Source organism: Bradyrhizobium cytisi (genome assembly GCF_008123515.1).
GTDB classification, from domain to species: domain Bacteria; phylum Pseudomonadota; class Alphaproteobacteria; order Rhizobiales; family Xanthobacteraceae; genus Bradyrhizobium; species Bradyrhizobium cytisi.
Genome location: NZ_VSSR01000042.1, coordinates 1 through 54,058, shown reverse-complemented (window position 1 = coordinate 54,058; position 54,058 = coordinate 1). Strand labels below are relative to the sequence as shown.

Sequence of the window (54,058 nt, the reverse complement as noted above, 5' to 3'; positions counted from 1 at the left end):
TTGTCGAGGCCCTTGGCGCGCACGTCCCAAACCTGCTGCTTACGGACCTTCGCTGACTTACCGCCCTTCTTCTGCTCGACGAGGTGCTCGCTCGTGATCTGCTTGAAGTAGGCCTCGTCCTGAAACTGGCCGAAATGGCAATAGCCGACCGGATAGACGATCGCCGAGCCGTCGGCTTTCGCCACCAGGCTCACATAGGCGTAGAACGTGCTCTTTAGCGGCCACGTGCCGACGAAGCGCACGGTGGCGCCGCCCTTGATGGTCTTTCCGCGGTAGTCGATATCCTGCGGCGTTGCCGCTGACAGCGGCGGCCGGCCCCAACCATCGCGGCCGATCACCGCTTGCGTGCCCGGATGCATCCGCGTCCAGGTCTTGACCGCGCCGGTGTTGTAGTTGGCGTCGACCACGAAGGTGTCGGGCCGCCGCTTGCTGTCATAGGCGTCCGGCCAGGACCGGTGGTAAAGTTCGGTCAGCGCGAGGAACGCACCATCGTCGTGATCAGTCGTCGTGCCCGGCAGGAAGTCCGCATCGATGACCCAGCTCTCGCGGTTTGGCGCGACAGCGAGGACCTCGTAGTAGATCCCGGTCTTCTGCACGTCGGCCGCGATCGCGAGCAGCAGCGCAGGCGGCGGCACGTGGCCGCGGCGATAATCCTCGCGACGCTCGAACAGCCGCATGTGATCCGGCGCGTCGCCGCGAAAGCGATAGGCCCGCCCCATCTTTAGGGTCGAGAAATCCTTTTTCGCGGTCTCGCTCTTGCGCGAGCCGAGATAATCCTCCGCGATCGCCTCATAGCTCATCATCAGTGAGATGAAGGCGTCGATGTGGAAGCTCGGCTGCCGCTCGAACTCGTCGTCACGGCTCTCGGGCACCCAGAGGCCGGCGCGCACCGCGTCGACACGCTCGCTCTCGCTGACGCTGTGGCCGCAATCGCACAGATAGACCGAGCGATGCGGCCGCTTCTCGTCGATCTGAAACCGCTCGAACCGGTGCACGAAGAATTTGCGGCACTCCGGACAGAGGCAATTCCAATAGCGCTGATCGCCGCGCTCGAATTTCAGCGTGATGCGACAATGGCCTTCGGTATCGCCGCTGGCGTCGCCAGTGTCGACCTCGGGAGTCGAGATGTTCAGAATCTTGAAGTTCTTGCGCCGGCGAAACGCGGTGAAGCGTCCCTTGAACAGCGTATCCGGATCGCCGAAGCCCGGAATATTCTGCCACTTCGAGAACTCGTCCCGCACGCCCTTCTTCGCGGTCTTGCCGCTCATGTCCATGACGGAATGCGCGTTGGCGAGCCACAGCCGGCCGCCGGCAAAAACCTTCTCGAACGTGGTCGAGCCCGCAACCGTGCGCGCCAGCGGATAGATCACCGGCGGCCTGTTGTTGCCGATGCCGTCGCGCCTGGTGTGCTTCTGCCAGGCCTCGATCATCGGCTGCAGTTTTGCGTTGTTCAGGTCACGCAAGAACTCGATGCCGGGTGTCGCATAGAGCGTGTTGGCCGGCTCGCAGTCGGCGATGTAGAGGCACCAGGCGAGACCAAGGATCGAAGCGCCCGACTGCTCCGACTTGCGGATGCTCACCTCGGTGCAGGGGTGATCATCGGAGAGGCAGCGGGCGATCTCGACCAGGTACGGCGCGCCGTCGGCATTCCAGAGCTCGCCGGCGTTCGGCCCGTCGACCAGCTTGACGTTCTTCGGCAGCCAGTCGGCGAAAGAGATCTCCTCGCGGGGCGACAGTGCCCCGTCAAACACCGTCGCAAGCCGATCATACGCCGTCTGCAGGAACTGGATCGTCATCGGCGAGTGGCATCTCGGCCTGGATCGGGACGGCGCCGGCGGCGGCCTGCGCGCGAGCCCGGGCGGTCATCGCCATGTCCTTCATCGCGCGCACGATCGCCTCACGTTGGGCACGGGTGATGCGCTTGAGCGCGGCGCGCATGCCGTTCTCGCCCTCCTTCACCGCGATCGCGATCAATTCCGAGTCCCGCGCCATCAGCCCGTCGCAGATGTCGGCGATGCGGCTTGCCGCGTCTTCCGCCACCGCGTCGAACTCGGCGACCGGCAGCAGGTTGCCGCGGGCGCGTTCGAGCTCGATGAACTTCAGATCGGCCGAATAGGCCTTGTCGCGAGCCTGTTCGTCCCGATATCGACCATTGTCGGCCTGCGACACGGTCGTTGCGGCCGGAGAGCGACCCACGTTGGCGGCTTTGGTCGCGGCCCCAAGCTCCCGGGCGCCGTCCCCCACCTCCCCGACCGCAAGATCGTATTGCGCGAGGTTGATCAGCTTGATCTTGCCCTTGCCGGCCTTCGCTGTCAGTCGGCCGGCCGCGATCAGGCGCGCAACCTTCTCCGAAATCGATTGCTTCTTGACGCCTTTGAGCGCCGCGAGCTCCGAAATGCTGACCCACAGGCCTTCATCCGGGACGTCAGGGGCCGTGTCAGGTGTCATGTGTCAGGCGCGTCAGGGGTGTCAGGTCAGTTTCAAACCCCGTCCAACTGGCGAACCCCCGGGCCCATTTCGGGCCGCGGTGGATGGGGGCTCGGGAAGGACCCGCTCAGCCGAGGACGCGATAGAGCTCATGGGCAATACGTCCCGGCAGGTCGCGGTCGATGACGGCGAAGAAGGCGGCTTCCGACTGCCCCTTCACCATCTCCTCCGGGATGAACAGGCCGGAGCGGATGGTCTCGAGCGGATGGCGGCTCTTGCCGACGCGCTTGAGCACGGCGCCGCCGAGATTGAGAGCGACACGATTGGGGAAGCGGCCGCCCTTCATGAACGACCCGGTATAAATACGCCGGCTGTTCCACGGGGCAGCGGACACACCCTTGCGGGTCTCACGCGCAGCGAAGAACTTGAGACGGACATTGCCGCCCTTGCTGCGGATCACATAGGCGCCGGCGCCGAAGGCCTTGGTTCCCTTCACAGCCCGCACCAACGTGCGGCGCTTCAGGCCGGTCTGGCCGACGAGTACGTTGCGCATCTGCGTCAACGCCTTGTCGCCGGTGTGGTTGATGGCCCGGTTGAGCACCAGCGGCATCTGCTCGCCGGCAGCATGCAGCGCGTTGCTGATGTGCTTCAGGTTCGACAGATCGTACTTGATCGAGAGCATCAGCGCCGCGCCAGTTTCGATGCCGCAGCCGCGATCTTGGATCGAAACACCTTCGAGGCATCCTCGACCGTCGACGTCACGACGAGGCGGTCATACCTGCCCTCTGGTGAGAGCTTCTTCAGCAGCCTGTCCTGAGCGTCGTGCTGGCCGACCATCGGCAACGCGTGCACGACTTCCGTCTCGATCCGGCCCTGCCGCCACAGATCTCGCACATGCGGCGACAGGCTGCCGCCGAGCGCCAGGGCTTGGAGCACCTCGCGGGTGGTCATGCCATACTGCTTGGCAATCTCCTCTTCGGTCTTGCCGTGCTCGGTCTTGAGCCTGGCATAGGCCTCGAATTCGTCGACGGGGTGGAATTTCTTGGCGGTGACCGAGACCGCCAGCGAATCCTCGAACGCCCGCTCGGCCGTTGTCAACTTGCAGTCGACAGGCTCCGACGATTCCTCGCCATAGATCATTCGCAGCGCGGCCAGCGAACGGTTGCCATTGGCGACAAAATAGGTGTGCGGCACGCCGTCGTCATAGACGAGCAAGTCATCGATCTTGCCGCGGGCGTGGATATGCGCAGCAAGCTCGGCAATGCCGTCCTCGCGGCCGGTGACGCGGGCGTTGCCGGGATGGTTCGGCGCCTCGTGACCTGGACGAAGGTTCTTCAGCGGCACCTGCAAATGCGTCGACTGCATCAGTGGTCTCCAGCATGCGCGTCAGGAACGCTTCGGCCTTCTCGTCGAACGGCGGATTGGTGATGAAGAGATCGGCGGTCTGGCTGGTGTGCTCGTTGAGGAAGTCGCCAACCTCGCCATAGCCGTAGTCGAAGATGTCGCCGGCAAAGACCTCGGCGCAGTACTCTTCGAGCACCTCGGCGATGTGGCCCTCGCCGCAGGCGGGCTCGCGCGCGCTATAGCGCTGCGCGTCGATCTTAAGGTGGTCGAACACGTGCTCGAACAGCGCGCGCGTCGCCCAGGGCGGCGTCGGGAAATAATCCAAACTGTCGTCGGGCTCGACCCGGCCGGACATGATCGAGCGCGCGCCGTGGATCACGCCCCTGTCGTCGATCGGATCTCCGCCCCCGTGATCGGCGCCCGCTTGGCCTTGACCAGGCATTGCAAAACCTTGCGCGCGAGCACCACGCCGCGACGCTTGACCAGGCCCCTGACCAGGCCGAGCGCGGCCGTATCGCCTTCAGCGATCGCTGACGACGGCGAGATATCGCGGATGCGGACGCCGGCGCGCTTACAGACGTTGTCGACGTCAACGGCGTCGGGATCGCCGGAGGCCAGCAGCGCGCGATAGATGTCAAACGGCGTCACCTTGATGCGGTCGGAGTTGTGACCGACAAAAGCCCGCGCTCGCTCATCGACGGTGTCGGCGCCGACGACCACGATCAGGATCTCAGGGATTTTCAGCGTTGCAGCGATGATGGCGGTGTGCTGGCCGTCGATCACGTGCAACGTGGCCGGCCCCATCTGCACCGCGATCGGCGGCTTGTAGCGATTCCAGCGGAAGGTTTCGATGGTGCGCCGGATCAATCGGATCGACCGCTCGGAAAGATCGCGCTGATAGGTGCCGTCGACCATAAGGCTGGTGGGTGTCACCCAAATGGCCCGCGGCTTCGGCCCGAACTCGGTCGCGGGCTTCAAATCCGGGGCTGTCATCGGCTTGATGGGGCGCAATTGGCTCATCGCCGATACCCCTCCCCGGCCGCTTCCTTCTCATTCCGCAGCGCCTGCCAGGCCTCGCCGCGCAGCAGTGGCAGCAGGCCGCCGATCGCGGCCAGCCAGCGCGACGTCGGGTCCATCTCGCCGGCGAAATAGGCCTCGGGGCACGCGACGATCGCGATGCCGCTGGACGTCGCCCGGATGCCTTCCGACGGCCGTTTGTCGGCATCGCGGATCTCCTGGGCGAGCAAGGGAAATCGCGTTTCGGCCGCCAAGCCATGGTGCCGCGCGGGCTTGGTCAGCATCTCTTCGGTGAAGCCGATCAGCTCCGTGAGCGTTTGAGACAGCGGCCTCATGCGGCGGCTCCATGCTCTCGCGCGAACCGGGCGCGCTCGTGCTGGACGAGTTCGGCCAACGAGCCGATGACATGCATCCAGCGATCAAGCCGCGCGGCAGTTTCGATCTCACCAGCCGCCACCTCTGCGGTGAGACGCGCCGTCGACAATATGGCCAGATTGAGCAGCCGCACCGGATTGAGCAGGCCATTGGCCAGCGGATCGCTCATCAGCAGGTCGAGCTGCAGCTGTTCGGCGTGCATGCCGAGCAGAGTCAGCCCGAACTTCCCCCCAAGAAACTCGGAGGCATGCTTGACGGCGCGCACCGCCAGCATGTTCGCCACCTGGCGCGAGGAGAACGGCAGCTGGTCAGCCATCGCGCCCTCCCCTGATCACGGAGAAACTGCGGACGGCGGATAGCCCCGGCTGCACCAGGCCCCCGCCGTCCGCCTCGCCGGCGGAGGGCGACCGCGCGGAGCTGAATGAAAGAGGCCGCCGAAGATCCATCGGATCTGCAGCGGCCCGGACGTGCGCACGCGAGGTCAGCGCAACGAGCTGTTCGCGCGTGTATCCGAAGGAGGGCTTGGCCGACGGGTGTCGCTGCCGCCGGCCAAGCGTCATCGCGCATGCAAGACTGAGCGCGATGAAAACCAATGCGATCGAGATCAGGATCTTCGCGGCAATCATGAAGACATGTCTCCTCGTTCGCAGGACCATGTCCTGCGGCGGTTGGGCTCGAAACGCTTGTGGGTTACTGGGTCGTGCGAGGGGCTAGATGATCGGCCCTTCGCGGATGTCGGTTGTGCGCGCCATCAGCCTGAGATCTCCGCTTGCAGGGCCTTCGCATAGAGCTGGCTGGCTTCGTCGAGGTTGCGCTTCATCGCCTTGAGCGACGCGCGGCGGCGAACCTCTTCGATGTAATCGACGTTCCGGCCCTCACCGAGGGTGAGCAGCACCTGGCGGCCAATGTCGTGCTCTTTCAGGCAGAGCAGCTTGGCCAGGATCTCGGCATTCTCGGCCCGCGCGCCACAGAGCAGCTTTTCGCAGGCGTTGACCTGCTCATCGAGCAAAAACGCCAGCGTTTTCGCGGCGGTACCGGCCGGCAGCAAGCTCTTCACTTTTTGCATGACTGGGGAAATCTGATTCCCGGCGCGGAAGCTCTCCTTCCGGATCTGGAAGGCGGCCAATTTGGCGTTTTTCGCCCCTTTGCGCATGCTGCGGCTCATCGGGCTTCTCCAGCCAGCTGTGAGGTTTTAGCGTGCATCAGCGTGAGACATTCGTAGGTCAGCCACTCGACATTAAGGACCGCACCCTCGGCCACGATCGCCGGCCACAGGCCGACCGAGATGCTCTCGCGCCGCTTCATCTCCGAAGCCGTCGACGGATTCTTCAGGCCGAAGGTGCGCGCGAAGGCGGCCGGACCGCCGAACACGGCGAACACGTCGGAGACCGTCTTGTCTGACGGGGCATTTCCCGAACCTGTGCTGCGCGAATCAGCGTGTGCCATGACGCCGAATTACATGATTCATGTTGATGAGGTCAACATGACTTGTGTCAACACGATTTGTGATTATGGCCCCATGGAGACCATGGGTGAGCGCCTGCGCGCGGCGCGGAAAAAGGCCGGATATGGCTCGGCAATGGCGGCTGCGAAGAAATTTCGCTGGCCGACGTCGACCTATGCCGCGCACGAAAACGGGCAGAATGAATTTTCTGTGGATGTCGCCGAGAGGTACGCCAGGGCATTCAAGGTCACGGCCAGCTGGCTGCTGACCGAGGAGGGATCGCAGGCGCGCCGCAACGTCGTGATCGTCGAGGGCCTGGTCGGCGCCGGCGGCGTGGTCGACACCAGCGCCGAAAACACCGGGCCCGATGGGATCGAGGAGATCGAGGTGCCCTACCAGCTGCCGGACAACGCCGCAGCCTATCGGGTGGCGGGCGATTCCATGTTCCCGCGCTACGACGACGGCGATATCATCATCGTGGTCAAGCGCGAGCAGCCGCCGTTCGAGCTGCTCAACTTCGAGACGCTGGTGACGACGTCGGACGGCAGCCGCTATCTGAAGCGGATCGTGGCCGGCGCCCGCAAAGGCCAGTTCGACCTCGAGAGCTTCAACGCCCCGCCGATGCGCAATGTGAAGATCCAGAGCGCCACCGAAGTGCATTCGGTCGTGCGCCGCGGCAAGTGGAGGAGCCTTGATGCTGCCGGCAAGCGACGGCTGATGCAGCGCGCGCTGAAGGAGAAGGCCTGATGCTTGCGGTGATCCTAGTGATCGCGATCGGCGGCGGGATCGTCTTTGCGGCGGCCCGGATCGTGCTGGGCTGGGTCTTGCCCGTGCCCGCCATGCAGGCGATCGACCGGACGACAAGCCGCGCCTTCACGCTGTTTTTCAAGCTGGTCGTAGTCGGCCTCGGCGCCGGCATCCTCTATCTGGTTTGGATGGTCAGCCACACTCAAACATAATTCGTGTTGACATCTTTCGTGTAGATATCGATATTCCCTCCCGCTTCGCAACGGGAGACGGACATGCCGCGACAGCCTGCCCAAGACATTTCCAAAGCCGACATTTCAGAGAGCGATTTCAAGTACCAGCTGAAGCTGCACAGCCTCGCTTACCTGCCGAACATCCGTCGATTCCTCGATCTGATGCATCCCAAGGCTGGGCGGCACATCCTGCCCGTGATGGACGCGACCGGCCGGCGCATGATGCGCAACGCCTCGATCCACTCCTGCCTCGCCGCGCGCAGCGCCTACGAAGCCGAGCTCGCGCTCAAGGCCCGTGCCGAGCAGAACAAGGCCGACCTCGCCGAGCGACTGGCGCCGGCCGCCATCGCGCCCTGCCGCGCCGATCTCGACGGTCCCGCGGCCGTCAACCAGCTCGCCGACGACTTCGTCCTGCAGACCACGCGCTCCGATGGCGTCGTCTATGTTGACCTCATTCGCATGGGTTGGACCGGAGCGCAGCTGAAGCAGCACACCGACGCCGCGCGCATCGTCGCGCAGCGGCGGCAGGAGAAGCAGATGGCTGAGGTGGTGGCATGACCTTGCTTCGCCCCGCGAGCTTCGCTAGCCGCGGCCCTGCCAATGGCAGGGATATCGTTGTCGCCATGGCTGCACATCTGCGCAAGGTCGGCATTCCCGAGACCGAGCGCGAGGCGATTCGCCTGCTCGCCGCCGGCGGCTTCCGCTACGGCGACGTGGCCGTGCTCGCCGAGGACGCGCTGCTGGAAGCGCGGCAGAGCGCTGTCTCCGACGCCATGACCGGAACTCCGCCGCTCCTGCTTCCGGCCAAGGCCTCGCAAGCCCCTCCGTCGGAAACAGTCCTGGCCGCCCCGGGATCTGCAGGGAGCAGCGGCCTTTTATCCATGCTTGCGCTCGAGGCGCCGCTCAGCTGGCGCGCCCCGGACACCGGCGCATGACCGAGAAGCGCTGCCTGACCAAGGATGAGGCTGCAGCCTATTGCGGCTGTAACACGCTGGCAGCGTTCGACAGTTGGCTCCAAAAGGGAATCGTCCCCAAGGCCATCCCGGGCACCAACCGATGGGACCGGAAAGCCCTCGACGCGGCTCTGGACCGCGCCTCCGGCCTTGTGACAGACTACGCCGCCGAGCTGACCCCCTACCAGCGCTGGAAGGCCGAGAATGCGCGGAAGACCCAAGCCGCCTGACAAGCCGCTGAAGCTGAAGGGCATCCATCGCGTCAAGAAGCGGCAGAAGGATGGATCGATCAAGGTCCACCTCTATCATCGCGCGACAGGCCTGCCGCTCGATGAAGCGAGGCTCGCGGAGAGCTACGCTGATGCCGAGAAGAAGATGCGCACCAGGGGCGAAGACACCATGGTGCAGCTCATCCGGCACTTCGACCAGTCCGCTTATTTCGACGGCCTCAGCGAAGAGCACCGGAAGCAGTATGTCTGGAAGCTGAAGCGGATCGAAGCGCGTTGGGGCAGCTGCCCCGCCGCCACGTTCAACGACGCCGATGATGCGCTGGAGTTTCGCAAGGACGCCCTCGCCTGGCACAACGAGCTCGGCAAGGGCTCGCCGCGATCAGCCGACAATCTGGTGGCGGCGCTGGCGCGCGTGCTGTCCTACGCGAAGGAAAAGGCCGTCATCAAGTTCAATCCGCTCGACACCTTCGCGCGGCTCTACAAGAGCAACCGGTCGGAGCTCACCTGGCCGGAGGAGCTGCAGCAGCAGTTCATCCGCACGGCGCGGCCCGCCATGGCGACGGCGATGATCATGGTCCGCAACACCGCGATGCGCGCCAGCGACGTGCGCAAGTTTCCCTGGACACGCTATGACGGGCAGCGCGTGCAGATCCGCTCGACCAAGACCGGCAAGCTGCTCTGGATCCCGGCGACGCGCGAGCTGAAGGCGCATCTCGACGCGCTCAAGGAAACGAAGGCCGGCGCGCTGGTGATGCTGACGCCGACGGGCAAGGCCTACACCAAGCGGTATTTCAACGAGCACTGGCGCGAGGACTGCGACAAGGTCGACGACATCAACGGAAAGGCAAACGCCGCCAGCGCCGAATGCGTCAAAACCTCCGACCTCAATTTCCATGACAACCGTGGCACGGCCGCGACGCTACTGGCCGAGGCAGGCGCGACCGCGCCCGAGATAGCCGAGGCGCTATGTTGGAGCGTCGACAAGGCGCAGAAGGTGATTGACCTCTATCTTGCACGGCGCGGCGTGCTGGCGGCGAATGCGATCAAGAAGCTAGAGGACCATCGGGACAAGTCTCAAGCGAGCAGATCCACAACAAACGTGAATTATCGTACGACGAGTTAGTCATGCGCGCTCTATGCTAGAGAGCGAGCAACAACTTAAGTCATTGATTTGCTTATCGTTCGAATGGTGTCAGTCACAGTCCTTGACTGATTAGCCTACTCGCGATCCGCCCTGCGCGAAGATTTCGCAGATCCAGCAACCACTTAGCCGTATAGTGTGCGTCCGGAAATGCCATCAGCGCTCTTTCGCCATAGAGCGCGCATGCAACCGCATTTTGCTAAGTCTTTGAAAGGATACGCGTTCGCGTTTTTTTGATTTGGGGCAGTTGTGCGCGGGCCGAGCGATGCGATCAATCAACGCGACCACCTCACGGCTTCAGATTGGAAACGCAATGCGGCATCCCCAACGACTCGACATTAAATTTCTTGGTACTCAAATTCGCGCCGAAGGCATTTTAGGCATTCTTGGCACCATCGTGATTGTTGCCGTTGTTCTCTCGGCCTACCTGCGCGGTTGATAATTCTGATGCCGGATACAGTGGGCGGATTGATCGAAAGCTATCGTACTGACCCTCAGTCGTCGTTTCGAAAATTGAGTCATGGAGTGCGCGTTAAGCACGAGAGGTTACTTGCGCGGATCACAAAAGAACACGGGCATCGCTCACTCAAACAAATTCGAGCTCGTAATCTGGTCGCTTGGCACGACGGCTGGCTTGGCAAGGGGAAAATCGCCACAGCGCATTCGCTCATCAGTCGCCTGCGGGTGGTGCTGCGGTTTGGAGCCACCATTCTCGAAAACAAGGACTGCCGTCGGTTAGCCGAGCTGATGACCGAAATGCGATTCGAAAGGCCTCTGCCTCGTAGGAAAACGCTATCGTCGGAACAGGCGAGGCAAATTAGAGCAAAGGCGCGCGAGTGGTTCGGCTGGTATTCACTAGCTCTCGCCCAAGCGCTTCAATTTGAGCTCCGCCTAAATCAAAGGGCGGTCATAGGCGAGTGGGTCCCCATCAACGAAGCCGAGCACTCTAGCGTGAGACGTGAGACTGAGGGCAGAGAGGAGAAATGGGTAAAGGGTCTGCGGTGGTCCGATTTGGATGAAAGGTTCATTCTGCGGCACGTCGGCAGCAAGCGAGCGCCAGAGGTTCAATTTGACATCAAGAACGCAACGATGGTCATGGAGGAGCTAGCGATCTGTGCCCGAGTTTCTGTCGAGCAACTCACTCGAGATCATCTCCCTCATGATGGGCCGATCGTCATAAACGACGTAACTGGATTGCCCTGGTCAACGGCGGAGTTTCGCCGGAAATGGCGCCTTGTCGCCAATCAGGCGGGGATCCCAAAGCACGTCATGAACATGGATAGTGGGAAGTCCTTCTCCAAGCTCGAATGAAGGCACGGTGAGAACGTCGCCCGAACAAAACTGTAAACCAAATGTAAACGGGCGATCGGCCGTGAACCGACCGCCTTAAAACTAATTTGATTTCATTGAGAAAAATGGTCGGAGCGAGAGGATTTGAACCTCCGACCCCTAGTCTCCCAGACTAGTGCGCTAACCGGGCTGCGCCACGCTCCGAACGTCGTTCCATTAGCTAGGATCGCTGCTTTGCGCAAGGCGAGCCAAACCATTTTGGTGTCTTCGCCCAAAGCCCCCGGAACCGACCGCAAAGAGGACGGAAACCGCCTCAGCCGTCCTTCAGCGCCTGATCGAGCATCTCCCGGCAGGCAACGAGGTCGGCGAGCACCCGTCCGAGCCGCTCGCGATCCAGCGCACTGGGGCCGGCGGGCCCGGCGGGGGTGCCGCCTTTGCGGAAGGTGGTGAGGATGTCCTCGTCGTCGACCTCCGCGAAGCGGAAGTCGATGCCCTCCTCTTCGTCGCCCTGGTAGTCGTTTTCGTCGGCTTCAGTGACGCCTTTGATGGGCGCCTCGTCGTCCGGCTCCACCAGGCTTGCCCCGATGGCGTCCTCGATCGCCCCGAACGAGACCGCGGCCGAGCCGTCGGCCAGGCCCTGCACCGATTTGACGCCGTGCTCTTTCAGGATCCGCTGCACCCCGCGGATGGTGTAGCCCTCGCCGTAGAGCAGACGGCGGATGCCCTTGAGCAGATCGACGTCGTCCGGGCGGTAATAGCGGCGACCGCCGCTGCGCTTCATCGGCTTGATCTGGGAGAATCGCGTCTCCCAGAACCGCAGCACGTGCTGCGGAATGTCGAGTTCCTGCGCTACTTCGCTGATGGTTCGGAACGCATCCGGCGCCTTGTCCAAATGCCAAATCCTTCGCGCGGGGCGGCTTACGCCTCGGGTTGAGCCTTGCTGGCGTCGCCATTGGTGCGGTGCTGGGCGTTGATCCGCTGTTTCAGGATCGCCGATGGCTTGAACACCATCACCCGGCGCGGCGAGATCGGCACCTCGGTGCCGGTCTTCGGGTTGCGGCCGATGCGCTGGCCCTTCTTGCGGACCATGAAGGAGCCGAACGAGGACAATTTCACCGTCTCGCCCTTCTCAAGGCAGTCGGTGATCTCCTTCAGCACGAGTTCCACGAAGGCGGACGATTCCGTGCGCGACAGTCCCACCTTCTGGTAGACGGCCTCACAGAGATCAACACGCGTTACGGTTTTACTTGTATCGGTCATCGCCCTGCCCCACATCACGGCGAACAATTGTCGTCTGAAATTATGAGCTTACGTTACAGCGGTCAACACCGCTCATCAATGCAGACGCATCGATAATCGCGGCCAATTCCGGCAAAATTTTATCGAATGTGGCTTTACCAGCGCACCAGCGCGGAGCCCCAGGTGAAGCCGCCGCCCATCGCCTCCATGAGAATCATGTCGCCGCGCTTGATGCGGCCGTCCTTGCGCGCCACCGACAGCGCCAGCGGGATCGAGGCGGCGGAGGTGTTGCCGTGACGGTCCACCGTCAGCACCACCTTCTCCGGCGCGATATGGAGCTTGTGGGCGGAGGCGTCGATGATTCGCTTGTTGGCCTGGTGCGGCACGAACCAGTCGATGCTGTCGGCATTGAGCCCGGTCGCCTCGAAGGCATCGACGATGACGTCGGTGATCATGCCGACCGCATGCTTGAAGACCTCGCGGCCTTCCATGCGCAAATGGCCCACCGTCTGTGTCGAGGATGGCCCGCCGTCGACGAACAGCTTTGCCTTGTGGCGGCCATCGGAGCGCAGATGCGTGGTTACCACGCCGCGGTCGGTTGCAGCCTTGCCCGGCTGCTCCTGCGCCTCCAGCACGACCGCGCCGGCGCCGTCGCCGAACAGCACGCAGGTGCCGCGGTCGTTCCAGTCGAGGATGCGCGAGAAGGTCTCGGCACCGATGACCAAGGCGCGCTTGAAGGCGCCAGAGCGCAGAAAATTATCGGCAGTCGCAAGCGCGAACAGGAAGCCCGAGCACACCGCCTGGAGGTCGAAGGCCGCGCCGTGATTGATGCCGAGCGCGTGCTGCACAGCAACCGCAGTCGCAGGGAACGTGTTGTCCGGCGTCGAGGTCGCGAGCACGATCAGGTCAATCGACTGCGCGCCCAGCCCCGCATCGGCGAGCGCGGCCTGCGCCGCCTTGATCGCGAGGTGCGAGGTGAACTCGCCATCGGCGGCGATGTGGCGCTCGCGGATGCCGGTCCGCTGCACGATCCACTCGTCGGACGTGTCGATGCGCGTCGCCAATTGGGCGTTGGTCATCACCTGCTCCGGCAGATAGGAGCCGCAGCCGAGCACGACCGAACGAATCTTGGTCACGAAACATCCTCCGGCGCGGTTGGCGCGGAACCGAGCGCGCCTCCATCGCGGTTAAGCATCTGATTGATCTTGTTCAGAAGATCGAATTTGGCCATGTCATATCCAACATCGATCGCATAGGCAAAGCCTTCGGCGTTGATCCCGCCATGGCTCTTGACCACGAGCCCGTTCAACCCGAGCAGCACGCCACCGTTCGACTTGTTCGGGTCCATCTTGTCGCGCAGGGCCTGGAAGGCATTGCGGGCAAAGAGATAACCGAGCCTGGAGAGCCAGCTCCGCTGAATCTCGTTCCGAAGCAAGTCCGCCATCTGGCGCGCGGTTCCTTCGGCGGCCTTGAGCGCGATGTTGCCGCTATAGCCCTCGGTCACGATCACATCGGCCAGCCCCTTGCCGATACCGTCGCCCTCGACGAAGCCAATGTAATCGAGTTCCGGCAGGTTCATCGCGCGCAGGGTTTCACCGGCCTCACGGATCTCCTCGTGCCCCTTGATCTCCTCGGTCCCGATGTTGAGCAGGCCGACCGTCGGGCGCTTCTTGCCGAACACCACGCTCGCCATCGCCGCGCCCATCACCGCGAGCGCCACCAGATGGCGCGCATCGCCGCCGATCGTGGCGCCGAGATCGAGCACGACGGACGAGCCGCGCATGGTCGGCCACACTGCGGTGATCGCGGGGCGGTCGATGCCAGGCAGCGTGCGTAGATGGAAGCGCGCCATCGCCATCAGCGCGCCGGTATTACCGGCGGAAACGGCAACATCCGCCTCCCCCTTCTTCACCGCGTCGATGGCAAGCCACATCGAGGAGGTCTTGCGGCCGCGGCGCAGTGCCTGGCTCGGCTTGTCCTCGCCGCTGACGGCAACGTCGGTATGAATGATCCGGGAAGCGGCCTTGAGCCTGGGGTGGCGGTCGAGCTCGGGCTCGATCCTGGCGCGGTCCCCGACCAGCAGGAACTCGGTCTCGGGATGCCTGCCGAGCGAGACGGCCGCGCCTGGAATGACGACAGGGGCGCCGACGTCGCCCCCCATGGCGTCAAGCGCAATACGAACCTTGCTTGGCATCAAAATCCCGGAAACCTGGTCTGGCGCGGTCGTCCGCCGCTAGCGGGACCGCGAAATGGGTTCGCCATGGACATGGCGACCGGCCAAGCGCCACGCCGCACCCGGACCAGCCGGGACAATAGCGTTTTGTTATCCCGAAACAACCTCTTGCCCCCAGCCTTTTGGATTAAGGGCGATCCGCTAGCGGATGCTCGAATTCACAAAAACAACTTAAATATCAAATAGCTGGAGTGAGCTTTCAAACCAGCGCCGCAAGCACCTCACACCCCCGTAGCACAGCGGTGCTACGGGGAATGCCCAGCTATTTGTCTTTCTTCTTGCCCCGCTTGTTCCCCTGGAGCGCCTCCAGCGCCGCGAACGGATGGTCCTTGGGGTCGAGTGCGGTGACCTCCGCCTCGAACACGGCCCCGGGCTTGCGGGGATAGGGATCGATCGCCAGGAACAGCGCGTCGGTCGCGATACGGCCGAGATCGATGATTCCGTTGACGATGGCCTCCGCCGGATTGGCGACCTCCGTCGGCTCCTCGCCGTCCTGCCCTTCCTCGATCAGGTCTTCCAACCGTCGCGTCTTGGCCTCTGGCGCAAAGGTCAGATCGATCTCCTCGTCGATCTCGCTCTCGATCGGATCGAGCGTGACCACGCAGGTCTGGCCGACCCGGGCACGAACACGGCCGGTGACCTGGAGCCGGCCGCCACTCTTCGGCACGACATCAAAGGTGGCCTGAGCCGACAGAATGTCGTGCACGCCCGCAAGACCCGCCATCGCCTGTCGCTCCGCGGCCGAGGCCTCCAGCTCACGGTGCAAGCCGGTGTCGGGAATGTGCGCAACGGTCACAGGCGCGCGCCAGGGGTCGGGCTCAGTTGCGGCTAAAGGTCGGCTCATAACGTTCCATCCTCGCGAGGCGGTGCGGGAAATTTGAAGGATCCGAGCAGTAGCGCGGGATCGTCGATCTGACCGAGACCCGCATTCGCGGCCTGTGCGTAACCGGCAAGCCGCTGCGCCTGATCCAGCCCGACGCCGTTCAAGATATTCTTGCAGATCGCCTGCGCCAGCCCCTCGGCGCCGGCGTCGATCGCCTGGTCGTAAGCCTGGACGCGGCCGTAAAAGGCCTCGCCGAAGGCCCGCATCCGCTTCGGGACGGTCTGGTCGCCTACGCCCATTTCGCGCAGATTGTCGTCCATGTCCTCGCAGAAGCGGTCGAACAGGGCCTGCGACAGCTCCACCCCGCCCTGCGCGGTCCTTAAGCGCCGCAGCAACAGCCAGAGGTGCAGCAGCAACAGGTCGAAACGGCCATTAACCGTATCCGGCACGCCCAAGTCCCGGTAAAATATGGGTTCTCGCGCCTGCGTCACGATCATGCCATAGATGGCCTCAATGGTGCCGGCCGGGGCTAGCCGGGGTTTCCTGAAGTGATTGAACGGCCAAAGCATTGTGGTTTCCGCAAGCGGGCGCGCGCGAGTTGCATTCAGAACCTCCGCCCGGTACTTCAGCGCCTCGCGCGACGCAAGGGGACGGAATCAGTTCCGCTATGACGATAACGAACCAGACCAGCCTGCGCGCAGACAAGCGGCGCGGCCTTTATGCACGCTGGCGCGGCTTGCGCATGCTTGCGGCCGTGGCTCTGGTCGGTGGCGCCCTCGCGGGATGCACCGGCGAGCAATTCCAGAAGGGCTACATCCTGCCGCCCGGCGCACTCGAGCAGATTCCGATCGGCGCGAGCCAGGACCAGGTGCTGATCGTGATGGGCACGCCCTCCACGGTCGCGACGCTGGACGGTGAAGTGTTTTACTACATCTCGCAGCGCTCGGAGCGCATGGTCGCCTTCATGAACCAGAAGGTGGTCGACCAGCGCGTGATCGCCGTCTATTTCGATAAGAACCGGCGCGTGCGCCGCCTTGCGAATTACGGCCTCCAGGACGGCAAGATCTTCGACTCCATCAGCCGAACCACGCCGACCTCGGGTCAGGAGATGAGCTACCTCGCGCCGCTGTTCAAGCTGCTCAGTTTTAACTGAGATCGTGAGCTGACATTTCGGCCTGCGGCGTCGTGCCGCTCTCCGCCCGCCGCCCAATGCGACTTGCCGTTGCACGCCGGGTTCCATACGCTCGCTGCAAAACAAGAAGCAGGGAGTGGATTCGTGCCCAACAAAGTTCTGTCTCGCCGCCGCGTGCTCGCCGGTGCCGCCGGTCTGTCGGCCGCAGCCATCCTGCCGCGGTCGAGTCTTGCGGACTGGAAGCCGACCGAGAACATCCGCGTCATCGTGCCGGCTGCAGCCGGCGGCTCGACTGACGTGATGGGGCGGCTGCTCGCGGCCCATCTCCAGTCCGCCTGGGGCCAGACCGCGGTGGTGGAGAATCGCTCGGGCGGCGGTGGCACGATCGGAACGGCCGAGGTCGTTCGATCCAAGGCCGACGGTCACACCATCCTGATCGGCAACCCCGGTCCGAACGCGATCGCCTACAGCATCTTCAAGAACCTCGGCTACAAGCCGGATCAGCTCCAACCGGTGTCCAACATGATCCGGATCCCGAACATCGTGTCGGCGCATCCGAAGACCGGCATCAAGTCGGTCGCCGAGCTGATTGCCTTTCTCAAGGCCAATCCGGACAAGCTCAGCTACGCCTCCTCCGGCGTCGGCCAGAGCCCTCACCTCACCGGCGCCTGGTTCCTCCAGCTCACCGGGCTGAAGATGACGCACATCCCGTTCCGTGGCGCCGGGCCTGCGCTTCAGGCCGCGCTTGCCGGCGACATTCAGATCCTGTTCGACAATCTCTATCCGAGCCTGCCGCAGGTTCAGAACGGCACGCTCAACGGCCTCTGCGTCACCACGACCGAGCGGAGTGATCTCGCACCGAACCTGCCGACCATGCGCGAGTGCGCGCCGGAGCTTGCGAATTTCGATGTGTCGTCATGGTTCTCGGTGTTTCTGCCGAAGGGCGTCCCGGCCCCCGTGCTCGAGGCGCTCAATCTGCAGGTCAAGGCGATGCTGGAGCGCGACGACATGAAGAAGCAGATCACCGCCATGGGCGCCCGCGCCGACTACGGCACGCCGCAGCAATTCGCGGATTTCGTGGACGCCGAGACGAAGAAGTTCGCCGGCATCATCCAGAAGGAAGGCCTGCAGATGGATGTGCAGTAGCCTTGCGCTGCCACCAGGAACAAAAACCCCGCGGTTCGCGCCGCGGGGTTTTGTCTTGTGTCGTCGCGGCTCAGTGCGCCAAAACCGCCAGCAGCAACAGCGCCACGATATTCGTGATCTTGATCATCGGGTTCACCGCCGGGCCCGCCGTGTCCTTGTAGGGATCGCCGACGGTGTCGCCGGTCACGGCGGCCTTGTGGGCATCAGAGCCCTTGCCGCCGAAATGACCGTCCTCGATATACTTCTTGGCGTTGTCCCAGGCGCCCCCGCCCGAGGTCATCGAGATCGCGACGAACAGGCCCGTCACGATCACGCCGAGCAGCATCGCGCCGACCGCCGAGAACGCCGCCGACTTGCCGGCGAAGCCGCCGCCCGCGATGGCGTAGATCAGGAAGTAGACGACGATCGGCGACAGCACCGGAAGCAGCGAGGGGATGATCATCTCCTTGATCGCCGCCTTGGTGAGCAGGTCGACCGCCTTGCCGTAGTCCGGCTTGTCGGTGCCCTGCATGATGCCCGGCTTCTCGCGGAACTGGCGACGCACCTCCTCGACGATCGCACTGGCCGCGCGGCCGACTGCGGTCATGCCCATCGCGCCGAACAGATACGGCAGCAGACCGCCGAACAACAGGCCCACCACCACGTACGGATTGTTGAGCGAGAAGTCCGGGTTGACGCCGGCGAAGTAGGCATGATGCGCGGAGTCGGCGATGAAGAACTTGAGGTCCTGGTTGTAGGCCGCGAACAGCACGAGGGCGCCGAGACCGGCGGAGCCGATCGCGTAGCCCTTGGTCACCGCCTTGGTGGTGTTGCCGACCGCGTCGAGCGCGTCGGTCGACTTGCGCACCTCCTTCGGCAAGCCCGCCATCTCGGCGATGCCGCCGGCGTTGTCCGTCACCGGGCCGAACGCGTCGAGCGCGACAACCATGCCGGCCAGCGCCAGCATGGTGGCGGTCGCGATCGCGATGCCAAACAGGCCGGCGAGGCTGTAGGTGACCAGGATGCCGGCGATGATGACGAGCGCGGGCAGCGCGGTCGCTTCCATCGAGATCGCAAGGCCCTGGATCACGTTGGTGCCATGGCCGGTCACCGACGCCGCCGCGATCGACTTCACCGGGCGATAGTCTGTGCCGGTGTAGTATTCGGTGATCCAGATGATCAACGCGGTGACGACGAGGCCGACGATTCCGCATTCGAACAGCGACATGCCGGTGTAGTCGACGCCGTCGAGCTTGCCGAAGCCGATCAGGTAGTAGATCACGCCGGCGATTCCGATCAGCGACAGGATGCCGGTTGCGATCAGGCCCTTGTAGAGCGCGCCCATGATCGACTGGCTCGGCCCGAGCTTGACGAAGAACGTGCCGATGATCGAGGTGATGATGCAGATGCCGCCGATGGCGAGCGGCAGCGTCATCATGTCGGAGAGGATCGGCGTCTTGGCGAAGAAGATCGCCGCGAGCACCATGGTTGCGACCGCGGTCACAGCATAGGTCTCGAACAAATCGGCGGCCATGCCGGCGCAGTCACCGACGTTGTCACCGACGTTGTCGGCGATCGTGGCCGGGTTGCGCGGATCGTCCTCGGGAATGCCCGCTTCGACCTTGCCGACGAGATCGCCGCCGACGTCCGCACCCTTGGTGAAGATGCCGCCGCCGAGACGGGCGAAGATCGAGATCAGGGACGCGCCGAACCCGAGCGCCACCAGGGCGTCGACCACGGTGCGGCTATCGGGCGCGAGCTTCAGCGAGTGGACCAGGAAGCCGAAATAGAGCGTCACGCCGAGCAGCGCGAGACCCGCCACCAGCATGCCGGTGATCGCACCCGCCTTGAAGGCGAGCTCGAGGCCGCCGGCGAGCGACGTCGTCGCGGCCTGGGCGGTGCGCACATTGGCGCGGACCGAGACGTTCATGCCGATGAAGCCGGCCGCCCCCGACAGGATGGCGCCGATCAAAAAGCCGATCGCGACATAGAGCCCAAGGAAATAGGCAAGCAGCACGAAGATGACGATGCCGACGATGCCGATCGTGGTGTACTGGCGCCGGAGATACGCTTGTGCGCCTTCACGCACAGCTCCCGCGATCTCCTGCATGCGCGGTGACCCCGCATCCGCACTCAACACCGAAGACGTCGCCCAAATCGCGTAGACGACGGAAAGCACTCCGCAGAGCACAATCAACCATAATGCTGTCATGTGATTTTTGCCTCAGATCCTTGATGTACGTACCCCCGGCGCCTTTTGTTTTTCCGTCAAGCGGTGCGGCGCCCTTATGTTGAACAGGGCCGCCCCTCGCAGAAGGTGTGGCCCTGGTCGGTCACAAGCTTGCCAAAATCAAATTGAGGGTGCAACGCCGGATGAGGCCGAAAAAGCCGATCTCGGCAAGTATTTAGACCTAATCCCGCGCGCCCGGCCGCCGGCCCGGCGCAATTGCTAGAAGTGGCTGTAGGACAGACGCTTCAAGGTCAACTCCTGGCCCTGCCCGTCCAGGAAACGCGGCCGCTCATGGCCCGCGACGATGGTGCCGATCGCGGTGACGGCCAGGCCCACCGCCCGCCCCGCTTCCATCAGCGCATCGCTCTGTTCCGACGATACCGTGCACAGCACCTCGTAATCGTCGCCCCCGGCAAGCAGCGTCTCAACGCAAATGGCGCTACGGGCAACCAGCCCTGCCGCCGCGGCCGAGAGCGGCACGCTCGCCACATTGACCGTGGCGGAGACGCCGGACGCCGCGCAGAGTTTCGTCAGGTCGCCGGCGAGCCCGTCGGACACGTCCATCGCCGCTGTCGCGTGGTCGCGCACCGACTGCGCCAGCACATTGCGCGGCTGAGGGATCCGATAGCGCGAGATCAGCGCGTCTCTCGCAGCTGGATCGGGTGCCAGCGCTGTGGCCACCGCGCCGCCGGTGAGCACGTCGAGACCGAGCGCGGCATCGCCGATCGTCCCCGTCACCAAAATAACGTCGCCCGGCCGTGCGCCGGTGCGGCCAACCATCCGCCCCCTCGGCACGCGGCCGAAGGCGGTGATCGAGATCATCTGCGGTCCCGGCGTCGACACCGTGTCGCCACCGAGCAGCGGGCAGGCGAAGCTCTCGGCGTCCTCGCCGAGCGCATCCGCAAACGGCCTGAGCCAGGCATCCTCCTTGCCGCGCAGCGCCAGAGTCAGCACGAAGCCGGCGGGCGCAGCCCCCTTGGCGGCAAGATCGGACAGGTTCACCCGCAGCGCCTTGCGCGCGATGGTATCGGGCGGATCGGTGGCAAGATAATGCACGCCCTCGACCACGGCATCGGTGGTGACGACGATGTCGTCGCCGGACGAGGACAGGATCGCGGCGTCATCGACCAGCCCGAACGCACCGGGATCGGTCGCCAGCGGCTTGAAGTAGCGCGCGATGAGGGAGTCTTCGGCGGAGGGATTGTGCGGAGTGGTCATCAGCGTCAACCCCACATACCGCTGTCATCGCCCGGCTTGACCGGGCGATCCAGTATTCCAGAGACGTTCGTATGAAATCGATAGGCCGCGGCGTACTGGATGCCCCGCCTTCGCGGGGCATGACACCGGAGTATGGGGCAGCAGCATCGCATCAGTTCACCGCCCTCCGCCTGATCCTACCCCCGCCCGAACTCATCACCGCGAAACTGGCGGCCGATCTGGTCGAGCACGGCGTTGACCATGCCGGTCTCCTCGCGGTCGACGAAGGCATTGGCGACGTCGACATATTCGGAGACCACGACACGGCCCGGCACGTCCTTGCGGTGCTGGAGCTCATAGGCCCCTGCCCGCAACACCGCGCGCAGGATCGCCTCGATCCGCTTCAGCGGCCAACCCTTCGATAATGCCTCGTCGATCAGAGGGTCGAGCTTCTTCTGGTCGCGCACGACACCGGAGACGACGTCGCGGAAGAATGCGGCTTCCGCCGGCAGGTAAGTATCGCCCTCGACCTCGTTGCCGAGCCAGTGGCTCTCGAACTCCGCAAAGATGTCGTTGATGCCGGCGCCGGCGATGTCCATCTGGTACAGCGCCTGGACGGCCGCGAGCCGTGCCGCACCGCGCCGGTTCGCTTTCTTCTCCGTAAGCCCCGCCGGCTTCCTGGTGTCAGCCATGGCTCAGGCCCGCGCCAGGCGGCGCTTGATGCGGAGCATCGCGATCGCCGCGCGAGCGGCATCGCCGCCCTTGTTGAGCTCGCTGGCGCGCGCCCGCGCCCAGGCTTGGTCCTCATTGTTGACGGTGAGAATGCCGTTGCCGAGCGGCAGCTTTCGCACCACCGCAAGATCCATTAGCGCGCGCGAGGATTCCTGCGAGACGATCTCGAAATGGATGGTATCGCCGCGGATGACGCAGCCGAGCGCGACCACCGCGTCGTAGGGCTTGCCGTTCGCCGCAGCCGCGTCGACCGCGATCGCCACTGCCGCCGGGATCTCCAGCGCACCGGGAACCGTGATGACGTCGTGCGTCAGGCCTGCCGTCTTCAGTTCGGCCACCGCGCCGTCCAGAAGCGCGTCCTGGAGATCGTCATAGAACCGCGCCTCGACAATCAGCGCACGTGCGCCGGAAATGTCGGTCTGGTCCTTCAGGGGTGCGCGCCGCGCGTCTGCCATCGTCTCAATCCGTTTACTGGGGTCGGCGCTATGTAGTCGCCGCAGGCGGGTAAGCCAAGTTTTAAACCGTCATTTCCGTCAGGCGCGCCGCATAGCGGGCCATCAAATCAACCTCGATATTGACCTCAGTGCCCGCCTTCCAGCCGCCGATCGTCGTGACATCAAGCGTATGCGGGATAATCAGCACGGAAAAGGTCACGTCCTTCACCGTATTGACCGTCAGCGAGACGCCGTCGAGCGTGATCGAGCCCTTGGTGGCGATGAAGCGCGCCAGCTCCCGCGTGGTGGAGAGTTCGAACCGTGCCATCTCGGGTAGGTCCTCGCGGCTGACGATGGTTGCGATGCCGTCGGCATGGCCGGCGACGATGTGGCCGCCGAGCTCGTCGCCGATCTTGAGCGCACGCTCGAGATTGAGCCGCGTGCCGAGCTTCCAGTGCTTCGCGGTCGTCAGCGCCAGCGTCTCGGCGGCGGCATCGACGTCGAACCAGGTTTTGCCTTCAGCGACGCCTGAGGCGACGACGGTGAGGCAGACGCCGTTGCAGGCGATCGAGGCGCCGTCGGCGATGGTGGTCCGATCGTAGCTGCAGGCGATGCGCAGCCGGTGCAGCTGGCCCTGCGCCACGGGCTTGAAGCTGACGATCTCGCCGATATCGGTGACAATGCCGGTGAACATGTTAGGCGCGCTCGTAGATGGTGAGAGTATCGTGACCGAATGTCTCGCTAGCATGAACCTTGTAGGCCTGCGACTGCGTGATTTTCGACAGGGGCAATGCATCGAGCGCATCGACCCCGCCAGCGCCGACCTCTTCCGCTCCGCGGAACAGCCAGATCTCGTCGACGAGGTCGGCGGACACGAACGATGCCGCAACGCGGCTGCCGCCCTCGACCATCAGCCGCGTGATGCCCTTCTCGGCGAGCGCATGCAGAACGGCCGGAAGGTCGAGCCCGGCTCCTCTACCCGGCGGTACGCGGATCACCCGCGTGCCGGCAGCGCCAAGGCGTGTCGCCGCGGCGGCTTCGGCGAGTTCGGAGCTGACGACCCAGAGCGGCGTCTCGCGCGCGGAATGAACAAGCTGGCCCGCGGCCGAAATGCGCAAATTCTGGTCGAGCACGACACGCACGGGAGAACGCGCTTCCATGCCCGGGAGGCGGCAATTGAGCTGCGGATCGTCCGCCAGCACCGTGCCGATGCCGACCAGGATGGCATCGCACGAGGCGCGCAACAGATGCACGCGGTTGCGCACAGCTTCGCCCGTAATCGCGATCGGCTTGCCGCCGGCAGCGCCGATCTTGCCGTCAGGTGAAACCGCGAGCTTCAGGATCACATGGGGACGCTTGTCGCGGATGCGGCGGAAATGACCGGCGTGGTCGAACGCGGCCTCCGCGGCGCACGGGCCGACATCCACGGTGATGCCGGCCGCGCGCAAGCGCGCATGGCCCTGCCCCGCCACTTCCGGATTGGGATCCTCAATCGCCGCCACCACGCGTTTGATGCCGGCTGCGATCACCGCGTCTGCGCAAGGCGGCGACTTGCCGAAATGTGAGCATGGCTCGAGTGTGACATAAAGCGTGGCGCCGCGCGCCCCCTCGCCGGCCCGTCGTAACGCCTCAGGCTCGGCATGTGGCCGTCCGCCGGGCTGCGTCCAGCCACGGCCGACGATAACACCGTCCCTGACGATCACGGCGCCGACGGCTGGATTGGGCCAGGTCCGCCCCTGCCCGCGCCGGCCCAACGACAGCGCAAGCTGCATGAAGCGGCGATCGGCGTCCTTGGTCTCGCGGATCTTCTCGGCGAACTGATCCTCCAGGATACGGAAGATCATTTGCGGATCGCGGCGAGCCGCGCTTCCTCCTCGCCGGAGAGCTCGCCGAGCACGTCGGCGAAATCCTTGGCCTCGCGGAAATTGCGGTAGACGGAGGCGAAGCGCACATAGGCGACGTCGTCGAGCGTACGCAGATGCTCCATCACGGTCTCGCCGATCACCTCGGAGGAGATTTCGGCCTCGCCGCCGGTCTCGAGCTCGCGCACGATGGTGGAGACCATCTTCTCCACCCGCTCCGGCTCGACCTGCCGCTTGCGCAAGCTGATCGACACCGAACGCATCAGCTTGTCGCGGTCGAACGGCACGCGGCGGCCGTTGCGCTTGATCACCGTGAGCTCGCGCAGCTGCACGCGCTCGAAGGTGGTGAAGCGAAAATTGCAGGGGACGCACACGCGCCGCCTGCGGATGACGGAGGAATCCTCGGTCGGACGCGAGTCCTTTACCTGCGTATCGAGACTGTTGCAGTTCGGGCAGCGCATCCGTGTACCTTGACCAGTTTACTTGGACCTTATTGATAGATCGGGAACCGGTCGGTGAGCGCCTTGACCCGTTCCTTGATCGCGGCCTCGACCAGCGGCGCCTTGCCGTCGTCGGACTGCGCGATCGCGTTGAGGACCTCGGCGATCATGCCGCCAACCTGCTGGAATTCGGCGACGCCGAAGCCGCGGGTCGTCGCCGCGGGCGTGCCGAGACGCAGGCCCGAGGTGACGAACGGCTTTTCGGGGTCGAACGGAATGCCGTTCTTGTTGCAGGTGATGGCGGCGCGGACCAGCGCCTTCTCCGAGACGTTGCCCTTCAGGCCCTTCGGCCTGAGGTCAACCAGCATCAGATGGTTATCGGTGCCGCCGGAGACAATATCGAAGCCATGGCTCTTCAGCGTCTCGGCCAGCGCCTTGGCGTTCTCGACGACGTTCTTCGCGTAGACCTTGAAGTCCGGACGCAGCGCCTCGCCGAAGGCAACCGCCTTGGCCGCGATCACATGCATCAGCGGGCCGCCCTGCAGGCCGGGGAAGATCGCCGAGTTGAGCTTCTTGGCGAGCACCTCGTCATTGCTGAGGATCAGGCCGCCGCGCGGACCGCGCAGCGACTTGTGCGTCGTGGTTGTGGTGACATGGGCATGCGGCACGGGCGAGGCATGCACGCCGCCGGCAACGAGGCCAGCGAAGTGCGCCATGTCGACCAGCAGATACGCGCCGACCGAGTCCGCGATCTCGCGGAAACGCTTGAAGTCCCAGGCGCGCGAATAGGCCGAGCCGCCGGCGACGATCAACTTCGGCTTGACCTCTTCAGCCTGCCTGGCGACCGCGTCCATATCGATGACCTGGTCCTCGCGGCGCACGGTGTAGTGCGCGGCCTTGAACCACTTGCCGCTCATGTTGACGGGCGAGCCGTGGGTGAGATGGCCGCCGGCCGCGAGGTCGAGGCCCATGAAGGTGTCGCCGGGCTGGAGCAGCGCCAGGAACACCGCCTGGTTCATCTGGCTGCCCGAGTTCGGCTGCACGTTGGCGAAGTTGGCACCGAACAGCTTCTTGGCGCGATCGATCGCGAGGTTCTCGGCGACGTCAACCCACTCACAACCGCCGTAGTAGCGCGCGCCCGGATAACCCTCTGCGTACTTGTTGGTCATCACCGAGCCCTGCGCTTCCAGCACGGCCCGGCTGACGATGTTCTCGGAGGCGATCAGCTCGACTTCATGGCGCTGCCGGCCGAGCTCGCCCTTGATGGCGGCGGCGATTTCCGGGTCGGCCTGCTCGAGCGAGGCGGTGAAAAACGAATCGGGCGCGGAGGCGGTTTTGGCGAAGGTCATCTTGCGAATATCTCCACCGCCGCAGCCTTTTGGCGGGCTGCGGGCGGGTCTGGTGTGGTGATCGGAAGCGGCGAGCGCGATCTACCACATCGCCCGCCCCCGGCCAAGTAGTTGCGGGTCGGGCCTGACATTTATGCAAGATATGGTGGGGATCGAAGGATTTGGAGCGTGGACGGCTCTCCGGAACCGCACCGATCCGATCATCCCAGAAGAGCCCGATTCGGACCCAAAATGGCGTGCTGGCGCCTGCCAGATTTCGCCCTACAACCCGGTATACCCCGCCTTCACGGGGTCCACGCTGCCGTCGAGCTGGCGCAGATAGGTCAGGCCGCACACCGTCAACCTGTGGGGGTCCGTCTCGCCGGCTTCCATCAAGGTGTTGAGGTAGTTGGTCACCTTGGCCCGCGCCTCTGCGCTCGCCGCGGACGTGCGGTTGGCGAGCAGGTCATAGGTCTGCATGATGCGGTCGATGGCGGCTTCCATGGCACCCCTCTGGTTCGCTGGGATTTCGGGAGTTTTGATCAGGCGGCTCGGGCGCCGGACTGCGCCTCGAACCTGACAATGGCCTTGTTGGCCAGCCTGATCTTGTTGAATTCACCCTGCTGGAGCAGCTTGATGATGATCTCGAGCAGGCGCTCATTGGTGACGAGCGTGTCGGGGATCGCACCGGAGCGGCGAAGGTAATTCGCGGCGATCGCGTAGGAATCGCTCACGAGCTCGACGTTCGTAGCCTGCAACCCGCGTTCGACCAGCATCACATCCTCCGATCCGGAGAAATAACCGGAAGGCAGGGAACTGGTTCCGCCGGACTGTCGATTTTTTCGCAACCGCGAGACGACAAAACGCGCCGGTCCGGGCAGAAGCCGGGCCAGCGCGCTAGGGGGAAGTCCAGGCACGTTCGGCAGACGCTTTCGGGAAGGCTTGCCGGTCTTGTTATGGGCCGGCTTGGCCAAATCCCTTCGAAAGCTCAGAGCCGATACAGGATCTGGTCGGTCCAGAACCGCTCGAGGCGGTGCAGCGACTTGTTGAGGGTCGAGAACTCCTCGCCCGAGATGCCGCCGACCTGTTCAACGGTCTTGACGTGCTTCTGGTAGAGTGAGTCGACGATGCGGCGGATTTCCTGGCCCTGCGGCGTCAGGCGGATGCGCACCGAGCGGCGATCGACGCGCGAGCGCTGATGGTCGAGGAAGCCGAGCTCGACGAGCTTCTTCAGATTGTAGGAGACGTTGGAGCCGAGATAGTAACCGCGCGTGCGCAGTTCGCCCGCGGTCAGCTCCTTGTCGCCGATGTTATAGAGCAGGAGCGCCTGCACGGAATTGATGTCGGCGCGGCCACGACGATCGAACTCGTCCTTGATCACGTCGAGGAGACGGCGATGCAACCGCTCCACCAGAGTCAATGCTTCCAGATAGAGCGACTGCACCGAACCCTGCGGGCCCGAAACGCGCTCTGCGGTATCTGCCGCAGTTGCGACGGCTTTCATCATGACACTTCCCCTGTTGTCGTTTTTATCGACACTCATTCGACGAAACTTGTGTCCCGTCTGATAGGTGCAACTTAAGGGGGGCGTTTGAAGATCGGCTTAAATAAGAGAATAAAGAGATCATGAATTTAAGACAGTGAATTGCGGATTAAGCCTGTACCACAAGGGCTTTTCGCAACCCTCTGTTGACCGTCGCAAGGTCCTGTTCACCCTCCGTCCGCACGTTCTGTCGCATTCCAGAACAGCCCCGCCCCGTTTCGAAACGCACGCTTAGGAGCTGTGGCGGATATCGCGAGGTCAATGAAAAGTTACCTCGAATTTTACGCAAGGAGTGGTCAACCAAGTAGCGACAACTTCGCTCGTGTCCCGGACGAGCGCAGCGAAGATCCGGGACCAAGAAGCCGGAGCAGAGGTTGTGGAGACATGGGCCCCGGCTCTGCAACGCATCACGCCGCACGTGCGGCGCGCTGCGTCGCGTCCGGGGCACGAGAGTTTGCCTGCTATGGCGGCCGCTCGCGCGCTGCCATCCAGGCGAGCGCGAGATAGGCGGCGAGCATGAAGGCCTCGACGCCGACCACGACCAGGCTGCCGCCATAGATGCCGGGGAACATCAGCTCGATCACCGCCATCGAGACCACGGTCGTGAGCCACACCACCGCGCCCCAGGGCGTGGCGAGCCAGAGGCCGACGGCGGCGACGAGCTCGATCACGGCGAAGTAGATGGTCGAGGCCTGCCAAGCCATCGACTGGTTCTCGAACGCCTCGTCCTCGCCGCCGACGAAACCCGTCACCTGCGCCCAGTGATAGAGGCCCTTCAGGATCGACAGCAGCGCCATCACCCGCAGGAACAGCACCAGCCGGCGCGTCCAGACATTATCATCGGACTCGGGCCGCTCCGACGAGATCGCCGCAACCGACATCGCGCTGTCGCGGGCGCTGTCTCTGACGGCGTCCCTGGCATTGGCGCTGTCGCGGGCCGCATCGCGGGTGGAGATCTCGGACATGGCCCCCTTCTGGCTGTTTCGCCCCGCAAAATCAATCGGCAGCGCGGCTCAGTTCGATTCTGCCTTGCGGCAGGTCAAGCCGCGGTGACGGGAACCACGCGAGCTGGTATAAGAATAATTCCAGCCGGAGGAAGAGTGATGGCGATCAAATACGGACGTCCGATCGAACTGCGCGAGGTCGCGCGCGGGACTGGTGCAGTGGTGCCCCATGCCCTCGATCTGACCGTCCGCCCGCGCCGCAACCGCAAGGCCGAATGGGCCCGGCGCATGGTGCGCGAGAACGTGCTCACCACCGACGACCTGATCTGGCCGCTGTTTTTGATCGACGGCAACAACAAGCGCGAGCAGATTGCCTCGATGCCCGGTGTCGAGCGTCTCAGCGTCGATCAGGCCGTGGTCGAGGCCGAGCGCGCCATGAAGCTGACGATCCCTTGCCTTGCACTATTTCCCTACACCGACCCGTCCTTGCGCGACGAGGAAGGCTCGGAAGCGACCAACCCGAACAATCTGGTCTGCCAGGCGGTGCGCGCGATCAAGAAGGAGTTTCCCGATCTCGGCATCCTCTGCGATGTCGCGCTCGATCCCTTCACCAGCCACGGCCATGACGGCCTGATCGCCGACGGCAAGATTTTGAACGACGAGACGGTCGCGGTGCTGGTGCGTCAGGCGCTGGTGCAGGCCGAAGCCGGCTGCGACATCATTGCCCCCTCGGACATGATGGACGGCCGCGTCGCGGCGATCCGCGAGGCACTCGACCGCACCGGTCTGCTCGACGTGCAGATCATGGCCTATGCGGCCAAATACGCCTCCGCCTTCTACGGCCCGTTCCGCGACGCGATCGGCTCGGCCAAGACGCTGACCGGCGACAAGCGCACCTACCAGATGGACAGCGCCAACACCGACGAAGCGCTGCGCGAGGTCGAGCTCGACATCTCGGAAGGCGCCGACATGGTGATGGTGAAGCCGGGCATGCCCTATCTGGACGTGCTCCGCCGCGTGAAGGACACGTTTGCGATGCCGACCTTCGCCTACCAAGTCTCCGGCGAATACGCGATGATCGCAGCCGCCGCCAACAATGGCTGGCTCGATGGCGACCGCGCGATGATGGAGAGCCTCTTGGCCTTCAAGCGCGCCGGCGCGGACGGCGTGCTCAGCTATTTTGCGCCGAAGGCGGCAGAGAAGCTGCGGAGCCAAGGATAAGCTCTCGTAGCCGGTGGGCGTATCTCCCGCGTCGTCGTGACGCCTCCCCCGCCCCCGAATCGCCGGAATATTTCGGCTTGTTAACCTCTGCGCGCCCTTGGCAGGGGAATAGCCTGTTCCCATGTCCTGCCACGGGAGTTTTCCCTGGGAGGACGGACGATGTCTTATGATTCGGGTGGTGCAGGCGCCTGGCGCAGTGATGGCGCGGCTCACGCCTACGATCCCTATCTGCATCCGGAACTGTTCCGCGGTGTCGCGACGCGGCGGGTGTTCGCGTTCCTGATCGACATGGTCGTGATCTCCGTTCCCGTCATCCTCGGCTACATCTTCATCGCGGTGTTCGGCGTGGTCACGCTCGGTCTCGGCTGGGCGCTGTTCTGGCTGGCCTGGCCCGCCTCCGTGGTCTGGGCCATCGTCTATTATGGCGCCTGCATCGGCGGTCCCTCCTCCGCGACGATCGGGATGCGGATCATGGACCTTGAATTGCGCACCTGGTACGGCGCGCCCGGCTATTTTGTCCTCGGCGCCACCCATGCCGTGCTGTTCTGGGTGACGGTGTCGTTCCTGTCGCCGTTCGTCGTGCTGGTCGGCCTGTTCAACGGCCGCCGGCGCCTGCTGCACGATTTCGTGCTGGGAACGGTCGTGATCAACAACTCGGTCCGTGCACCGGTGCCGCAAGCGGCCAGGACGTACTGATCAAGGACCTATCAACCAAGTCCGCTTAAGCTGGCTGACCTGACCTGCCAAGCGGACCGATTGACCCGGAGCTTTCGTAGCGCGATGCTGACATTCACTTCGGAGGCCCACGACGTCCCTTGACCCAGCACTCGCGCGACACCCCACAATTTTACCTCACGGCGCCGTCCCCCTGCCCGTATCTGCCGGGCCGCCATGAGCGCAAGGTGTTTACGCACCTCGTGGGTGAGCGCGCCGGCGACCTCAATGACCTCCTGACCCATGGCGGGTTCCGCCGCAGCCAGTCGATCGCCTACCGGCCGGCTTGTGACCAGTGCCGGGCCTGCGTGTCGGTCCGCGTCATCGCCAACGAGTTCCGCCCTTCCCGCAACTTCCGCAAGGTGATGGCACGCAACGCCGACATCATCGGCGAGCAGCGCAGCGCAGTCCCGACCTCTGAGCAATATTCGGTGTTCCGCGCCTATCTCGATGCCCGCCACCGCCATGGCGGCATGGCCGACATGACTGTGCTCGACTACGCCATGATGGTCGAGGACAGCCATGTCGAGACCCGGATCATCGAGTATCGCAAGCGCGGTCCCGACAGCGGCATCACCGGCCGCGGCGAGGAGTTGATCGCGGTCGCGCTCACCGACGTGCTCAGCGACGGCCTGTCGATGGTCTATTCGTTCTTCGAGCCGAGCCAGGTCAGCCGCTCGATGGGCACCTTCATGATCCTCGACCACATCGCACGCGCCCGCCGGCAAGGCCTTCCTTACGTCTATCTCGGCTACTGGATCGAGGGCTCCAAGAAGATGGACTACAAGGCCCGCTTCCTGCCGCAGCAGCGCCTCGCGCCCTCAGGCTGGCTGCGCATCGACGCGCAGGGCGACGCCGCGTCCGAGCCGCAGGATTAACATCGAGTTGTTCAAAGGCTCACCGATGAACGACGAATCGGAAAAGAGCGCGGTACCGAAGGCCGACACGAGCGAACTCTCTGCGCGCGATCGAAGTAAGCTATTTGAGCGCCTGCGGGCTCTGCGCGGTCGCCTCCCCTCCGATTTCAAGTTTGATCGAGACGAGGCGAACGACCGGTGAAGATCCTCACCCGAACAGCGTATCCGCCAGCAGCTTCAGATTCAAAACCACGATGACGCCCGCGACAATCCACGCGATCGCGGCAACGGAGACCGGAATGGTGAACTGCCCCATCTTGCGGCGGTCGGACACGAAGCGGACCAGCGGGATGACCGCGAAGGGCAGCTGCATCGACAGCACGACCTGGCTGAACACCAGCAAATCCGCGGTGCCGCGCTCGCCGTAGATCGCGGTGACAATGATCACCGGAACGATCGCAATACCGCGCGTCACAAGGCGGCGCGCCCAGCTCGGCAGGCGCAAATCGAGAAAGCCTTCCATCACGATCTGGCCGGCCAGCGTCGCCGTCACCGTCGAGTTGAGGCCTGACGCCAGCAGCGCCACCGCGAACAATGTCGAGGCGATGCCGAGACCGAGCAGCGGCGACAGCAGCTCAAAGGCCTGACCGATCTCGGCGACGTCGGAATGGCCGCTCTTGTGGAAGGTCGCGGCGGCGACCACGAGGATCGCGGCATTGATGAACAACGCCAGCATCAGGGCGATGGTCGAGTCCGTCGTCGCCCATTTGATCGCCTCGCGGCGCCCTTCGTCGTTACGCTCGTAGGCGCGCGTCTGCACGATCGAGGAGTGCAGATAAAGATTATGCGGCATCACCGTTGCGCCGATGATGCCGATCGCGATGTAAAGCATCTCGGGGTTGGTGAAGATCTCGGTCTTCGGCACAAATCCCCTCAACATCTCGGCAACCGGCGGCGCGGCCGCGGCAAGCTGGACCGTGAAGCAGACTGCGATCACGGCGAGCAGCGCGATGACGAAGGCTTCGAGGAAACGGAAGCCACGATTCATCAGGATGAGAAGCAGGAAGGCGTCCAGCGCAGCGATCAGCGCGCCGCCGACCAGGGGAATGCCGAACAGCAGCTTGAGCGCAATCGCGGTGCCGATCACCTCGGCGAGATCGCAGGCGATGATCGCTGCTTCGCAAGCGAGCCAGAGCATGAAGTTGGTCGCGGGCGAATAGGTCGCACGGCAGGCCTGCGCGAGATCGCGATCGGTGACGATGCCGAGCCGCGCCGCCAGCGACTGCAGCAGGATCGCCATCAAGTTCGAGAGCAGGATGACCGAGAGCAGCGTGTAGCCGAACCTCGATCCGCCGGCGAGGTCGGTCGCCCAGTTGCCGGGGTCCATATAGCCGACCGAGACCATGTAGCCCGGGCCGACAAAGGCCAGCAGCCGCCGCCACCATGCCCCCGCTGCGGGGATGGCCACCGTGGCGTTCACCTCGGCCAGGCTCTTGGTGGTCGGCGCGTCGGCGCGCCAGCCGGTGGCTTCAGGGGTCAGATCAGGCGATCGGGCATCCATGCTGGCACAATACTGAAGTCGAGGCTTATTGCAACTCATTTGCAACTGCATCTAGCCGCATCGGTTCCGCAGCCCTGTCGGGAAGCGGGTGGGTTTGGCCGTCCCAAGAGGCGCCTACTGGCGGCAGCTCGACTTTGCAGGAAACGCGCCATGTCAAATCCGCCTCGCCTCCCAAAAACCTTCAATCGCCTCGCCTGGTCCAACCTCGCGGCCCAGTCGGCCGAGCAGATCGCGCTGGCCGCGGCCCCGATCGTCGCCGTGCTGACGCTGGGCGTGGCGGAGGGCCAGACCGGCCTGCTCCAGACCGCCCTCACCCTACCCTTCGTCCTATTCGCCATTCCGGCCGGCCTGCTTGCCGATCGCATCTCCCGCCGCTCGCTGATGGCGGGCGCCGAGGCGCTGCGGGCGGTGGCGCTGGCAACGATCGTGCTGCTGCTCGCGCTCGGCGCGCTCAACCTGCCGCTGCTGGCGTTGCTCGGTTTTGCCGCCGTCTGTGGCACTGTCGTCTACAGCGTGGCCGCGCCGGCCCTGGTGCCCTCGCTGGTGAGCGCGGAGCTGCTGCCGGCTGCGAATGCCCGCATCGAGCTTGCACGCACCATTGCCTTCGCAAGCGGGCCCGCGCTCGGCGGCGCGCTGGTCGGTTGGTGGGGCGCAAGCCCGGCCTTCGGCTTTGCCGCGGCGCTCTCGGCCATTGCTGTGGTGCTGCTCTCTGGCATTTATGAACCGGCGCGTGCACCGGCGCCGCGGCGCCATCCGTTCCAGGACATCCGCGAGGGCGCGGCCTTCGTGTTTCACCATCCGCTGCTGCGGCCGGTGTTCGTCACGCAATTCATCTTCAACACCGGCTGGTTCCTGCAGATCGCGGTGTTCGTGCCCTACGCGGTGCGCCATCTCGGCCTGACCGCCGCCGGCGTCGGCGCCGTGCTGGCGATGTACGGCGTCGGGATGGTGATCGGCGCGCTGTTTGCGACACGCGTGATGAAGCGCATCGCCTTCGGCACCGTGGTCGGCCTCGGCCCGGTCACCGGCTTCGTCGCAGCTGCCGTGATGGCGCTGACGGTGCTGGTACCCTCACCGTGGCTTGCGGGCCTCAGCTTCTTCCTGCTCGGCGTCGGGCCGATCCTTTGGGTGATCTCGACCACGACCTTGCGCCAGTCGGTGACGCCGCCGCGCCTGCTCGGGCGCGTGTCCGCGATCAACATCATGAGCTACGGCGCCCGCCCGCTCGGCTCGGCGCTCGGCGCCATCGTCGGCGGCCTTTACAGCGCGGAAGCGTGCCTCTACCTCGCCGCAGCCGTGTTCGCCGTGCAGGCGCTCATCATTTGGCACTCGCCTGCGGTAGCGCTGGATCGGCAGCCGGCCATGGTGGGGGACGAAGTGACTGCGCGGTGCTAATTCGCCAGATACCGCTCGTAGCTCCCGGTCACCGGCTCGCTCGCGTCGACCTCGGGATCGAGCGTGTAGAGATCCTGCGCGCGGCCGATGCCGCGGAGCGCGTAGCGACCGGTGGAGACGAGGTAGCGGCGGCCGGCGGCGTCGAGGCCCTTGTAGAACTCTGCCGAGGCCAGCAGTTCGCGGTCGACCGAGCGGCTCATCGAGGCGATGCGGCTGACCTCGTTGACGGTCGGTCCCACCACGGTGAAATCGAGCCGGTCCTCGCTGCCGATATTGCCGTAGAAGACCTCGCCGACATGCAGCCCGATATAGGCCGACGTCGTCGGACGGCCTTCCACCGCCCGACGTTCATTCAGCGCCCCGATATTCTTGCGGAACAGGTGCTCGGCCCGTAGCGCGGCCCGCCGCGCATCCGCCATGTCCTCGCCCCAGAACATCGCGAGCACGCCGTCGCCGATCAGCTTCAGCACGTCGCCGCCGGCCTCGTGGATCGCGTCGATCACGGCCTGGGCATAGTCGTTGAGAAACGGGATGATCTCGTCCGGCCCAATGCTCTCGCTGATCCCGGTCGAGCCGCGCAGATCCGAATACCAGAGCACGGCATTGATGCGCTCGGTGACGCCGCGCGAAATGCGCCCGCGCAGGACCTGCTCCGACGCATCGCGTCCGAGATAGACGCGCCCCAGCGTCCGCACAATGTCGACCTGCTGCGCCGACTTGATCGCGAGTCCGAGCACCGGCACGAGATCGCGCAGCGCGGCGAGTTCGGCTTCCGTGAAGCCATCGTCGCGTCGCGTGGTCCAGGAGGAGTAGAGGCAGTCCATCTGCCCGAGCGCTCCGGTCTCGCCGAAGCGGTGCACGAAAGCCAGGAAATGGCGGTGACCCGTTTCGGCGAGGTCGCCGATTTGCGAGAAATCGAGCGAGGGCGCGTCGGCGAGGTCGATCACCATCTCGTCGTGGCCATGCTCGAGCAAATGATAAAACACCGAGCGGCGCCAGTTCTTGGCCGCGTCGCCCTCGGCGGTCGAGCCGTATTCGACCACGTCGCTCTCGTTGGTCGGCGTATCGCTCCAGCGGAAGGCGCGGCCCTCGTAAATCGGATGCAGCGTGTCGATGACGACGAGCCCGCGCGAGAGTTCCAGCCCTTCGGCTCGGCAGCGCTCGCAGAAGCCGCGCAAGAGTTCGGGTTCGGGCAGGCCGGTGAGCCCCTGGCCGGCCAGCCAGTTCATCAGCGCAAGGCGCGAGGTCAATTGCATGCGCCATTATGGCGTGCCTTCGTGACGAGCGGAAGGCCGCGCCCAACCAAGGCTCCCGCCCGCAGCAGGTCGAATATGTCGTGGACGCTGTTGACGCGCCCGCGCCTCGGGCTGCAAATGCAAATGATGACACCGACGACCAGACATACGGCGACATGAGCGGGCGCCAGCTTCCAATCATCCTGGCGCTCGGCACGACTCAGACCCTGGCCTGGGCCTCCAGCTATTATTTGCCGGCCCTGCTCGCCGATCCGATGGCGCACGATCTCGGCATCTCCACCAACTGGATCTTTGGCGCGTTCTCGGCTTCGCTGGTGATCTCCGCGATGCTGGGGCCGCGGATCGGGCGGCAGATCGATCTCTTCGGCGGGCGGCAGGTGCTGTCGGTCTCGAACCTGACCATTGCCGCCGGCCTCGTGCTCCTTGGATTGTCGCAGTCCGTTCCGGTGATGGCGTTCGCCTGGCTCGTGCTCGGCATCGGCATGGCGATGGGGCTCTATGATGCCGCTTTCGCCGCGCTCGGCCGCATCTATGGCACCGAAGCCCGCAGGCCCATCACCGGCATCACGCTGATGGCGGGCTTTGCCTCGACCGTCGGCTGGCCCCTCACTGCCTGGGGGCTCGCCCATATCGGCTGGCGCGACACGTGCTTCGCCTGGGCTGCCGCCAACATCCTGATCGGCCTGCCGCTCAATTTCTTCATGCTTCCGGCGATCAAGGGCGCCAAGCAGGCGGCTTCGACGGCGGAAAAACCGCATCTTCCGCTCGACCGCACCATCATCCTGCTGGCCTTCGTCTTCGCCGCGGTCTGGACCGTCACCGGCGCGATGGCCGTGCATTTTCCGCGCATCCTGGAGACCATGGGCGCGACCCATGTTGAGGCGATCGCGGCCGGCGCCCTGATCGGTCCGGCGCAAGTGGTCGCGCGCCTGCTCGAAGCAGGCTTTCTCAGTCGCTTTAATCCGCTGTGGTCGACGCGGCTCGCCTGCCTCACCCATCCGATCGGAGCTGCCGTCGTCGCCATCTTTGGAGCTCCTGCGGCGAGCGCGTTTGCGCTGTTCCACGGCTCCGGCAACGGCATCCTCACCATCGCGCGTGGCACGCTGCCACTGTCGATCTTCGGCCCGAAGGATTTTGGCTACCGCCTCGGCATCATCGGCGCGCCGGCGCGAATGGCGCAGGCGGTGGCGCCGCTGGCCTTCGGGCTGCTCATCGATGTCATGGGCGCCAAGGTGCTGATGGTCTCGTCCGCGCTCAGCCTGTCAGCGCTGGCTGCGCTGTTCCTGATCCGCGCGGCGCCGCGGCCGGATTGACCGAGCCTGCGCTTTCGCGCACAAGCGCACCATGACCGACGACAAAAGCCCGCCCCGCACGTTCCAAGGCCTCCTGCGCTGGGCCATCACGCCTCCGCAGGCCTGGGGCGTCTATCTCCTCGCCATCATCCTGGTCTGGCTCGTCTCCTTCTATGCCGGCACGCTAAAGCCGAAGAAGACGCCGGACACGAGCCCGCCGACGGTCACTGCGCCGAAAAGCTAAGCCGGAGAGCTAGGCCGGTTCGGCTGGGTGGTCGCGATCCAGATGCCGGCGAATACGGCGACCAGCCCGATCAGGAGATTCGGCGTGATCGGCTCGCCGATCAGTAGTGCCGCCAGCAAGGTCGCCGCGATCGGATTGACCGTCATGGTGTTGGCAACGCGTGTTGGCGTCGCGCGCGCCAGCGCTATGACCCAGAGGATGAAGGCGAGCGCGCCGCCGCCTGCGCCGAGATAGATTCCGGCGATCCATTGCGCCGTCGTGAAATGGTCGAGCGCGGCAAAGCTGCCCTTCGCAAGGCCCACGATCACCAGCACCGCAGCGCCCGCGCCCATGCCGACCGTCAGAAAGCCGAGCGCACTCGAGCGCTGCATGAGCGGTCGCGCCAGCACGTTGTAGAAGGCCATGCAGAACACCGCGCCGGTCATGATCAGCTCGCCGCGCCAGGCGCCCGGCGGGCTCTGCGCCAGGCCAGCCGCCAATGCCGCGGCAACGCCGAGCACGGCAATGCCGACGCCGCCGATCTTGCGCGCCGTCAGCCGTTCCACGCCAAGGATCGCACCGACGACCATGGTGTGGAGCGGCAGCGTCGCCAGCGCCAGACTGGCGCGCGCGGCAGTCGTGTAAGAGACTGCAATATTGTAGAGGATGAAGAACAGGCCGAAGAAGCAGATGCCGAGCGCCATCACGGCCGGCCAGTCCGCGCGCTGCGGCCAGCGCACACGGAGCAGCAGCGCACACGGCAGCAGGCACAGAAAGCCGATCCCCCAGCGCAGGATCGCTAGCATGACTGGATCGGCGCCGACAACGAGATAGCGGGTGATCGCAGCCGCCGTGCCGCCAATGCTGCTTGACGCCAGAGCGATCGCGACCCCGAGCCCTTCCCCCGCGCTTCGCCTCCCGTCCCGGAGCTTCTGGAGGCGGCTAGCACATCCCTGCTGCCACCTTGGTGGCAACAGGGTCGCCGGCGAAGCTATTCATAAAACTCCGGCGACATCTTCTGGCTGTCGCGCTGGGCCTTGTCGTGGTTGATCCAGAGCTGCCCCTTCTCCTTGTCGAGCGTGTCGGCGATCTTCTGCATCGAGGCGACCGACTGGTCCTTGCTGACATTGTTGACGGGAACGCGCCGGGCCTCCCAATTGCTCTTGAAGTGGACAGCGTCGCCGGAAAGCACGACCGCCCCGGTCTTCGGCAATTTCACCAGCAGCGACTGGTGCCCCGGCGTGTGACCGGGCGTCGAAAGGATGGTGATGCTGCCGTCGCCGAACACGTCCTTGTCGCCCGCGAGCAGCTCGACCGGATGCGACGGCTTGAAGCGCGGCTCGTTGTTGGCACCCGGCCAGTCATATTCGGCCTTCTGCACGTAGAGCGTCGCTTGCGGAAACATCTCGACATTACCAATGTGATCGGGGTGCGTATGCGAGACGCCCATCGCCTTGATGTCGGTGGGCTTGACGCCGATCTGCTCGAGCTGGACTGCGAGCGTCTTCGGCCGCTTCCAGGTCACGGCCTTCGGATCGGCAGGCGCAAGCCCGTTCGGCATCGCGGCGACGGCGTCGGGGATGCCGGTGTCCCACAGGAACCAGCCCTGGCTATGCTTGATGAGATAGCAGGTGTCGACGAAATCCATCGACTGGCCTTCGTTCACTCCGGGTGACCAGCGCCCGATGTCCCCGGCAACACCCTCACCGCAATTGATGATGTAGAGTCTCTCGACAGCCGGCTTTTGCGCGAACGCAGCCTGGGCGGACAGCGCGAATGCGGCAACGGCGAGAGCGAGCGTGATCTTGCGTGTCATCCTTGGTCCTCCCTGGCAGCGCCTACTAGCTGCGACCGAGGATCAACCCCGCCCCTGCCGCAGAATTCCGCTTCCACCCGGCCAGTATAGGCCCGAGCCACATATCTTTCGAACGCTCAGTACCAATGAAACCGGCGATTGACAGCGTGGCGCGATTTCGCTGTAATCAGCGCCATGGGGATTTGAGCGATCTCCCCACGAGGCGACATGCCCAAGTATCGCGTCCCGTTTGCTTTATGCGAGGACGCATCATGTCAAGTTTCACGACCATATCATCCGACAAGCTGGCGCGCCTGATCGGCACGGCCAACGCCCCTGCTCTGATCGATGTCCGCACCGAGGAGGATTTTGCCGCTGACCGGCGGCTGATCCCCGGCTCGATCAAGCTGAACCATGAGAATGTTGCTGAGTGGGGTACCGCCTTCGCCGGCCGCTCCGCGATCGTGTCATGCTTTCGCGGCGAAAAGCTTGCGCAGGGCACCGCGGCCTGGCTCAGGCAACTCGGCGTCCGGGCCGAGACGCTGGAAGGCGGCTTCGAGGGCTGGAAGGCGGCAAACCTGCCGCTCGTCGATACCCGCAAGCTGCCGCCACGCGATGCGAAAGGCCGCACCGTCTGGGTGACGCGGGCGCGGCCCAAGGTCGACCGCATCGCCTGTCCCTGGCTGATCCGCCGCTTCGTCGATCCCAATGCGGTGTTCTTGTTTGTTGCACCATCCGAGGTGGTCGCGGTCGGTGAGCGCTTCAACGGCGCCCCCTTCGACATCGAGAACGTGTTCTGGAGCCACCGCGGCGAGCTCTGCACCTTCGATGTCATGATCGAGGAGTTCGGCATTGCCACGCCGGCGCTGCTGCGGCTCGCCACGCTGGTGCGCGGCGCCGACACCGCGCGGCCGGATCTCGCGCCGGAGGCGCCCGGCCTGCTCGCGGCATCCCTCGGGCTGTCGCGGATGTATGATGACGATCTCGACCAGCTCGAGGCCGGCATGCTGCTCTACGACGCCTTCTATCGCTGGTGCCGCGATGCGACCGGAGAAACTCACAACTGGCCGACCAACAAGGCGAAGGCGTGATGGATATCCGTAATGCCCAAGCAGGAGCTGATGCCGGTCACGGCATCAGCTTCGGCGAGGCCTTTCGCGTTTGGCTCCGCGTCGCCTGCCTAAGTTTTGGCGGGCCCGCGGGCCAGATCGCGGTGATGCATCGGATCCTGGTCGAAGAGAAGAACTGGATCTCCGAGGGCCGCTTTCTGCATGCGCTGAACTACTGCATGCTGCTGCCCGGACCGGAGGCGCAACAACTCGCGACTTATGTCGGCTGGTTGATGCACCGAACCGCGGGCGGACTAATGGCGGGCGGACTATTCATTCTGCCCGGCATCATCGCCATCATGGGCCTGAGCTACGTCTACGCCGCCTTCGGCAATGTCAGCTTCGTCGAGGCGCTGTTCTTCGGGCTGAAGGCCGCCGTGCTCGCCATCGTCGTCGAGGCTGTGGTGCGGGTCGGCAAGCGCGCGCTAAAGAACCGCATCATGATCGCGCTCGCCGCAATCGCCTTCGTCGCCATCTTCTTCTTCGCGGTGCCCTTCCCCATCATCATCATCGCCGCCGGCGCGATCGGCTATGTCGGCGCCAAACAGGGCCGTCCCGAGTTCGCGCCGGCCGGTCACGGCAACGGCGGCAACGGCGCCTTGATCGACAGCATGCTCGGCGAAGCCGTGCCCGATCACGTCCGCCCCGACACCGGCCGCACGATCCGCGTCGGCGCGTTGTGGCTGGCGCTCTGGCTGGTGCCGGTGATCGCGCTCCTTCTGGCCCTCGGACAGGCCAGCGTGTTCAGCCAGATCGCGCTGTTCTTCTCAAAAATGGCGCTGGTCACCTTCGGCGGCGCCTATGCGGTGCTGGCTTATGTCGCCCAGCAGGCGGTCGAGCATTATCACTGGCTCAAGCCGGACGAGATGCTCGACGGCCTCGGCATGGCCGAGACCACGCCCGGGCCGCTGATCATGGTGCTCCAGTTCGTCGGCTTCATGGCGGCCTATCGCGACCCAAGCGGCCTGTCGCCAATGCTCGCCGCAACGCTCGGCGGATTGCTCGCGACCTGGGTCACGTTCACGCCCTGCTTCCTCTGGATCTTCGTCGGAGCCCCCTACATCGAGCGCTTGCGCGGCAATACCGGCCTCGCCAGCGCGCTCGGCGCAATCACCGCGGCCGTCGTCGGCGTGATCCTCAACCTCTCGATCTGGTTCGCGCTGCACACGCTGTTCCGCGACACCGTGCCGGTGCACGCATTCCCGCTGGATTTCGACAGGCCGGTGCTGGGGAGCGTCGATGTGCCCGCGCTCGTGCTGTCGATCGCGGCCGCAACCGCGATCTTCCGCTTCAAGCTCGGGATGCTGACGGTGCTCGGGGGCAGCTGCGCGGCGGGTGTGGCGCTGCGGACGGCGGGAGTGATCTAGAACCTAGAGCCCGTAGGATGGGTAGAGCGGGCCTCTACGCGGTGCGCCGCCACGGCGCCGATGGGCCAATTGGCGACACTGCTGGCGTTGTCTAATATGAGCGCGCCGACGGAGACGAGCTAGGGTTGATCGTATGGTTCGCGAAGTGCTGCACGACGTTCTTCATTTATTGATGTTTGCGGACCTCGGATGCGCTGTCGTAGTTTTCGCTCTTGGAATCGGAACGGCGTTTTTCAGAGCCGGCGAGTGGTGGGATCGACGCAGCAGCCTGTTTTCGCTTCGGGTCCCCCTGCCTGGCCAATTCTCAAAGGAGTATTACGCTTCGTGGCGGAGATCTCTGTGGCTGGGCGTTGCATTCGTGGTGTTGGTAGCTGTATTGGCGTTCTTGTTGTGGCTCGACATGCTTATCGCATCTTAGGCAGGATGCAGACTTGGCCTACACATATTCAAGGTCGCCTGTGGCCGCTCGTCCTCGCATCTGAGCTTGGGCGCTCCGGCGCAAGTTGTATCGGCGCCTCAAGTCCCGCAATGGCTCTGAAACTGCCGTTCATCAGAACCGTCCTCAACGTACTCGTCACAACGCCCCATGGATCGTTGCCCGTCGGGCAAAACAGCTGTGCTCGGCATGAGCTCACGCGTCAAGTCCCGCCAGGCAAAATATTCCACTTTACCGAAATTCTGATTTCGCGTACAAGCGAAACACCCTGGCCTTCGACAAGGGGCGGATCGCGATCGTCACGAACCGCGGGCCAGGCAGCGATGGACGCGACGGCGTCGGGCGCGAGCGGCATTGCAGGGCGGCCTTGGCCGTGAGCAATGATCGTCGTGCCTACGACACGACGCTGACAGCGTCTTCGCATGGCTCCGGGCGTGAGCACAAGCGCTCCCGGAGTTCCAGCGAAGACGTGCGCGGACGAATAAGTCGTGTGGTCCTGACGCCCGGAGCCTGTGCGTCAAGTCCTGCGGCGACGTTGCGGCCCGACCGGGCACGCGCATCGGTCATCTGCAGGGCGACGGGGGCAATAGTGCATCGCTCCCCGGGGAGAGCACGAAGGACACGTTAAAACCATCGCGCAGGGAAGGCCGGGTGATCCGGCGAACCTGCGGTCCACCCCGTGTGCATTTCTATGGCGCACGGACCTTGCGGGTGCCAGCCGGCGCCCGGCCTTCCCTGCGCCCTCGTCTCCACGAGAGCGCTTGCGAGACAAAACTCGGGCGAAAGGCGCCGCGAGAATGCAAAGATGTGTCTGCTGTTTGAAATGTGAATTGGAGGGCGACAGTCTCGCCGCTTGCTCCGTCATTGCGAGCGGCGCGAAGCAATCCAGACTGTCTCCGCGGAAAGATTCTGGATTGCTTCGCTGCGCTCGCAATGACGAGGAGGCGAGAGCCGCCCTACCCGATCACCCTGCCGAACTTGTTCGACTTCGGGAAACCCTTCGGCGGCAGGCGGCCGGCGTCGGCGCGGGTGCCTTGCCATTCGGCGAGCTCCTTCATGGTCGCCGAGAATTCGCGCCCCGCCGAGTCCTTCCACGTAAGGCCCGCCTTGGCCTCGAAGACAGCGATGTCAGAAAGGCCGCCGTCCTTGTATTTTTGCAGCCTCACGCCGCGGCCACGCGCCATCTCCGGCACCTGGTCGAGCGGGAAGATCAGCATCTTGCGGTTCTCGCCGATCACCGCGACGGTATCGCCGATCACCTCGGTGACCGTGCGCGCCTCGTTCGGCATGTCGACGTTGAGGACCTGCTTGCCCTTCTTGGTGGTGCCGACGCAATCGTCCTCGTTGACGACAAAGCCCTGGCCCTCGTGGCTCGCGACCAGGAATTTGCGTCCGCCCTTGTTGACGAACAGCGTGACAGGAGCGGCCTCCGGCTCGAGGTCGATGTATTGGCGGATCGGCTCACCATGACCGCGGCCGCCCGGCAGTTTCGCGACATCGAGCGAGTAGAACTTTCCGTTGGTCGCGAACAGCAGCAGCTTCGAGGTCGTCTCCGCGAAGAAGGCGAAGCCGAGCTTGTCGTCCTGCTTGAAGGCGAGCCCCGAGAGATCCTCGACATGGCCCTTCATGGTGCGGATCCAGCCCTTGTCGGAGACGACGACCGTCACCGGCTCACGCTCGACGAGCGCTTCCTCCATCGCGGCAAGATCGTGCTCGGGCGCATCCGCAAAGGTGGTGCGGCGCTTGCCGAGCGGCGTCTTGGGTCCGAACATGTCGCGGACCTTGCCGACCTGCTCGGCGACCTTCTTCCATTGCTCGGGCTCGGACGCGAGCAGTCCCTCGATGCCCTTCAGCTCCTTGCGCAGATCCTTGTCCTCGGTACGGATCTCCATTTCCTCAAGCTTGCGCAGGCGACGCAGGCGCATATCGAGGATCGCCTCGGCCTGCACCTCCGTAAGCTTGAATGTCTTCATAAGAACCGGCTTCGGCTCGTCCTCGGTGCGGATGATCCTGATCACCTCATCGATGTTCAGGAAGGCGATCAGATAACCGCCGAGGATCTCGAGCCGGTTCTCGATCTGCGTCTTGCGAAAATTGCTGCGGCGGATCAGGACGTCACGCAGATGGTCGAGCCATTCGCGCAGGCACTCCGCGAGGCCGACAACCCTGGGGATGCGGCCCTTCATCAACACGTTGAGGTTCAGCGGAATCTTGCTTTCCAGCTCGGTCAGCCGAAACAGCGATTCCATCATCAAGGCCGGATCGACATTCTTCGACTTCGGCTCGATGATAAGACGCACGTCTTCGGCGGATTCGTCGCGGACCTCGCCAACCAGAGGCAGCTTCTTCTGGTCGAGAAGCTCGGCGATCTTCTCGACCATGCGCGACTTCTGCACCAGAAAGGGGATCTCGGTGACGACGACGACCCAGGTGCCGCGCGTACCCTCCTCCTGCTCCCATCGGGCGCGAACACGGAACGAGCCGCGGCCGGTGGTGTAGGCCTCAGCGATGGCCTGCTTGGAATCGACGCAGATGCCGCCGGTCGGGAAATCCGGACCCTTCACCCACTTCAGAAGCGCCTTGGATTTCGCGTCGGGCTTCTCGATCAGATGCAGCGCGGCATCGCAAAGCTCCGCGGCGTTGTGCGGCGGGATCGAGGTCGCCATGCCGACCGCGATGCCCTGCGCGCCGTTGGCGAGCAGGTTCGGAAAGCCACCCGGCAGAACCACCGGCTCTTTCGACTGGCCATCGTAGTTGGGACGGAACTCGACGCCGTCCTCGTCGATGCCGTCGAGCAGAAGCCGCGCGACATCAGTCATGCGCGCTTCGGTGTAACGGTAGGCGGCCGGATTATCGCCGTCGATATTGCCGAAATTACCCTGGCCGTCGACCAGCGGGTAGCGCGAGGAGAAATCCTGCGCGAGGCGCACCATGGCATCGTAGATCGCCTGGTCGCCGTGCGGATGGAACGAGCCCATCACGTCGCCGACGATCTTGGCGGACTTCTTGAAACCGGACCCCGGGTCCAGCCTGAGCAGGCGCATGCCGTAGAGAATGCGCCGGTGCACCGGCTTCAGGCCGTCGCGCGCGTCGGGCAGCGCGCGATGCATGATGGTAGAGAGCGCGTACGCAAGATAGCGCTCTTCCAGCGCTTCACGCAGCGGCACATCATGAATTTCGGCCGGTTCTTCCGGCGGAACGATTCGTTTTCCCATGCCGCCCGGTTAAACCGTGGAAGCGAATCGGGCAAGGATGGATTGGTTCCGTGCGGGCTTCTACTGCCCTGCCCAGCCGGCGGCTACAGTTGGCTGGACCTTCGCCTGAGCGGTGACAGGCGCATTGGCCAGGCAACGCCGGGCGGCCTCGATCTCGGCCTCCGTTGCGCCCTTGGACCGCGCCCATGCCTCTGCGGCCGCAGCGGAATATTTGGCGACATAGAACCTGACGACCGTGCAGGAAGCGCGACGAAACACGCTTGGTTGCTCGCCTGCGAGGGCGTCCGGCGCCAGCGCCATCAGCGCTGCCGATACGATAAGTCCCTTGATCAGCATCAGGTTATCCCCCGGGGGTTGGAACCCAGGGGCCAATCCGGGAAACCCGCTTTGGTTCCGCCAAGAGCTGCCTGATTGGGCAATACAGAGCCGCGCTGACGTCATGGCGACGAGTTGCCCCCTTTTCAGGACGCAGGAAGGGCGGTTTTGGCCTGCTGCCGCGTCAGCGCATTGATGAAGCCGGCGCGCGCGTCGGAATGGACTTGCCCCCGCGGCTCCAGAACATGGCGCAGCAGGAACAGGCCGGTCAGCCGAAAGCCGTCCTGGAGATCCTGATCGGTAAGCTCGCTCGCGGTTTCGCCACGGCGCAGGAAGGATGGCAGCCGCAGCAGCCGGTCGCGCCACGGCTCGCCCGCGCCGCGGGACACCGCGCCGCCTGATTTGGGCGAGACGTAGATCAGGTCTGTGGTCTCTCCGGTCACCGCGCAATTCTCAAGAGCGAGCCCGAAGCCGAGCTCTGCGAGCATCGCCAGCTCGAAATGAATGAGATGCACGGCCGCGCTGCCGATGTCGTCGAAATCGTCGAGCGAATGTTCGAGTAGCGCGAAGATGTCGTTGTGCGGATCGCGCTCCGGCAGCAGCCGCGCAATCGAGGCCAGATGCGTGACGCCGTAGACGCCATGGGACGATTCCAGCAGCGTCGCCGCGCGCAACTTCAATCCCTCGATCGCGTAGGTGCCGAGATGCTCGTCGAGCCGCGCCCGCCACACCGCGCTGACGCTGTTCCCCGGCTGCAAGAGCGGCCGCATCCGCGAGCCGGCACCGCCGCGCACGAGACCGAGATGCCGGCCGTGCTGGCGCGTCAAGAGCTCGACGATGGCGCTGCTTTCGCCATGCCGCCGCACGCCCAGCACGATGCCTTCGTCGGTCCATTCCATGGGATCGATTGTAGCGCAATTCGAGCGCTTGTAGGGTGGGCAAAGCGGAAGCGTGCCCACCAATTTGATCCACGCGACGCGGACGATCAATGGTGGGCACGGCGCGCCAGGGCGCGCCTTTGCAAACCTACGGCACCGCGCGAGACCTCACGCGTTGAACCAGCCCTGCGCGTCGCCGGTGAACGAGAAATATAGCCCGAACACCGTCAGCACGCAGGAGACGATCTCGATGGCGCTGTCGAGCTCCATGCCCCTCTCGCCGATGATCTGGCCGAGCGAGATCACGGAGAGCACCAGCGCTGCGGCCAGCACCCAGCGCGGCCAGTTCTTGCGCCAGCGCGCCGCCAGCCAGACGAAATAGATCAGCAGAGAAATCATTACGCCGGCGAGCAGCGTCGACGTCATGATCATCTGCTCGGTCATCTCGGTGGTGGGCGTGCGGTCCTGCACCGCCACAGACAGCGCATCCAGCATCAGCGACGCATAGAGCAACGCTTCGAAGCGCTGGACGTTACGGGGCACACTCATCAAATACCGATCTGTTCTTGCTTATTCCTTGGGAAATTCCAGGCCCATCTCGCGATAGCGATCGGGATCGTCGCCCCAGTTCTCGCGCACCTTGACGAACAGGAACAGATGCACCGGCACGCCTAGAATCTCGGCGATTTCCTTGCGCGCGTCCGCGCCGATCGACTTGATGGTAGCGCCGCCAGCGCCGAGCACGATCTTGCGCTGGCTTTCGCGCTCCACGAAGATCGTCTGCTCGATGCGCACCGACTTGTCCTTGCGCTCCTCCCACTTGTCGGTCTCGACCGTGGACTGGTAGGGCAATTCCTGGTGCAGCTTGCGATAGATCTTCTCGCGCGTGATCTCGGCCGCAAGCTGCCGCATCGGCGCATCCGACATCTGGTCCTCGGGATAGAGGAACGGACCCGGCGGCACCATCGCGGCCAGCGTCTGCCTGAGGTCATCGACGCCGTCGCCCGAGATTGCCGCGATCATGAAGGTCTTCGCGAACGGCATGCGCTCGTTGGCGGCCTGCGCCAGCGCCAGCAGCTTCTCGCGCTGGACCAGGTCGACCTTGTTGATGACTAGGATCTTCTCGTGTTTCACGCTGGCAACCTTGCCGAGGATCGCCTCGGCTTCCTCGTCGATCCCGGCCTTGGCGTCGAGCAGCACGCAGACGAGATCGGCGTCATGCGCCCCGCTCCAGGCGGTCGAGACCATGGCGCGGTCGAGCCGGCGCTTGGGCAGGAAGATGCCAGGCGTGTCGACCAGGATTACTTGCGCGTTGTTCTCGATCACGATGCCGCGGATCAGCGCGCGCGTGGTCTGCACCTTGCGCGAGACGATTGTGACCTTGGCCCCGACCAGCGCATTGACCAGCGTGGACTTGCCGACATTCGGCGCGCCGATCAGCGCAACGAAGCCGCAGCGCGTAGCAATGGGCGCCTCGCCGCTCGCTTCAGCCGTCATTGCCGCCACCAACGCCTTCGCGCTCGATCATGACGGAGGCCGCGACCTTCTCCGCCGCGCGCTTGCTGCCGCCGGTGCCTTCGGCCGGCGCCAAACCCGGCAGGTCAACAGCAACGCGGAACTCCGGATCGTGATGCGGGCCGGTGCGCTCGACCTCGCGATAGACAGGCGTCGGCAGCCCCTTCCCCTGCGCCCATTCCTGCAGCACGGTCTTGGGATCGCGCAGCGGCCGCCGCGGCTTGTGCATGCGCTCGGTCCAGTTGCGCTTGACGAACTCGTCCGCCGCCGCATGGCCTCCGTCGAGGAAGATCGCGCCGATCACCGCCTCGCAGATATCACCGAGAATGGACTTGCGCAGGCGCGCATCGGCGCTGGAGCCGACCGAACCGAGCTTGATGTCATCGAGCAGACCGAGCGACTTGGCGACGTCGGCGCAGCTCTCCTTGCGCACGAGCTCGGCAAGCCGCTTGGACAACTCGCCCTCATCGGCATTCGGGAAGGCATGATAGAGCATGTCGGACACGACGAGCCCGAGCACGTGGTCGCCGAGGAACTCCAGCCGCTGATAGCTGTCGCCGCGCTTGCGTCCGGACTTCAGCGCCGAAACGTGGGTGATCGCCTGCATCAGCAGGTTCGGATCGGCGAAGTTGTGGCCGATGCGCGCCTCGAGCGCCGCATTCGCATCAGCTGCCGCCTTGGCCTTGCTGCTCCGCGTCCGCTTCTTCTTCGCCGGAGCCTTGGTTTCAGCAGTCTTGGTATCAGGCGCCTTGGTATCAGGCGTTTTGGTCGCAAGCGTCTTGGTTGCAGCTTCGCCCTCAGGAGCGGCTTGCGCCTCGATCGATTGGGTCGTGATGTCCTTGGCTTCGTCTTTCATCGGACGATTTTGAAGAAACGATTCCAGCGCACCGCCCACGGCCAGCGCCAGAACATCCAGGCATGCTCGCCTTCGGCGATCGAGAAGAAGATCATCTGGGCACGGCCGATCAGGTTCTCCTGCGGCACATAGCCGACCTGGCCGAGGAAGCGGCTGTCGGTGGAGTTGTCGCGGTTGTCGCCCATCATGAAGAAATGGCCTGATGGCACGGTGTAGACGTTGGTGTTGTCCATGTAGCCGTTGTCGGCGCAATCGAGCGTCTCGTAGGAGACACCGTTCGGCAGCGTCTCCTTCCAGCGCTTCACACGCGAGATGCCGCTGCCTTCGGAGCCGCAGGGATCCTCGCCGACATACTCGCTCATGCGCTGGCGCTCGACCGGGGTGTCGTTGATGTAGAGCAGACCCTCCTTCATCTGGACGTGGTCGCCAGGCAAGCCGATCACGCGCTTGATGTAGTCGGTGGTGTCGTCCTTCGGCAGCCGGAACACGACGATGTCGCCGCGGTTCGGATCCGAGCCCCAGATCCGTCCCGAGAACAGCGGCGGCGAGAACGGAATCGAGTAGTGGCTGTAGCCGTAGGAATATTTCGAGACGAACAGATAGTCGCCGACCAGCAGCGTCGCCTTCATCGAGCCGGACGGGATGTTGAACGGCTGGAACAGGAAGGTGCGGATCACCAGCGCGATCAGGAGAGCATGGATCACGACCCGGATCGTCTCGCCGACGCCGCTTTCAGTTTTCGTTCCCGAAGTCACGCTCATTGCTCTCTCAATTCCGGCCGGCGATCACAGAAGGCCCTCCTCCCGCGAACGGCCCACCGATTCGCAGCCCAAGGAGATTGTCCTGATTCTGATAGTGAGGGCCAATTCCGGCGTAAAGCCGAATTCGACCAGCCTGATTTGCGTCCGCGGACTTTTAGACGGTTGTCGCAGGCCACGCAATCAAGGATCGCATCAAAAACAAATAAGGTATTGATTTTTAATACGAATTATAAAATTAACGCCGACCTTCAGGGCTTCGCCCGCGGCACGGCGGAAATGACCACGAAGGCCTGCGCCAACGGCCAGTCGTCCGTGATCGACAGGTCGATCTGGGCCTCGAATCCCTCGGGCGTCAGGGCCAGGAGCCGGGCCAGCGCCCCCCCGGTCAGCCGCATCGACGGCCGGCCCCCGGGCAGGTTGACCACGCCCATGTCGCGCCACCACACGCCCTGCCTGATGCCGGTGCCGAGGGCCTTGGAGCAGGCCTCCTTGGCGGCAAAGCGCTTGGCGTAGGTCGCCACCACCATCTTCTCGTTCTTGGCCCGCCGCTCCGCCTTGGCCCGCTCGGCCGCAGTGAAGATGCGGTCGAGGAAACGCTCGCCATGGCGCTCCATCACCTTCGCCACGCGGGTGATGTCGATGAGGTCGGAGCCGATCCCGATGATCATGCCCGGCTCCGTCCGACATCCATTGCCGCGCGCATCGTGCGCACCGTCTCCGCAAGACCGACGAACAGCGCCTCGCCGATCATGTAGTAGCCGATGTTGAGCTCCATGATTTCAGGCAGCGCGGCAATCTTCTCGGCCGTCGCGTAGTCCAACCCGTGGCCGGCATGGACCTCGAGGCCTGCGTCCTTCGCGAGCTTCACGCCCGCCACGATCCGCCGCCATTCAGCCTCGGCCTTGTCGCTGTGGCCGTCGACCACGGCGTCGCACCAGGCGCCGGTGTGGATCTCGATCACAGGCGCGCGCAGCCGCGCCGCCATCTCGATTTGCGCAGGGTCCGCAGCAATGAACAGCGAGACGCGGATGCCGACATCGTTCAGCCGCGCGATATGGGGCGCGAGCGCATTGTGCTGGCCGACCACGTCGAGGCCGCCCTCGGTCGTCACCTCCTGGCGCCGCTCCGGCACCAGGCACACCGCATGCGGCTTGGTTGCGAGCGAGATGCGCATCATGTCGTCGGTCGCCGCCATCTCGAAATTCAGCGGCTTGGAGATCTGCGCCTTCAGCCGCGCCATGTCCTCGTCGCGGATGTGCCTGCGGTCTTCGCGCAGATGCGCGGTGATACCGTCGGCGCCGGCCTCGATCGCAAGCAGCGCGGCGCGGACCGGATCGGGATGGCGGCCGCCGCGAGCGTTACGGACGGTCGCGACATGATCGATATTGACGCCGAGGCGGAGCGGAGATGCAGGCATTTCAGGACTCACGAGATCGGAGGTACAGGCGATTGCGACAGACGCCTATCCATTAACACGTTCGACGCGGGCGACGACCGCCTTGGCGCGCAGCTGGGCCAGGATCGCGCTCAAATGCTTGAGATCGTAGACTTCGAGATCGATCGTCGTCTCTGTGAAGTCGGGCGAGCGGCGCTGCATGCTGATATTGTCGATGTTGCCGTCATGCTCGGCGATCACGGTCGCGATCTGCGCCAGTGCGCCGGGCTCGTTGACATTCTCGACCTTGATGCGCGCCGGGAAGCGTTGCGGCGCCGAATCCTCGATGTCCCAGCGGACGTCGAGCCAGCGCTCCGGCTCCTCCTCGAAATCCTTCAGCGCCGGCGACTGGATCGGATAGATCGTGATCCCCTCGCCCGGCGTGACGATGCCGACGATGCGATCGCCGGGCACGGCGCCGCCGTTCGGCGCGAACTTCACCGGCAGGTCGGAATTGTTGCCGCCAATGGGGATCGCAACCGGGCGGCGCGGCGGCTCCAGCGCCTTCTCCTTGAGCTTGGCGGCGAGCCCCTTCTTGACGCCGTAGCGCGCGACGCGCTCCTCCTTGTAGTCGGGATACATCGCGCGCGCGACGTGGGAGGCCTTGATCTCGCCGCGGCCGACCGCGGCCATGACGTCCTCGATCGAGGTGCGCGCCAGCCGCGGCAGCGCACCCTTGAGCTTGTCATCGGCGTATTCGATCTTGGCGCGCTCGAACAGGCGCTCGACGATGCGCCGGCCGAGGCCGACATATTGATCGCGCACCGCGGTGCGCGTGGCACGCCGGATCGCAGCGCGCGCCTTGCCGGTGACCGCGAGCGTCTCCCAGGCCGAGGGCGGCGCCGACTGGGCTTCCGAGGTCAGCACCTCGACCTCGTCGCCGTTCTGAAGCTCAGACGACAGCGGCGCGAACTGGCCGTTGATCTTGCAGCCGACCGCGCTGTTGCCGACGTCGGTATGCACGGCATAGGCGAAGTCGATCACATTGGCATGGCGCGGCAGCGCGATCAGCTTGCCCTTCGGGGTGAAGCAGAACACCTGGTCGTGGAACAGCTCGAGCTTGGTGTGCTCGAGAAATTCCTCGGGGTTGGCGCTCTCGGAGAGGATGCCGATGGTGTGGCGCAGCCAGGCGAACGCGGTGGATTCGCGCTTGAGGAATTCGGTCGGCGAGCCCACACCTTCCTTGTAGAAGACGTGCGCGGCGATGCCGCGCTCGGCGATCTGGTCCATCGCCTCGGTGCGGATCTGGAGCTCGACGCGCTGGTTGCCGGGGCCGATCACGGTGGTGTGGATCGAGCGGTAGTCGTTCTGCTTCGGCGTCGAGATGTAGTCCTTGAAACGCCCCGGCACGACTGGCCACGTTGTGTGGACGATGCCGAGCGCGCGATAGCAGGCCTCGATGTCGTTGACGACGACGCGGAAGCCGAAGATATCGGACAATTGCTCGAAGCCGACCGACTTGCGCTCCATCTTGGTCCAGATCGAAAACGGCTTCTTGCGGCGGCCATAGACCCGCGCGCCGAGACCCCTGTGGCGCAGATTGTTGGAGAGCTGGTCCTCGATCTCGCCGATCAGATTGCGGTTGCGCTCGGCGAGCGCATCGAGCCGCTGCATCACCACCGAATAGGCCTCGGGATCGAGGGTGCGGAAGGACAGGTCCTCCAGCTCCTCGCGCATTTCCTGCATGCCCATACGCCCGGCCAGCGGCGCGTAGATGTCGAGCGTCTCCTCGGCAATGCGCCGCCGCGACTCGGTCGGCACGAAGTCGAGCGTGCGCATGTTGTGCAGGCGGTCGGCGAGCTTGACCAGGAGCACGCGGACATCGTCGGCAATCGCCAGCAACAATTTGCGTAGGTTCTCGGCCTGCTTGGCCTCGCGCGACACCAGCTCGAGCCGCTTCAGCTTGGTCAGGCCCTCAACCAGCGCGCCGATCTCGGGGCCGAACAGCTGATCTATCTCCGCCCGCGTCGCCTCGGTGTCCTCGATCGTGTCGTGCAGCAGCGCGGCGACGATGGTCGCGTCATCGAGCTTCAGGTCGGTGAGAATCGCCGCGACTTCGAGCGGATGCGAGAAATACGGGTCGCCGGAAGCGCGGGTCTGCGAGCCGTGCGCCTTCATGGCGTAGACATAGGCGCGGTTCAGCAGATCTTCGTCGGTGCTCGGATTGTAGGACCGGACGCGTTCGACGAGGTCATATTGACGCATCATGCGCGCGCGCGGCTTCGCTGGCCGTGCCACCGGCGCAGTCGGGGCCACGGCAACCGATTCGGTTGCGGCCTGCATCTGCGTGGGTCTGCGGCGTCGATACACCATGCCGTCCTGCCTTCAAACGGACCATGAAACGGCCCGTTGTATACATCCTAAGCTCCGATCGCGGACACGGCCGATCAATTCAATGACAGGCGCGCGGCGCAATCCGGCAGCGCTATGGTAACCACGAAAACGCCAACAAAAGCAAAGGCCCGAACACGGGTTCGGGCCTTTGATAAGATCACAAGAAGTCGACGATCACGATAGGACGATTACTCGTCCTCCTCGGGCTGCTCTTCGGGCGGCGCGAGGCCTTCGAGGCCCTTCAGGAGCTCCTCTTCGGTCATGCGCTCCACGGCGACTTCGGTATCGTCGGCATCGACGCTGGCGCCGGCGGAACCGATCAGCGGCACCGTATCCGGCTCGGGCTCGTCCACCTCGACGAACTTCTGGAGGGAGTGCACGAGCTCCTCGCGGAGATCCTCCGGCGAGATGGTCTCGTCGGCAATTTCACGCAAAGATACAACAGGGTTCTTGTCGTTATCGCGGTCAACCGTTAGTTGTGAACCGGACGAGATCATGCGGGCACGGTGGGCGGCCAGCAGGACCAGGTCAAACCGGTTGTCGACCTTGTCGATACAATCTTCTACGGTGACGCGAGCCATAGACTGTCGCTCCGTTGTGGGTGGGACGAAATATGTGGATGATTGGGGGTAGTTATAGGGGCCGGGGCGGTTTCGCAAGGCAAATTTGTGATTTGGCCTCGCCAAACGCCTCTGCTACCTCCACATTGGGGCTGGGATGGGTGGTTTCCCGGGCCGCCATTGAGGGCGGCGACGGGTGTATGAAGGTCCGCCATAACTATACCTTGATTGCCCCGACTTCTCCGGATTTGCGGTTTCGACGGGTTTTGGCAGGACTTTGAATTGCGCGGCTTGCTGCCGCCGCGCCAACAATAAACGATTTATCACGAACACTACGCGAGCAAACTGAATGTCACCTTCCCCTACCAACAAGATCGCGCTCTTCATCGACGGGGCCAATCTTTACGCAACTGCGAAAACTCTGGGCTTCGACATCGACTACAAGCGCCTTCTGAAGGAATTTCAGAGCCGCGGGACGCTGTTGCGTGCGTTCTATTACA

General features: G+C 64.4%; 63 protein-coding genes and 1 tRNA gene (1 of these 64 cut by a window edge). 19 read left to right on the top strand and 45 right to left on the bottom strand.

What is annotated here, in order from left to right:
• From FXB38_RS24660 to FXB38_RS43015, 11 genes are all read right to left on the bottom strand, one after another.
• Positions 1–1,796 carry the 5' portion of a terminase gpA endonuclease subunit gene (locus tag FXB38_RS24660; protein WP_148753546.1) on the bottom strand. Its footprint begins 247 nt before the window's first position, so 1,796 of the gene's 2,043 nt are visible here — the first part of the coding sequence; its start codon is at positions 1,794–1,796; its stop codon lies off the left edge, out of view.
• Entirely contained in the window at positions 1,765–2,448 is a 684-nt protein-coding gene (locus tag FXB38_RS24655) for a hypothetical protein (protein WP_148753545.1), read from the bottom strand. The genes FXB38_RS24660 and FXB38_RS24655 overlap by 32 nt, the downstream gene beginning before the upstream one ends.
• A 106-nt stretch (positions 2,449–2,554) precedes the next feature.
• Complete coding sequence (locus FXB38_RS24650; RefSeq protein ID WP_246230100.1) at positions 2,555–3,109, bottom strand: phage tail protein; 555 nt, start codon at positions 3,107–3,109, stop codon at positions 2,555–2,557.
• Positions 3,109–3,567, bottom strand: a complete 459-nt coding sequence (locus FXB38_RS24645; protein WP_488226227.1) for a ParB/RepB/Spo0J family partition protein — start codon at positions 3,565–3,567, stop codon at positions 3,109–3,111. The genes FXB38_RS24650 and FXB38_RS24645 overlap by 1 nt, the downstream gene beginning before the upstream one ends.
• A gap of 76 nt (positions 3,568–3,643) precedes the next feature.
• On the bottom strand, positions 3,644–4,150 hold the full coding sequence (locus FXB38_RS45325; protein ID WP_488226226.1) for a hypothetical protein: 507 nt from the start codon (positions 4,148–4,150) through the stop codon (positions 3,644–3,646).
• Positions 4,147–4,791 carry a DUF6551 family protein gene (locus tag FXB38_RS24640; protein ID WP_148753542.1) on the bottom strand — a complete coding sequence of 215 codons (645 nt, stop codon included), beginning with the start codon at positions 4,789–4,791 and terminating at the stop codon, positions 4,147–4,149. Before FXB38_RS24640 ends, FXB38_RS45325 begins: the two co-directional genes overlap by 4 nt.
• Positions 4,788–5,123 (bottom strand): hypothetical protein, encoded by a 336-nt coding sequence (locus FXB38_RS24635; RefSeq protein ID WP_148753541.1) that lies wholly within the window; start codon positions 5,121–5,123, stop codon positions 4,788–4,790. The genes FXB38_RS24640 and FXB38_RS24635 overlap by 4 nt, the downstream gene beginning before the upstream one ends.
• Positions 5,120–5,479: a hypothetical protein gene (locus FXB38_RS24630; RefSeq protein WP_148753540.1), complete on the bottom strand. Its 360-nt coding sequence runs from the start codon at positions 5,477–5,479 to the stop codon at positions 5,120–5,122. The genes FXB38_RS24635 and FXB38_RS24630 overlap by 4 nt, the downstream gene beginning before the upstream one ends.
• The gene (locus FXB38_RS24625) at positions 5,472–5,789 is read right to left on the bottom strand and encodes a hypothetical protein (protein WP_148753539.1); all 318 of its coding nucleotides are present in this window, start codon (positions 5,787–5,789) and stop codon (positions 5,472–5,474) included. Before FXB38_RS24625 ends, FXB38_RS24630 begins: the two co-directional genes overlap by 8 nt.
• Positions 5,790–5,914: 125 nt before the next feature.
• The gene (locus FXB38_RS24620) at positions 5,915–6,328 is read right to left on the bottom strand and encodes a hypothetical protein (RefSeq protein ID WP_148753538.1); all 414 of its coding nucleotides are present in this window, start codon (positions 6,326–6,328) and stop codon (positions 5,915–5,917) included.
• A complete protein-coding gene (locus FXB38_RS43015; protein ID WP_187435121.1) occupies positions 6,325–6,609 on the bottom strand; it encodes a hypothetical protein in 285 nt (94 codons plus the stop codon). The genes FXB38_RS24620 and FXB38_RS43015 overlap by 4 nt, the downstream gene beginning before the upstream one ends.
• Positions 6,610–6,691: 82 nt before the next feature.
• Here FXB38_RS43015 and FXB38_RS24615 point away from each other — a divergent pair, with 82 nt between their 5' ends.
• From FXB38_RS24615 to FXB38_RS24585, 8 genes are all read left to right on the top strand, one after another.
• Positions 6,692–7,354 (top strand): XRE family transcriptional regulator, encoded by a 663-nt coding sequence (locus FXB38_RS24615; RefSeq protein WP_246230098.1) that lies wholly within the window; start codon positions 6,692–6,694, stop codon positions 7,352–7,354.
• Positions 7,354–7,566: a hypothetical protein gene (locus tag FXB38_RS24610; protein WP_148753536.1), complete on the top strand. Its 213-nt coding sequence runs from the start codon at positions 7,354–7,356 to the stop codon at positions 7,564–7,566. The genes FXB38_RS24615 and FXB38_RS24610 overlap by 1 nt, the downstream gene beginning before the upstream one ends.
• A 63-nt stretch (positions 7,567–7,629) precedes the next feature.
• Complete coding sequence (locus FXB38_RS24605) at positions 7,630–8,145, top strand: phospholipase (RefSeq protein ID WP_148753535.1); 516 nt, start codon at positions 7,630–7,632, stop codon at positions 8,143–8,145.
• Complete coding sequence (locus FXB38_RS24600; RefSeq protein WP_148753534.1) at positions 8,142–8,522, top strand: hypothetical protein; 381 nt, start codon at positions 8,142–8,144, stop codon at positions 8,520–8,522. Before FXB38_RS24605 ends, FXB38_RS24600 begins: the two co-directional genes overlap by 4 nt.
• On the top strand, positions 8,519–8,770 hold the full coding sequence (locus tag FXB38_RS24595) for a hypothetical protein (RefSeq protein WP_148753533.1): 252 nt from the start codon (positions 8,519–8,521) through the stop codon (positions 8,768–8,770). Before FXB38_RS24600 ends, FXB38_RS24595 begins: the two co-directional genes overlap by 4 nt.
• Positions 8,745–9,893 (top strand): tyrosine-type recombinase/integrase, encoded by a 1,149-nt coding sequence (locus tag FXB38_RS24590; RefSeq protein ID WP_148753532.1) that lies wholly within the window; start codon positions 8,745–8,747, stop codon positions 9,891–9,893. Before FXB38_RS24595 ends, FXB38_RS24590 begins: the two co-directional genes overlap by 26 nt.
• Positions 9,894–10,224: 331 nt before the next feature.
• Positions 10,225–10,350: a hypothetical protein gene (locus tag FXB38_RS44645; RefSeq protein ID WP_283812762.1), complete on the top strand. Its 126-nt coding sequence runs from the start codon at positions 10,225–10,227 to the stop codon at positions 10,348–10,350.
• Between the two features lie 8 nt (positions 10,351–10,358).
• Positions 10,359–11,222 carry a hypothetical protein gene (locus FXB38_RS24585; protein ID WP_246230096.1) on the top strand — a complete coding sequence of 288 codons (864 nt, stop codon included), beginning with the start codon at positions 10,359–10,361 and terminating at the stop codon, positions 11,220–11,222.
• Between the two features lie 105 nt (positions 11,223–11,327).
• Here FXB38_RS24585 and FXB38_RS24580 read toward each other — a convergent pair.
• From FXB38_RS24580 to FXB38_RS24550, 7 genes are all read right to left on the bottom strand, one after another.
• Positions 11,328–11,405: transfer RNA gene (locus FXB38_RS24580), tRNA-Pro, on the bottom strand.
• Between the two features lie 109 nt (positions 11,406–11,514).
• On the bottom strand, positions 11,515–12,093 hold the full coding sequence (locus FXB38_RS24575) for a MerR family transcriptional regulator (protein ID WP_148753531.1): 579 nt from the start codon (positions 12,091–12,093) through the stop codon (positions 11,515–11,517).
• 26 nt (positions 12,094–12,119) lie between these two features.
• The gene (locus tag FXB38_RS24570) at positions 12,120–12,461 is read right to left on the bottom strand and encodes an integration host factor subunit alpha (protein ID WP_177243187.1); all 342 of its coding nucleotides are present in this window, start codon (positions 12,459–12,461) and stop codon (positions 12,120–12,122) included.
• A gap of 134 nt (positions 12,462–12,595) precedes the next feature.
• Complete coding sequence (locus FXB38_RS24565) at positions 12,596–13,576, bottom strand: beta-ketoacyl-ACP synthase III (RefSeq protein WP_148753530.1); 981 nt, start codon at positions 13,574–13,576, stop codon at positions 12,596–12,598.
• On the bottom strand, positions 13,573–14,634 hold the full coding sequence (gene plsX / locus FXB38_RS24560; RefSeq protein ID WP_148753529.1) for a phosphate acyltransferase PlsX: 1,062 nt from the start codon (positions 14,632–14,634) through the stop codon (positions 13,573–13,575). Before plsX ends, FXB38_RS24565 begins: the two co-directional genes overlap by 4 nt.
• A gap of 301 nt (positions 14,635–14,935) precedes the next feature.
• A complete protein-coding gene (locus tag FXB38_RS24555) occupies positions 14,936–15,517 on the bottom strand; it encodes a YceD family protein (protein WP_148753528.1) in 582 nt (193 codons plus the stop codon).
• Positions 15,514–16,065 (bottom strand): ubiquinol-cytochrome C chaperone family protein, encoded by a 552-nt coding sequence (locus FXB38_RS24550; RefSeq protein WP_148753527.1) that lies wholly within the window; start codon positions 16,063–16,065, stop codon positions 15,514–15,516. Before FXB38_RS24550 ends, FXB38_RS24555 begins: the two co-directional genes overlap by 4 nt.
• A 98-nt stretch (positions 16,066–16,163) precedes the next feature.
• Here FXB38_RS24550 and FXB38_RS24545 point away from each other — a divergent pair, with 98 nt between their 5' ends.
• Both FXB38_RS24545 and FXB38_RS24540 read left to right on the top strand, forming a co-directional pair.
• Positions 16,164–16,649 carry an outer membrane protein assembly factor BamE gene (locus FXB38_RS24545; RefSeq protein ID WP_027529962.1) on the top strand — a complete coding sequence of 162 codons (486 nt, stop codon included), beginning with the start codon at positions 16,164–16,166 and terminating at the stop codon, positions 16,647–16,649.
• Positions 16,650–16,772: 123 nt separating this feature from the next.
• Positions 16,773–17,774: a Bug family tripartite tricarboxylate transporter substrate binding protein gene (locus tag FXB38_RS24540; protein ID WP_148753525.1), complete on the top strand. Its 1,002-nt coding sequence runs from the start codon at positions 16,773–16,775 to the stop codon at positions 17,772–17,774.
• A gap of 70 nt (positions 17,775–17,844) precedes the next feature.
• On the opposite strand, the gene FXB38_RS24535 is transcribed toward FXB38_RS24540, so the two are convergent.
• The 12 genes from FXB38_RS24535 to FXB38_RS24480 form a co-directional block, all read right to left on the bottom strand.
• A complete protein-coding gene (locus FXB38_RS24535; RefSeq protein ID WP_148753524.1) occupies positions 17,845–19,965 on the bottom strand; it encodes a sodium-translocating pyrophosphatase in 2,121 nt (706 codons plus the stop codon).
• A gap of 237 nt (positions 19,966–20,202) precedes the next feature.
• Entirely contained in the window at positions 20,203–21,201 is a 999-nt protein-coding gene (gene thiL / locus FXB38_RS24530; RefSeq protein WP_148753523.1) for a thiamine-phosphate kinase, read from the bottom strand.
• Positions 21,202–21,377: 176 nt separating this feature from the next.
• Complete coding sequence (nusB, locus tag FXB38_RS24525; RefSeq protein WP_148753522.1) at positions 21,378–21,872, bottom strand: transcription antitermination factor NusB; 495 nt, start codon at positions 21,870–21,872, stop codon at positions 21,378–21,380.
• Between the two features lie 3 nt (positions 21,873–21,875).
• Positions 21,876–22,367 carry a 6,7-dimethyl-8-ribityllumazine synthase gene (ribH, locus tag FXB38_RS24520; protein ID WP_148753521.1) on the bottom strand — a complete coding sequence of 164 codons (492 nt, stop codon included), beginning with the start codon at positions 22,365–22,367 and terminating at the stop codon, positions 21,876–21,878.
• A gap of 61 nt (positions 22,368–22,428) precedes the next feature.
• On the bottom strand, positions 22,429–23,040 hold the full coding sequence (locus tag FXB38_RS24515; RefSeq protein WP_148753520.1) for a riboflavin synthase: 612 nt from the start codon (positions 23,038–23,040) through the stop codon (positions 22,429–22,431).
• Between the two features lies 1 nt (position 23,041).
• Positions 23,042–24,190 (bottom strand): bifunctional diaminohydroxyphosphoribosylaminopyrimidine deaminase/5-amino-6-(5-phosphoribosylamino)uracil reductase RibD, encoded by a 1,149-nt coding sequence (gene ribD / locus FXB38_RS24510; protein ID WP_148753519.1) that lies wholly within the window; start codon positions 24,188–24,190, stop codon positions 23,042–23,044.
• Positions 24,187–24,669 carry a transcriptional regulator NrdR gene (gene nrdR, locus FXB38_RS24505; RefSeq protein ID WP_148753518.1) on the bottom strand — a complete coding sequence of 161 codons (483 nt, stop codon included), beginning with the start codon at positions 24,667–24,669 and terminating at the stop codon, positions 24,187–24,189. Before nrdR ends, ribD begins: the two co-directional genes overlap by 4 nt.
• Positions 24,670–24,698: 29 nt before the next feature.
• Entirely contained in the window at positions 24,699–25,997 is a 1,299-nt protein-coding gene (gene glyA, locus FXB38_RS24500) for a serine hydroxymethyltransferase (RefSeq protein WP_148753517.1), read from the bottom strand.
• A gap of 261 nt (positions 25,998–26,258) precedes the next feature.
• Positions 26,259–26,480 (bottom strand): hypothetical protein, encoded by a 222-nt coding sequence (locus FXB38_RS24495; RefSeq protein WP_148753516.1) that lies wholly within the window; start codon positions 26,478–26,480, stop codon positions 26,259–26,261.
• A gap of 38 nt (positions 26,481–26,518) precedes the next feature.
• Complete coding sequence (locus FXB38_RS24490; protein WP_148753837.1) at positions 26,519–26,752, bottom strand: hypothetical protein; 234 nt, start codon at positions 26,750–26,752, stop codon at positions 26,519–26,521.
• A gap of 212 nt (positions 26,753–26,964) precedes the next feature.
• A complete protein-coding gene (ldtR, locus tag FXB38_RS24485) occupies positions 26,965–27,483 on the bottom strand; it encodes a transcriptional regulator LdtR (RefSeq protein WP_148753515.1) in 519 nt (172 codons plus the stop codon).
• Between the two features lie 497 nt (positions 27,484–27,980).
• A complete protein-coding gene (locus FXB38_RS24480) occupies positions 27,981–28,484 on the bottom strand; it encodes a DUF6163 family protein (RefSeq protein WP_148753514.1) in 504 nt (167 codons plus the stop codon).
• Positions 28,485–28,622: 138 nt separating this feature from the next.
• On the opposite strand from FXB38_RS24480, the gene hemB reads away from it, so the two are divergent.
• The 3 genes from hemB (at position 28,623) to FXB38_RS24465 (ending at position 31,276) form a co-directional block, all read left to right on the top strand.
• Positions 28,623–29,684, top strand: coding sequence for a porphobilinogen synthase (hemB, locus tag FXB38_RS24475; RefSeq protein ID WP_148753513.1), 1,062 nt, complete (start codon positions 28,623–28,625; stop codon positions 29,682–29,684).
• Between the two features lie 159 nt (positions 29,685–29,843).
• On the top strand, positions 29,844–30,380 hold the full coding sequence (locus FXB38_RS24470; protein WP_148753512.1) for an RDD family protein: 537 nt from the start codon (positions 29,844–29,846) through the stop codon (positions 30,378–30,380).
• Positions 30,381–30,499: 119 nt separating this feature from the next.
• Positions 30,500–31,276, top strand: coding sequence for an arginyltransferase (locus tag FXB38_RS24465; RefSeq protein WP_027529977.1), 777 nt, complete (start codon positions 30,500–30,502; stop codon positions 31,274–31,276).
• A 187-nt stretch (positions 31,277–31,463) separates the two neighbouring features.
• Here FXB38_RS24465 and FXB38_RS24455 read toward each other — a convergent pair whose 3' ends face one another.
• Complete coding sequence (locus tag FXB38_RS24455; RefSeq protein ID WP_148753511.1) at positions 31,464–32,816, bottom strand: Nramp family divalent metal transporter; 1,353 nt, start codon at positions 32,814–32,816, stop codon at positions 31,464–31,466.
• 150 nt (positions 32,817–32,966) lie between these two features.
• On the opposite strand from FXB38_RS24455, the gene FXB38_RS24450 reads away from it, so the two are divergent.
• Positions 32,967–34,211 carry an MFS transporter gene (locus FXB38_RS24450; protein ID WP_148753510.1) on the top strand — a complete coding sequence of 415 codons (1,245 nt, stop codon included), beginning with the start codon at positions 32,967–32,969 and terminating at the stop codon, positions 34,209–34,211.
• Here FXB38_RS24450 and FXB38_RS24445 read toward each other — a convergent pair.
• Positions 34,208–35,467, bottom strand: coding sequence for an adenylate/guanylate cyclase domain-containing protein (locus tag FXB38_RS24445; RefSeq protein ID WP_148753509.1), 1,260 nt, complete (start codon positions 35,465–35,467; stop codon positions 34,208–34,210). The genes FXB38_RS24450 and FXB38_RS24445 overlap by 4 nt on opposite strands.
• A 155-nt stretch (positions 35,468–35,622) precedes the next feature.
• Here FXB38_RS24445 and FXB38_RS24440 point away from each other — a divergent pair, with 155 nt between their 5' ends.
• Complete coding sequence (locus FXB38_RS24440) at positions 35,623–36,780, top strand: MFS transporter (protein WP_148753836.1); 1,158 nt, start codon at positions 35,623–35,625, stop codon at positions 36,778–36,780.
• A gap of 31 nt (positions 36,781–36,811) precedes the next feature.
• Positions 36,812–37,003: a hypothetical protein gene (locus FXB38_RS24435; RefSeq protein WP_148753508.1), complete on the top strand. Its 192-nt coding sequence runs from the start codon at positions 36,812–36,814 to the stop codon at positions 37,001–37,003.
• Here the strand turns inward: FXB38_RS24435 and FXB38_RS24430 are convergent.
• The gene (locus FXB38_RS24430) at positions 37,000–37,866 is read right to left on the bottom strand and encodes a DMT family transporter (RefSeq protein ID WP_148753835.1); all 867 of its coding nucleotides are present in this window, start codon (positions 37,864–37,866) and stop codon (positions 37,000–37,002) included. The two genes, FXB38_RS24435 and FXB38_RS24430, sit on opposite strands and share 4 nt — an antisense overlap.
• Before the next feature lie 107 nt (positions 37,867–37,973).
• Complete coding sequence (locus FXB38_RS24425; protein ID WP_148753507.1) at positions 37,974–38,798, bottom strand: N-acyl homoserine lactonase family protein; 825 nt, start codon at positions 38,796–38,798, stop codon at positions 37,974–37,976.
• A gap of 251 nt (positions 38,799–39,049) precedes the next feature.
• Between FXB38_RS24425 and FXB38_RS24420 the strand changes: the two genes are divergently transcribed.
• Positions 39,050–39,868, top strand: a complete 819-nt coding sequence (locus tag FXB38_RS24420; RefSeq protein WP_148753506.1) for a chromate resistance protein ChrB domain-containing protein — start codon at positions 39,050–39,052, stop codon at positions 39,866–39,868.
• A complete protein-coding gene (gene chrA / locus FXB38_RS24415; RefSeq protein WP_148753505.1) occupies positions 39,868–41,253 on the top strand; it encodes a chromate efflux transporter in 1,386 nt (461 codons plus the stop codon). Before FXB38_RS24420 ends, chrA begins: the two co-directional genes overlap by 1 nt.
• A 1,392-nt stretch (positions 41,254–42,645) precedes the next feature.
• Here the strand turns inward: chrA and parC are convergent.
• The 11 genes from parC to rpoZ all read right to left on the bottom strand — a co-directional run bounded on the left by parC (position 42,646) and on the right by rpoZ (position 53,579).
• A complete protein-coding gene (parC, locus tag FXB38_RS24400; protein ID WP_148753503.1) occupies positions 42,646–44,904 on the bottom strand; it encodes a DNA topoisomerase IV subunit A in 2,259 nt (752 codons plus the stop codon).
• A gap of 60 nt (positions 44,905–44,964) precedes the next feature.
• Complete coding sequence (locus tag FXB38_RS24395; RefSeq protein ID WP_148753502.1) at positions 44,965–45,240, bottom strand: hypothetical protein; 276 nt, start codon at positions 45,238–45,240, stop codon at positions 44,965–44,967.
• A 125-nt stretch (positions 45,241–45,365) separates the two neighbouring features.
• On the bottom strand, positions 45,366–46,118 hold the full coding sequence (recO, locus tag FXB38_RS24390) for a DNA repair protein RecO (protein WP_148753501.1): 753 nt from the start codon (positions 46,116–46,118) through the stop codon (positions 45,366–45,368).
• A gap of 147 nt (positions 46,119–46,265) precedes the next feature.
• Positions 46,266–46,646: a hypothetical protein gene (locus FXB38_RS24385; protein WP_148753500.1), complete on the bottom strand. Its 381-nt coding sequence runs from the start codon at positions 46,644–46,646 to the stop codon at positions 46,266–46,268.
• Between the two features lie 21 nt (positions 46,647–46,667).
• On the bottom strand, positions 46,668–47,594 hold the full coding sequence (era, locus tag FXB38_RS24380) for a GTPase Era (protein ID WP_148753499.1): 927 nt from the start codon (positions 47,592–47,594) through the stop codon (positions 46,668–46,670).
• Positions 47,584–48,468: a ribonuclease III gene (rnc, locus tag FXB38_RS24375; protein ID WP_148753498.1), complete on the bottom strand. Its 885-nt coding sequence runs from the start codon at positions 48,466–48,468 to the stop codon at positions 47,584–47,586. Before rnc ends, era begins: the two co-directional genes overlap by 11 nt.
• Positions 48,465–49,229: a signal peptidase I gene (gene lepB / locus FXB38_RS24370; protein ID WP_148753497.1), complete on the bottom strand. Its 765-nt coding sequence runs from the start codon at positions 49,227–49,229 to the stop codon at positions 48,465–48,467. Before lepB ends, rnc begins: the two co-directional genes overlap by 4 nt.
• Before the next feature lie 248 nt (positions 49,230–49,477).
• Positions 49,478–49,897, bottom strand: a complete 420-nt coding sequence (gene acpS, locus FXB38_RS24365; protein ID WP_148753496.1) for a holo-ACP synthase — start codon at positions 49,895–49,897, stop codon at positions 49,478–49,480.
• Entirely contained in the window at positions 49,894–50,646 is a 753-nt protein-coding gene (locus tag FXB38_RS24360) for a pyridoxine 5'-phosphate synthase (RefSeq protein ID WP_148753495.1), read from the bottom strand. The genes acpS and FXB38_RS24360 overlap by 4 nt, the downstream gene beginning before the upstream one ends.
• A gap of 45 nt (positions 50,647–50,691) precedes the next feature.
• A complete protein-coding gene (locus tag FXB38_RS24355; protein ID WP_148753494.1) occupies positions 50,692–52,977 on the bottom strand; it encodes a RelA/SpoT family protein in 2,286 nt (761 codons plus the stop codon).
• A 209-nt stretch (positions 52,978–53,186) separates the two neighbouring features.
• Positions 53,187–53,579, bottom strand: a complete 393-nt coding sequence (rpoZ, locus tag FXB38_RS24350; RefSeq protein WP_014494742.1) for a DNA-directed RNA polymerase subunit omega — start codon at positions 53,577–53,579, stop codon at positions 53,187–53,189.
• Between the two features lie 328 nt (positions 53,580–53,907).
• Here rpoZ and FXB38_RS24345 point away from each other — a divergent pair.
• A partial coding sequence (locus tag FXB38_RS24345) for an NYN domain-containing protein (protein ID WP_148753493.1) occupies positions 53,908–54,058 on the top strand: 151 nt, incomplete at its 3' end.

What these genes read in the sequence shown, in the direction of transcription:
- FXB38_RS24655 (WP_148753545.1), bottom strand. Translation starts at nt 2,448, where the DNA reads ATGACACCTGACACGGCCCCTGACGTCCCGGATGAAGGCCTGTGGGTC.
- FXB38_RS24650 (WP_246230100.1), bottom strand. Translation starts at nt 3,109, where the DNA reads ATGCTCTCGATCAAGTACGATCTGTCGAACCTGAAGCACATCAGCAAC.
- FXB38_RS24645 (WP_488226227.1), bottom strand. Translation starts at nt 3,567, where the DNA reads ATGATCTATGGCGAGGAATCGTCGGAGCCTGTCGACTGCAAGTTGACA.
- FXB38_RS24640 (WP_148753542.1), bottom strand. Translation starts at nt 4,791, where the DNA reads ATGAGCCAATTGCGCCCCATCAAGCCGATGACAGCCCCGGATTTGAAG.
- FXB38_RS24635 (WP_148753541.1), bottom strand. Translation starts at nt 5,123, where the DNA reads ATGAGGCCGCTGTCTCAAACGCTCACGGAGCTGATCGGCTTCACCGAA.
- FXB38_RS24630 (WP_148753540.1), bottom strand. Translation starts at nt 5,479, where the DNA reads ATGGCTGACCAGCTGCCGTTCTCCTCGCGCCAGGTGGCGAACATGCTG.
- FXB38_RS24625 (WP_148753539.1), bottom strand. Translation starts at nt 5,789, where the DNA reads ATGATTGCCGCGAAGATCCTGATCTCGATCGCATTGGTTTTCATCGCG.
- FXB38_RS24620 (WP_148753538.1), bottom strand. Translation starts at nt 6,328, where the DNA reads ATGAGCCGCAGCATGCGCAAAGGGGCGAAAAACGCCAAATTGGCCGCC.
- FXB38_RS43015 (WP_187435121.1), bottom strand. Translation starts at nt 6,609, where the DNA reads ATGGCACACGCTGATTCGCGCAGCACAGGTTCGGGAAATGCCCCGTCA.
- FXB38_RS24615 (WP_246230098.1), top strand. Translation starts at nt 6,692, where the DNA reads ATGGGTGAGCGCCTGCGCGCGGCGCGGAAAAAGGCCGGATATGGCTCG.
- FXB38_RS24610 (WP_148753536.1), top strand. Translation starts at nt 7,354, where the DNA reads ATGCTTGCGGTGATCCTAGTGATCGCGATCGGCGGCGGGATCGTCTTT.
- FXB38_RS24605 (WP_148753535.1), top strand. Translation starts at nt 7,630, where the DNA reads ATGCCGCGACAGCCTGCCCAAGACATTTCCAAAGCCGACATTTCAGAG.
- FXB38_RS24600 (WP_148753534.1), top strand. Translation starts at nt 8,142, where the DNA reads ATGACCTTGCTTCGCCCCGCGAGCTTCGCTAGCCGCGGCCCTGCCAAT.
- FXB38_RS24595 (WP_148753533.1), top strand. Translation starts at nt 8,519, where the DNA reads ATGACCGAGAAGCGCTGCCTGACCAAGGATGAGGCTGCAGCCTATTGC.
- FXB38_RS24590 (WP_148753532.1), top strand. Translation starts at nt 8,745, where the DNA reads ATGCGCGGAAGACCCAAGCCGCCTGACAAGCCGCTGAAGCTGAAGGGC.
- FXB38_RS44645 (WP_283812762.1), top strand. Translation starts at nt 10,225, where the DNA reads ATGCGGCATCCCCAACGACTCGACATTAAATTTCTTGGTACTCAAATT.
- FXB38_RS24585 (WP_246230096.1), top strand. Translation starts at nt 10,359, where the DNA reads ATGCCGGATACAGTGGGCGGATTGATCGAAAGCTATCGTACTGACCCT.
- FXB38_RS24570 (WP_177243187.1), bottom strand. Translation starts at nt 12,461, where the DNA reads ATGACCGATACAAGTAAAACCGTAACGCGTGTTGATCTCTGTGAGGCC.
- plsX (WP_148753529.1), bottom strand. Translation starts at nt 14,634, where the DNA reads ATGCCAAGCAAGGTTCGTATTGCGCTTGACGCCATGGGGGGCGACGTC.
- FXB38_RS24555 (WP_148753528.1), bottom strand. Translation starts at nt 15,517, where the DNA reads ATGAGCCGACCTTTAGCCGCAACTGAGCCCGACCCCTGGCGCGCGCCT.
- FXB38_RS24550 (WP_148753527.1), bottom strand. Translation starts at nt 16,065, where the DNA reads ATGCTTTGGCCGTTCAATCACTTCAGGAAACCCCGGCTAGCCCCGGCC.
- FXB38_RS24545 (WP_027529962.1), top strand. Translation starts at nt 16,164, where the DNA reads ATGACGATAACGAACCAGACCAGCCTGCGCGCAGACAAGCGGCGCGGC.
- FXB38_RS24535 (WP_148753524.1), bottom strand. Translation starts at nt 19,965, where the DNA reads ATGACAGCATTATGGTTGATTGTGCTCTGCGGAGTGCTTTCCGTCGTC.
- thiL (WP_148753523.1), bottom strand. Translation starts at nt 21,201, where the DNA reads ATGACCACTCCGCACAATCCCTCCGCCGAAGACTCCCTCATCGCGCGC.
- nusB (WP_148753522.1), bottom strand. Translation starts at nt 21,872, where the DNA reads ATGGCTGACACCAGGAAGCCGGCGGGGCTTACGGAGAAGAAAGCGAAC.
- ribH (WP_148753521.1), bottom strand. Translation starts at nt 22,367, where the DNA reads ATGGCAGACGCGCGGCGCGCACCCCTGAAGGACCAGACCGACATTTCC.
- FXB38_RS24515 (WP_148753520.1), bottom strand. Translation starts at nt 23,040, where the DNA reads ATGTTCACCGGCATTGTCACCGATATCGGCGAGATCGTCAGCTTCAAG.
- ribD (WP_148753519.1), bottom strand. Translation starts at nt 24,190, where the DNA reads ATGATCTTCCGTATCCTGGAGGATCAGTTCGCCGAGAAGATCCGCGAG.
- nrdR (WP_148753518.1), bottom strand. Translation starts at nt 24,669, where the DNA reads ATGCGCTGCCCGAACTGCAACAGTCTCGATACGCAGGTAAAGGACTCG.
- glyA (WP_148753517.1), bottom strand. Translation starts at nt 25,997, where the DNA reads ATGACCTTCGCCAAAACCGCCTCCGCGCCCGATTCGTTTTTCACCGCC.
- FXB38_RS24495 (WP_148753516.1), bottom strand. Translation starts at nt 26,480, where the DNA reads ATGGAAGCCGCCATCGACCGCATCATGCAGACCTATGACCTGCTCGCC.
- FXB38_RS24490 (WP_148753837.1), bottom strand. Translation starts at nt 26,752, where the DNA reads ATGCTGGTCGAACGCGGGTTGCAGGCTACGAACGTCGAGCTCGTGAGC.
- ldtR (WP_148753515.1), bottom strand. Translation starts at nt 27,483, where the DNA reads ATGATGAAAGCCGTCGCAACTGCGGCAGATACCGCAGAGCGCGTTTCG.
- FXB38_RS24480 (WP_148753514.1), bottom strand. Translation starts at nt 28,484, where the DNA reads ATGTCCGAGATCTCCACCCGCGATGCGGCCCGCGACAGCGCCAATGCC.
- hemB (WP_148753513.1), top strand. Translation starts at nt 28,623, where the DNA reads ATGGCGATCAAATACGGACGTCCGATCGAACTGCGCGAGGTCGCGCGC.
- FXB38_RS24470 (WP_148753512.1), top strand. Translation starts at nt 29,844, where the DNA reads ATGTCTTATGATTCGGGTGGTGCAGGCGCCTGGCGCAGTGATGGCGCG.
- FXB38_RS24455 (WP_148753511.1), bottom strand. Translation starts at nt 32,816, where the DNA reads ATGGATGCCCGATCGCCTGATCTGACCCCTGAAGCCACCGGCTGGCGC.
- FXB38_RS24450 (WP_148753510.1), top strand. Translation starts at nt 32,967, where the DNA reads ATGTCAAATCCGCCTCGCCTCCCAAAAACCTTCAATCGCCTCGCCTGG.
- FXB38_RS24445 (WP_148753509.1), bottom strand. Translation starts at nt 35,467, where the DNA reads ATGCAATTGACCTCGCGCCTTGCGCTGATGAACTGGCTGGCCGGCCAG.
- FXB38_RS24440 (WP_148753836.1), top strand. Translation starts at nt 35,623, where the DNA reads ATGAGCGGGCGCCAGCTTCCAATCATCCTGGCGCTCGGCACGACTCAG.
- FXB38_RS24435 (WP_148753508.1), top strand. Translation starts at nt 36,812, where the DNA reads ATGACCGACGACAAAAGCCCGCCCCGCACGTTCCAAGGCCTCCTGCGC.
- FXB38_RS24425 (WP_148753507.1), bottom strand. Translation starts at nt 38,798, where the DNA reads ATGACACGCAAGATCACGCTCGCTCTCGCCGTTGCCGCATTCGCGCTG.
- FXB38_RS24420 (WP_148753506.1), top strand. Translation starts at nt 39,050, where the DNA reads ATGTCAAGTTTCACGACCATATCATCCGACAAGCTGGCGCGCCTGATC.
- chrA (WP_148753505.1), top strand. Translation starts at nt 39,868, where the DNA reads ATGGATATCCGTAATGCCCAAGCAGGAGCTGATGCCGGTCACGGCATC.
- parC (WP_148753503.1), bottom strand. Translation starts at nt 44,904, where the DNA reads ATGGGAAAACGAATCGTTCCGCCGGAAGAACCGGCCGAAATTCATGAT.
- FXB38_RS24395 (WP_148753502.1), bottom strand. Translation starts at nt 45,240, where the DNA reads ATGCTGATCAAGGGACTTATCGTATCGGCAGCGCTGATGGCGCTGGCG.
- recO (WP_148753501.1), bottom strand. Translation starts at nt 46,118, where the DNA reads ATGGAATGGACCGACGAAGGCATCGTGCTGGGCGTGCGGCGGCATGGC.
- FXB38_RS24385 (WP_148753500.1), bottom strand. Translation starts at nt 46,646, where the DNA reads ATGAGTGTGCCCCGTAACGTCCAGCGCTTCGAAGCGTTGCTCTATGCG.
- era (WP_148753499.1), bottom strand. Translation starts at nt 47,594, where the DNA reads ATGACGGCTGAAGCGAGCGGCGAGGCGCCCATTGCTACGCGCTGCGGC.
- rnc (WP_148753498.1), bottom strand. Translation starts at nt 48,468, where the DNA reads ATGAAAGACGAAGCCAAGGACATCACGACCCAATCGATCGAGGCGCAA.
- lepB (WP_148753497.1), bottom strand. Translation starts at nt 49,229, where the DNA reads ATGAGCGTGACTTCGGGAACGAAAACTGAAAGCGGCGTCGGCGAGACG.
- acpS (WP_148753496.1), bottom strand. Translation starts at nt 49,897, where the DNA reads ATGATCATCGGGATCGGCTCCGACCTCATCGACATCACCCGCGTGGCG.
- FXB38_RS24360 (WP_148753495.1), bottom strand. Translation starts at nt 50,646, where the DNA reads ATGCCTGCATCTCCGCTCCGCCTCGGCGTCAATATCGATCATGTCGCG.
- FXB38_RS24355 (WP_148753494.1), bottom strand. Translation starts at nt 52,977, where the DNA reads ATGGTGTATCGACGCCGCAGACCCACGCAGATGCAGGCCGCAACCGAA.
- rpoZ (WP_014494742.1), bottom strand. Translation starts at nt 53,579, where the DNA reads ATGGCTCGCGTCACCGTAGAAGATTGTATCGACAAGGTCGACAACCGG.